This window comes from Photorhabdus stackebrandtii, from assembly GCF_011189495.1.
In the GTDB taxonomy this organism is placed as follows: domain Bacteria; phylum Pseudomonadota; class Gammaproteobacteria; order Enterobacterales; family Enterobacteriaceae; genus Photorhabdus; species Photorhabdus khanii.
Genome location: NZ_PUJV01000008.1, coordinates 1 through 57,671 on the forward strand (window position 1 = coordinate 1; position 57,671 = coordinate 57,671).

Here is a 57,671-nt window from a genome sequence, read left to right on the forward strand (position 1 = left end):
GTCAGGAAGTGCTGGTGGATTTTTTGCATGGTGACCCGGACCAGCCGATTATTATTGGGCGCACCTATCATGCCAGCAATATTGTGCCGAACCCGTTACCGATAGCAAAAACCCAGATGTCAATCCGCTCAAAAACCCATAAAGGAGAGGGTTTTAATGAACTGCGGTTTGAGGATGAAAAAGATCGGGAAGAAGTCTTTATTCACGCCCAGAAAAATCTGGCGATTCAGGTGCGTAATTCCCGGGATGAAAAAATTAATTACAACCGCACAACCGCGATTGGACATGATGACGAACTGGCCATTGCCAATAACCGTAAAGTGACTGTGGAGGGGCAACAGGACCATAAAACCACTGGTGATTACATTGCTCAGGTTGACGGTGATAAATCCTTGCAGGTTAAAGGCGATGTGATACAGAAAATACAGGGCGTATTCAGTATCGATACCAATGATGATATCACGGTAAAAAGCGACGGCAAAATCACCCTGAAAGTGGGTAATAGTTTTATCGTTATTCATGCGGGTGGTGTGGATATTAAAGGCCCGTCTATTAACCTGAATTCGGGGGGCAATCCCGGCGTCTTATTACAACCGGTTAATCCTGCTATTTTGCAAAGTGCCGCTCATGCCGGTTCGATGTTTGTTGCACATTGTCCGATGGAGAAAAATCACAATGGTTAAAGAAAAGCTGTATGCCGTCGTTGACGCTGCAACAGAATCGAGGTTGCTGCTTATATTGGGGCATTTTAAGCCCCCTTACACCTGTCTTTACGATGAATCTTTATCGCCTGAATTGCTTAAGGTTGCGCCTTATTTAGTCGAGGTAACAGAAAAGTTCAAACTCTATTTGGAGGAGTGGAAAACGCCCTGGGGAATTTACTTGAGTACTCAAGCGGATATGAAAACATTACGTCGGCATCTGCGTAAGCATTTACAAGTATTATTACCCGGTCAGAATAAACCGGTTTTTTTCCGGTTTTATGATCCGCGCAATATCTGGGAATTTCTCAGTGTTCTGAGTGACTGGGAAATTCACTGCTTTATGGGACCGATAGATAAAATTGCCACCAACTATCAGGGTAATATTCAAAATCATGATTTTCTCGCTGCCAGAGAACATTATCCGCAAGGTGCCAGCAATAAAAGAAAGCTATTGTCGATTACGTCAGAACAACTGGAAAAGATTGATGCTGCTTTTGCTGAACGTTATGTACAGACATTAGTGGCATCAGTAATCGAGTGGGAAATTATTGAGGGTTTTGATTACGTTGGCTATATCCGGGCACTGGTTACCGAGTTAAAAAATATCGGTATCACGGATGATCACAGTGTCCGGGGAATACTGAAATTATACTTCTCACAAAGATATCGATCTGTTGAAGAATCGCCCACACGCTACAAACGCATCTTGAATAATATCTATGAGCCGGGGCATCTGCGGGCTGAAAAACTGTTATTTCAGGAATTAAGTGATTCATCATCACCTTGGTTCCAATTTAAAGACTAATTATTTTAACCTCGTGAGAGATGAGGAGGGAATATGGGTAATGCGGTAAAAATCGGTGATATCGGTACGGCGCATGATGATTGTCAAGCAACGCCGATTATTTCGGGATCTGTCAGTGTGAAAGCCGATGGTATTCCTCTGGCTCGTCAGGGGGATATTTTGGCGCCTCATTCATCCCATTCACGAATAATTGCCGGTGGCTCCAGCACCGTTTTTATTGACGGTAAACCTGCTGCAAGAACCGGTGATGCGGTGAGTTGTGGCGGAATAGTGATTGGTGGTGGCAGTGTCAATATTGGCTAAGGAAAAAACATGCTCTCAGTTAATATGAAAAGTGCCGTTTGCGATTGTAAAATCCCGGACCCTTGTATTCATAAATTAACCTTAAAAGTCGGTAAACGGGTTTTTATTTATAACCAGATTGAACCGATAGGGGATATTTGGGTGGTTGATGAAGCCGACGGTATTCCCGTGACGATTTCCCTGGTGGGAAAACGGTGTGTATCTGATAATCCACACTGCCCGAAAGCGATTTTTTATAGCCCGGATAATCCGGTGTTTCAGTTTCATGAATTGGCTAAAAATCCGATAAAGGGGCCGGGTACCGAGGATGAAATCTGTTTTTCCCGCCACACCATACCGGTCGATCCGATAGAACATGATCCGCTGGGCTTTATTGCATCGTCCCTGTTTCAGCAGGGGGAGCTGAGTCATTTGCCCCATACCGATTATATTCTTGAGCTGACGCAATGCTACGGTCAGCCTTTTGTTACGCGTTCATTTTCATTGGCGGATGATAAGATGAAAGCGTTGTTATTGGGCCCGGTCGATGCGCTTTACACGACAATTCATGTTTTGCCGCAATATGAATGGACGCTGGATGTGACGATAGGGGCGGAGCAGGCAGTCCGGGAAAGAAGTGTGGCGGAAAGAAAAGCGGAGGCGCTTGCGGCGAGGAAGCAAGTCAATCCGCAGGCGAAAAGGCCGGGTGAAAACTGGCATAAACGCACCGCCGGTTATGCATTAACGGATACGTTAACTATCGAAGGGCGTTTTGCTTACACCCTGGGCCCCTATTCCCGCACCTTTACGCATGAGTTGGAAGAGGAGTTTAAAACAAAACGCAAGAAACTGGGGTTAGTGAATAAAGGGCTTCAGGCGGTTGATACGCTGCAAAAACTGTTTTCCAGTGAAGGCAGCCAGGAAATAAAACTGCTGGAAATGGAAATCCAGACGCCGGAAATAAAATTAAGCGGCGGCAGTAAACTGGTGAATGCCACGCATGGCAATGAGGCCTATTTTGAGCAGGCGATTTCGGTGGAATTAGCGCCGCTGATTGGGATGAAATTGCGGCTGGATTTAATTCAGGCATTTGCCACGGAATTCGGTGTTGAGAAGTTAATAGCCTTAATTCGTGAGCAGGGATTAAAAGGAAAGGCGGCGGTAGACGAAGGGCGGGACGGCGCTTATCTGGGGGCGCAATTAGATATGGTACTGGAAGGGGCGTTAAACCTGTCGTTTAAATATGCCAGCAATGAAGAGCGGGAGATGGAATTCCAGTTGGGGGATATGGTCAAAGGTACGTTGGCGATTAGTGCGGAAACGAATATTCAGGCGGGCTTTAAATATTATCTGGTGGAAGGGTATTTTAAAGCCGGTGCAGATATTGAAGCGGAAGGGTGTTTTGAATTGGATAAGCAGGATAATGGATTATATCTGGTGTTTTTCCATGAGGGGATTGTTGCCAGTTATTATGTGGAGTATGGGGCAGGAGTAGTACCATCTGAAAACAAAGCAGATAATTTTAACCAAAAGAATGGTAATAAAAAACAAAAAAAGTGGGAGATATATCCGAAGTTACCAAAAGAAAAATCGACATACAAACTGAGGATATCGCAATGAGAAAACTAATTTTGTTTTTTATGGCTTTATTTTTATTATCAGCTTATGGGAAAAATACGATGGATAAAGTTAAATATATTGCTTACTTAGAATCGAATAGAGTGCTTTGTAGATTCAAAGTAAATGAAATTACCACTTTAGATAATTTTAGTTCTATATCTGGTACCATATCGACCGGATATAACATTGCACTGCTATTGCAAAACGGTAAAAACATTCTTAGTCTTGATATGGGGCCATTAAGTGCCCGGGATGATAAATATGTTTATAAAGAAAGAGATGCAGAGTGTAAGGTCCGTTTGGTGAGGATAACTCCTTACCAATCCGATGAAGTCACGAATATTATTACCAGTGTGGTAGATAAAAACGGCATATTGGAGCCTAATAGTATTCAGTCGATTAATTTTAATACTGATACTGCGCAATCTAGTAAAATTACTGAGAAAGAATACCCTGGCGAGTTTTATTATCATACGGAGCGGACAATTATACTGAATGATCTACCTATTTGGGCCTGGACGACGGCTACTTCCTTGCCGGAGACAGCGGCAAGTACTGAATTGGTTAAAAAAGCCTATGAAGATATCTGGCAAATAATGAAAAATAAAGATTTGGCTGCTTTACAATCGGTAGCCAAATTAATGTTGTATGAACATGCCCAGGCTAATGATAGTACAGAACAGAGTTATTTTGATTCTCTGGATTTTAAGGATGATTTTAATAACGGTTATCAAGCAGTGCCGATAGACTGGAATAAATATAAACTAGCGCGTTATATGGAGGGGAGGTTATTTCGGTTTGAAGTTGAACATGGATCACCATCCCCATTATTAATTAGGGATAAGGATGGTAAGAATGGACGAACATTTAGTCCGTTTTTTTCTTTGATTAATGGAAAAGTAGTTATTTCAAGGTAACTATGGTTTCTTTCAGATAATTCAGTATTAACTGTTTCCGGCAATTAATACTGAGAGGTAAGGAAAAAACATGCTCTCAGTTAACATGAAAAGTGCTGTTTGCGATTGTAAAATCCCGGACCCCTGTATTCACAAATTAACCTTAAAAGTGGGTAAACGGGTTTTTATTTATAACCAGATTGAACCGATAGGGGATATTTGGGTGGTTGATAAAGCCGACGGTATTCCCGTGACGATTTCCCTGTTGGGAAAACGGTGTGTGTCTGACAATCCACACTGTCCGAAAGCAATTTTTTATAGCCCGGATAATCCGGCATTTCAATTTCATGAATTGGCTAAAAATCCGATAAAGGGGCCGGGTACCGAGGATGAAATCTGTTTTTCCCGCCACACCATACCGGTCGATCCGATAGAACAGGATCCGCTGGGCTTTATTGCATCGTCCCTGTTTCAGCCAGGGGATCTGAATCATTTGCCCCATACCGATTATATTCTTGAACTGACGCAATGTTACGGCCAGCCTTTTGTCACGCGCCAATTCCCATTGGCGGACAATAAGGTGAAGGCGTTGTTACTGGGCCCGGTCGATGCGCTTGACACGACAATCCATGTTTTGCCGCAATATGAATGGATGCTGGATATGACGATAGGGGCGGAGCAGGCAGTCCGGGAAAGAAGTGTGGCGGAAAGAAAAGCGGAGGCGCTTGCGGCGAGGACGCAAGTCAATCCGCAGGCGAAAAGGCCGGGTGAAAACTGGCATAAACGCACCGCCGGTTATGAATTAACGGATACGTTAACTATCGAAGGGCGTTTTGCTTACACCCTGGGCCCCTATTCCCGCACTTTTACGCATGAGTTGGAAGAGGCGTTTAAAACAAAACGCAAGAAACTGGGGTTAGTGAATAAAGGGCTTCAGGCGGTTGATACGCTGCAAAAACTGTTTTCCAGTGAAGGCAGTCAGGAAATTACACTACTGGAAATGGAAATCCAGACGCCGGAAATAAAATTAAGCGGCGGCAGTAAACTGGTGAATGCCACACAGGGCAATGAGGCGTATTTTGAACACGCGGTTTCGGTGGAATTAGCGCCGCTGATTGGGATGAAATTGCGGCTGGATTTAATTCAGGCATTTGCCACGGAATTCGGTGTTGAGAAGTTAATAGCCTTAATTCGTGAACAGGGATTAAAAGGAAAGGCGGCGGTAGACGAAGGGCGGAATGGGGCTTATCTGGGGGCGCAATTAGATATGGTGCTGGAAGGGGCGTTAAACCTGTCGTTTAAATATGCCAGCAATGAAGAACGGGAGATGGAATTTCAGTTAGGGGATATGGTCAAAGGTACGTTGGCGATTAGTGCGGAAACGAATATTCAGGCGGGCTTTAAATATTATCTGGTGGAGGGGTATTTTAAAGCCGGTGCGGATATTGAAGCAGAAGGGTGTTTTGAATTGGATAAGCAGGATAACGGGTTATATCTGGTGTTTTTCCATGAGGGGATTGTTGCCAGTTATTATGTGGAGTATGGGGTGGGCGTAGCACCATCTGAAAATAATGGTAAGTCTATCGGATCAGGAAGCAATGTGGATAATAAGAAACAAAAAAAATGGGAGATATATCCTAAACTGCCAAAAGAAAAATCGACATACAAACTGAGGCTATCGCAATGAATAAAGTTATTTTGTTTTTTATGGCCTTATTTTCATTATCAACCTATGGGAAGAATACGATGGATAAAGTTAAATATATTACTTATTTAGAAACAAATCAGGCATTTTGTGTACTGACAGTCAATGGGATCTACACTTTAAGTAATCTGGGCTCGATCAGCGGTACTATATCAACTGGCTACAATGTTGCAGTGATATTGCAAAACGGTAAGAACGTTATCAGTCTTGATATGGGGCCATTAAGTGCCCGGGATGATAAGTATATTTATAAAGAAAAAGATGCGAAATGCAAGGTCCGATTGGTGAGGGCGACTCCCTATGATTCTGATGAAATTACTAATATTGTCACCAAGGTAGTAGATAAAGATGGAATATTAAAACCTAATAGCATGCAGTCTGTTAATTTTAATATTGATACTGAGCAATCCAGTAGAATTACGACGAAAGAATATCCGGATAAATTTTATTATCATACGGAACGGACAGTGACATTAAATGATCTGCCTGTCTGGGCCTGGACGACGGCTACGCCTTTGCCGGAAACGGAAACAAGCACGGAATTGGTTAAAAAAGCCTATGAAGATATCTGGAAAATAATGAAAAATAAAGATTCGGGGGCTTTACAACATGCCGCCAAAATAATGTTGTATGAGCATGCGCAGGCTAATGACAGTACGGAACAAAGTTATTTTGATTCTTTAGACTTTGGGAGAAATTTTGATGACGGTTATCAGGCTATACCGATAGACTGGAGAAAATATAAGTTAGTGCGTTATCTGGGGGGGCGGTTATTCCGTTTTGAAATTGAAGATAGTAATAATTCGCCATTGTTAATTAGAGATAAAAATGGTGAAAACGGTCGTACATTTAGCCCCTATTTTTCTTTAATCAATGGAAAAGTGGTTATTTCAAGATAACTATGGCCTTTTTAAAATAACTCAGTATTAACTGTTTCCGGCAGTTAATACTGAGAGGTAAGGAAAAACTATGCTTTCAGTTAACATGAAAAGTGCCGTTTGCGATTGTAAAATCCCGGACCCCTGTATTCATAAATTAACCTTAAAAGTCGGTAAACGGGTTTTTATTTATAACCAGATTGAACCGATAGGGGATATTTGGGTGGTTGATGAAGCCGACGGTATTCCCGTGACGATTTCCCTGGTGGGAAAACGGTGTATGTCTGACAATCCACACTGCCCGAAAGCGATTTTTTATAGCCCGGATAATCCGGTGTTTCAGTTTCATGAATTGGCTAAAAATCCGATAAAGGGGCCGGGTACCGAGGATGAAATCTGTTTTTCCCGCCACACCATACCGGTCGATCCGATAGAACATGATCCGCTGGGCTTTATTGCATCGTCACTGTTTCAGCCAGGGGATCTGAATCATTTGCCCCATACCGATTATATTCTTGAGCTGACGCAATAATTGTCATCGGCTTTATTCTCTGATTTTGGTATTTTATTTTGCGATAATTATCAGGACATAAATAAAGCCTTTTTTCTATCTAAAATAACAGGTTGGCGCTAAATATCCTGTTTATGAACGAATGCTAATCATATCTACTTTTTATCTTTACTGTCGCTGTTTTACCAGCAGTTTTAATAAATCACCATCCTTTATTTTGTCTTCATAAATCAACAAGTAAATAGCTTGATGATGTAAAAATATCCCTTTCTATTTTTTTCAATAATCAATCCTTTTTTCAGAGCTTAAATCCTGCCAGATTAACCATTTTATCTCTTTTTTATTGCGTTATTTTTACGATTTTCTTCATAAAATAACCAGTGGGAAAGCACCTTAATCCCCATCTATTTGGGTAATATTGTTTTACATGCAGATTTATTTTCAACTCACTATTAATGGTTAATGATTTCCGATTAAATGCTATTAACTCTCCTTATGAAATATTTTACCAAGTTAAATCTGCCCTTGATATAAAAATTTAATACTTCTGTATTTGCACTTTTAAATGATTATGGCAGGTTAGGTAAATGTAAAATAAATGAAGTATAAAACCGCTGATAAATAAATTAATATGGCAGGAAAAAAGTTAAATCCTACCTTGGGTTTTATGACAGGTAGGTTTTAATCTGTTATTAAAAGTCATTCTTTTAATTTATGGTTTTAATCGGTATAACGTTTTTACCGTTGTTTTTACCATTTTTAATACCTGATTTTTGTGAAGTTTAATCATCATCGGTTATTGTATTTTAACTTTTAATCAACGCTAATCATATCCGATTTTTATCTTTATTGACGCTGTTTTACCCGCAATTTTAATAAATCACCCCCTTTATTTTGTCTTCATAAATCAGCCAGTAAATAGCCTGATGAGATAAAAATATCCCTTTCTGTTTTTTCCAATAATCAATCCTTTTTTCAGAGCTTAAATCCTGCCAGATTAACCATTTTATCCCTTTTTTTATTTCTTTTCAGATCCCTGCTAATGGTTAATGGATTTCGATTAAGTGATTCAACAATGAAGCGTGATGAACATGTTTAACCTGCCATAATCATTTAAAAATGAGAATACAGAGGTATTAAATTTTTATATCAAGGACAGATTTAATTCAATAAATGCAACTTTTTAAAAGGAGAGTTAATTGCATTTACTCTACGAATCCAAGATCTTCTAATTTAGAGAATTGCTCCATTAACGGCTGACCAATGATAAGGTTGCAATTCACGTATTGTTTTAAATAATAACGCGTTTTTATCATTAGTCACAGCCACTTTAACTGAACCGCCCCAATGAACCAAACGTTCTTGACATATTCCGCAGGGTGTCAAAATGATATATTCACAATCGGCATCCTCACGACAGAGACATAAGGAGTGTGTGACCGCTTCATTAAGTTTATGTGCCTCCAAATAGGCACCGACTTCCATACAAAGGGATAACGCGTCATTTTTGGTATCAGGCGCAATACTGGTTAAAATCTTACCCGATTCTGTCCGTACTGCGGCTGCGCCACCCCATCCCTTTGGATATCGTTTTTCAATTAAGCTAATCGCGGCGTTATATAACTCTTGTTCTATATTCATTAATTTACTGCTCCTGAACCATTAACCTATTTTATTTTTCTGTTTTAATAACACCGTTGGAAATAAAATTTTACAGTATTAAATAATAGGATTTATACAGTATATAATACTTATAGTTTTTTAAATAACCATGCCACTGATAATTATCGCCAGCCGATTAAACAATTCACTGAACAGACGCTCAGAAAATGGCGCCAGCATGGGGATTAAAAGTGTCAGTACCAGGATACCGGTAGTGAGCGTTAGCGGAAAACCAACCACAAAGATGGAGAGTTGTGGTGTCATACGGTTTAAGATCCCCAATGAGAAATTCAGCGTTAATAGCAGAGTGATTAATGGTAGAGCCAGCATCATGCCGTTGATAAATATCATGCTGGCGCTTTGTGCCAAGAGCCAAAATCCTTGAGCACTGAGTTGCAATGGCTGTACTGGTATAACCTGGAATGTATCCGCCAGAACGGATAATAGCCACAGATGGCCGTCAAAAGCCAGAAATAGCAGTAAAGTCAAAAGGTTAAAGATACGCGCCAGAATGGGCATATTAGGGCCGCCGGAAGGGTCAAAAAAGGTGGCGAATGAGAGGCCCATTTGTAAGCCAATGATTTCACCTGCATGACGCACTGCGGCAAAAGCTATTTGCATGGTCAGGCCGAGTGATGCGCCAATCAGGATTTGCTGGATAATCACCCAAAATCCGGCGACAGAGAAAATAGGCACTTGCGCAGGTTGCAGGTTTGGCATTAAGAGCAGCGTTACCATCACTGCTAACCCGATCCGAACTTTTTTAGGGGCCTGTTTTTCACTGAATAATGGCGCGGTACTGAACAGCGCAAGGACCCGGACCAGCGGCCAGAAAAATTCACTGATAAACTGGATCAGCATTTCACTGTCAAAAGAGATCATAATCAGCCGATTATCACGGGTATGCTGCTGTAGAGTCCACGCATGTAGTCCAAAAATAGATTCAGCATCCAGGGACCCGCGATAACTGTAGTGACAAATACCGCCAGAATTTTGGGGATAAATGACAGCGTCATTTCGTTAACCTGTGTCGCGGCTTGTAATAAGCTGACAATTAAACCGCATAATAAAGCAGATAAAAGCAGCGGTGCAGCCAGCGCCAGTGCGATTTTCATTGCTTCTGTACCCAGTGCCATTACCGATTCAGGAGTCATAATGTTTGTCTCTTTTCAGGTCAACCGTAGAAACTTTGTGCCAAAGAACCCAGCAATAATTGCCAACCATCAACCAATACAAACAACATAAGTTTAAAGGGCAATGAGATTGTCGCGGGTGGCACCATCATCATTCCCAGCGCCATCAAAACGCTGGCGACCACCAAGTCGATAATCAGAAAGGGGATGAACAGGGTAAAACCAATCTGGAACGCGGTTTTTAGCTCACTGGTAATAAATGCCGGCATCAATACCCGCATAGGAACTGACTCTGCTGTTTCAAAAGGGGGTTGGTCAGCAAGGCGGGCAAACAATGCTAAATCGTTTTCCCGTGTCTGACGTAACATAAATTGCCGTAACGGCTTGGCGCCATTTTCTAAAGCGGTTTCCAGGCTGATTTTATCTTCACTGAAAGGCAGATAAGCATCCTGATAAACTTTATCGAAAACCGGCGACATAATAAAAAAGGTCATAAATAGTGTCAGCCCCAGTAAAACCTGATTGGGCGGAGCCGATGGGGTGCCTAATGCATTACGCAGTAAACCCAACACAATAATAATGCGGGTAAAACTGGTCATCATGAGTAAAGCCGCAGGAATGAAACCCAGCGCGGTAATAAACACTAATGTTTGAACCGGCAGGGACCAGCTTTGTCCGCCATTAGCCAGCGGTTGGCTGATAATCCCCGGCAGCTGTGCCGCGACATCCATGGGTAAAATCAGCGCAGTGAGTGCCATTGCCAGGCGGCATGATAATGGGAATTTATTGCCTGTCATAAAGAAAGAACTACTTTTTTTCATCGGCCTTGCCTTGTCGCATCAGGGTATTTTTGAGAATCTGACCAAACAGTGCCGGTTTTATGGGGTGTCCTTCGGGGTTATCACCGTTGGATTCAGGTATTGGCATCTGATGTAACAAATTAATCTGCTGGGCAGTAACACCTAATACTAACCAGTCATTTTCGACCTCCACAATGACGACACGTTCACGTTGCCCAAGTGAACAACTGGCTTTGATACTGAGTTGTTGCTGTGTTTTTCCTTTGCCGGAAACCAGCCCCATACGGCGTATCAGCCAGGTGAGGGTGAAAATCAATAGCAGGACACCCGCCAATGCACTGCTGATCTGCATCAGTGTCTGACCGGCGGGAATTGGCGCAGAAGTGGCTACCTGAGCAACCGCTTGGGTTTGCGCGACAGGTTCTGCCGCGCCATGATGAAGAGAAGGCTGGAAAGCCATATTAGCGACTCAAGCGACGCATACGTTCGGAAGGGGTGATGATATCGGTGATACGGATGCCGTATTTATCCGATACAACCACAACTTCACCCTGCGCAATCAGGTAGCCATTGATTAAAATATCCAACGGTTCCCCGGCAAGGCCATCAAGAGAGACAACGGAGCCTTGAGACAATCTCAGCAGTTGTTTGATCGTCATTTTTGTCCGGCCCAGTTCGACGGATAATTTGACCGGAATATCCAGAATCAGGTCGATATCCGATAAATGAGCCAGTGCATCCTGAGGCTCCAGAGATTCAAATATTGCCGCGCTGCTGTCAGAGGTTTGTTGTTGCGCGGCCTGTTGTTCCAGCGCTTCTGCCCACATATCTTCGGCAGACCCGGTTGAAGCGGTATCTGTGGGTTGTTTAGCGTCACTCATTGGGCTGTTCCTCATCCAGAGCATTTAAAACAGGGTTAATAAGATGTTCGACACGCAGGGCGTATTGCCCGTTTAATGTTCCGTATTGACTGGTGAGCACCGGCACACCATCGACGTGAACGATCAAGCGTTCGGGTTTATCAATAGGTAATATATCGCCCGGCTGAAGTTGCAGAATTTTTGATAGCCTCAGCGGGATGTCAACAAAGTTGGCGACCAGCTCCAGTTCTGAATGCTGAACCTGTTTTACCAGGCTTTCCCGCCACAGACTGTCTTCTTGGCGGACATTTTCCAATGGTGGATTGGTCAGGCGTTCCCGCAGGGGTTCGATCATGGCAAACGGAATACAGATGTTAAACTCACCACTCAACGCGCCAATTTCCACCTGAAACGGTGTCGTAACTACAATATCGTTCGGTGATGTGGTGATATTGGTGAATTTCACCTGCATTTCAGAGCGGATATATTCCACTTCAATTTTGAAAATGGAATCCCAGGCATCACGGTAGGAATCCAGCGCCATACGTAACATCCGGTTAATCACCCGTTGTTCCGTATTGGTGAATTCACGGCCTTCTACTTTGGTCGGGAAACGTCCATCACCACCAAACAGGTTATCTACCGCGATGTAAACCAGGCTGGGGGCAAATGCAAACAGTGCGGTTCCTCTCAACGGTTTCAGGTGAACGAGGTTAAGGTTGGTCGGCACCGCCAGGTTACGGGCGAATTCGTGATAAGGCTGAATTTTTATTGCTCCGACGGTAATGTCAGGACTACGGCGGAGCATGTTGAACAACCCCATCCTAAAATGACGGGCAAAACGTTCGTTAATAATTTCCAGTGCTTGCAGACGTTCCCGAACAACACGGCGTTGGGTATTGGGATCGTAAGGGCGAACCTCGTTTTCCCCAGACGCGGTGTTTTCTGCGTCGTCAATGGCACTGTCGCCATTGAGCAGAGCATCAATCTCGGCTTGTGAAAGAATATTGTCACTCATGGTGATTATCGCAGAATAAACGTGGTAAACAGCACATCGGTGATGACCTGATCCGGCTCACCTGGTACCAATGTTGGGCGCAGCGTTTGCTTGATATCGTTCATCAGACGCAATTTGCCGCTGTCGTGAGCCAGATCCGCTGATTTCTGGCGTGATAGTAATAACAACATACGGCTACGAACTTCCGGCAGATACTCATGGAAGCGCTTGCGGGTTTTTTCATCGGTTAAACGTAAGGTCACGCCGATATAGAGCACACGGTCAAAGTGATCTTCATTGTCAATCAGATTGACGGTGAAAGGTTCCAGAGTCATAAATACAGGGACTTCTATGATTCGGGGTGCTTCAGAGTTACTCTCTTTTGCCTGCTTAAATGTCCACCAACTGTATCCTCCGATGGCGGCACCGATAACGGCAATCAGTACTAACAGTATCATCCAAAATGGATTTTTGCGTTTACGCTCGTAGCTATAGTCAGACATGGACAGACAAGTTCCTGTTTTCGTTGCGGACAAGTGTCCACTCATTCCGTGGCGGACCTGCTTATCCATCAATATCGATAATAATTATCCCGCGTATTTCCGCTGGCAATAGCCGGAACAAACGGAGAAAAAACCACTAACTCATTCGTTTGTTGTGAGTCTTGTTTACTACGGATAAATCCTTTTTATTATCAGGCGAAAATATCCACACCTCCACGGACTGACGCCAGTTGGTGAGGTGTTAAACGTATTGTGGATTCGTTAGCCGAATGGTTTTCTGGTGTGGCGTCCGTGCTATGACCGTCAGTTCCGCCTGAATTTTGTGAACCAGAACGCTGTTCTTGTTGCCACGGGTTGGCGTTGTCACTGCTGACATTGCTTTGGGTAAGTTGAATTCCACTTTCTGCTAATGCATGACGAAGCCCAGGTAATGCAGCTTCCAGGGCTGCCCGAACATGACTGTGAGCAGATGCTAAATGCAATTGCGCCTGATTGTCTTCAACAGACATACGAATTTGTAATGCACCCAGCTCTTGTGGATGCAGGCGCAGCTCTGCTTGTTGTAAGCCATTGCGGTTGAACAAGATAATCTGTTGGTTTAATTGTTGCTGCCACTCTTCACTACCCAACTGCGCATTCAGCAAAGGTGTGGAGGCGCTGGATAACTGAAATTGGGCCGTCTGGTTGTGCCCTGCGGAAAGCAGAGGAGATGCGGTTACTGAGGGAGCTTGTCCGGTTTGCTGATGCTCAGCTGCTACGGTAGCGGGCTGAATTTCAGTCTGAACGGTGGTCTGGATCAACGCAGATTCACGTGAATGACTTTGAGGTGCATTTTCATGTTGAATAGCGACGGTAGGGATCTTTGGTTTTATCTGAGAATTCTGTACTAATCCGTTTTCAGGTTTTATTTTAAAAAGACTTTCAAAACTTTCCGTTTTTTCTTCATGTCTTGGCTGTTCTGGCATGCTCTTTAGAAGATTTTCCTCCGTCGGTAATCCTGTCATTACCGATTCTTCAGCGATAACTGGACGGTTTTTATCACTATTTTTGTCACTATGTTTAATCAGTTCGGTTGGTTGTGGATTATCTTTCTGATTTTCTGACCTGATGGTTAATTTGGATAATTGTACGGGTAAATTTGCCGCCAACTCTTTTGCTGACATGAGCTTTTCATCAACAGGAGCTGGTTGTTTGTCTGCCTCTGCTTTTACATTCAGAGGAATCAGTGAGGAGGCGATAGACTCCGCTGGAATTTCATTTGAGACAGATGATACAGATAATAATGGCGATAACCCGTTGTCTGTTTCATCCGTGATCTCTTTTCCGTCTTTGGATGACACTTTTCCCGGTTTGGTCATACCTTTCTGTGCCGGCTCGGTTTCCAGATTAAGAAACTGAGCAAAGGCAGAAGGCTGATCAGCGTCAGTGAGTGGATCACTGCGCGTTTGCTGATTTTCTGCCGGTTTCAGGTCAGCAGGCAAAAGAGTGATATTCATAATCTATTTCTCCGTTGTGCACTACGTTGGGCATACTCATCCATCTGTTTTTGCTCCGTTCTGTTCTGTTGTAATCTTCGGTTGTTATCTGCCCGTTGTTGCAAAGTATCAAAAGCATTGAGACGTTGTTGCTTTTCCTGCCACTGTGATAAAGCGGTCTCAAGCCGCTGTTGCCATTGATTGAGCTGCAATTTGTGCTGTTCAATCGCTTTTTCCAGCGTCTTCATGAATTGCTGGTAGTTTTGCCAGGTTGTACACGGCATTCCGTTACTGAGCGTGTCGTTCAGGCGCATCCGGTACTCATCCTGATAGCCCATCAGCGTTGTAAGTTGTTGCTCCATTTGCTGAAGGTTCTGACGAACTTGTGCAAGGTGAGTGGCGGCTTTCTCCACCGCATGTTGTGCAAGTTCACGCAAGGTCATGAGAGGTGATTGTTGCTGCATCTTATTCCTCGCTTTTTAATGGCAACATACAGAAAGTCGTTACGTTATAGCGGTAACAACTGTTGTAGTTGAATACAGGCCGCTTCATATTCACTACGTTCTTCAATATCTTGTAGTAAAAATTGTGCCATATAGGGATAAAGTTCAATCGCTTTGTCCAATAGCGGATCATTGCCCGCAGAATAGGCACCGACATTAATCAGATCACGGTTACGCTGATAACTTGCGAGCAGTTGTTTAAACTGCTGTACCCGCCGATAGTGCTGTTTATCAATTAATGATGTCATGGCGCGGCTGATAGAGGCTTCAATATCAATTGCCGGGTAGTGCCCTGATTCCGCCAGAGATCGGGAGAGCACGATGTGACCATCCAGAATCGCCCTGGCAGCATCAGCTATTGGGTCTTGCTGATCATCACCTTCGGTCAGTACGGTGTAAAACGCGGTAATCGAACCGCCGCCGTTCACGCCATTCCCGGCCCGTTCCACCAGTGTTGGAAGTTTGGCGAAAACTGAAGGCGGATAACCTTTGGTCGCCGGTGGCTCGCCAATGGCCAAGGCAATTTCACGTTGAGCCATACTGTAGCGAGTTAATGAATCCATAATCAGTAATACATGTTTACCCCGGTCACGAAAATCTTCGGCGATCCGGGTCGCGTAGGATGCGCCTTGCATGCGCAATAAAGGTGAGATATCGGCAGGCGCTGCGACAACCACTGAGCGGGCTAAACCGGCTGTACCAAGGATGTTTTCAATAAAGTCTTTAACTTCGCGGCCACGTTCACCGATCAAGCCAACGACGATCACATCGGCCTGTGTATAGCGTGCCATCATACCAAGAAGAACGCTCTTACCCACCCCGGAACCGGCAAATAACCCCATTCGCTGGCCGCGTCCTACCGTGAGTAAGGCGTTAATCGCCCGTACTCCCACGTCCAGTACGTCACTGATCGGCGTACGTTGCAGAGGATTGATTGGCGGTGTGGTGAGTGAGGCGCGATAGCCGGTATCTGGTGACGGCAAGCCATCCAGTGGGCGGCCGGCACCATCTAAAACCCGTCCTAATAGTTCTGGGCCAAGAGGCAGCTGGCGTCCGCTACCGCAATCTTCACTGTACGGTCGGGCATAAACCCGTGCGCCGGGTACAATACCTTCCAGATCTTCAAGCGGCATCAGTAAAAGTTTTTCGCCATTAAAACCAACGACTTCACTTTCAACCTCTTCAATATTGCCGCCATTTTGCCGTTCAATCAGGCAGGTTGCTCCCAGAGGCAGATGTAAGCCCGTTGCCTCCATGACCAGACCTGTCGCTCTGGTCAGACGGCCATAACGACGAACCGGCGAAGTCTTCTCCAATTTTTGCTCAAAAGCATCCAGTGTTGCCAGCCAGCGCCCGAGTCTTGCCGTCATTACAATTCCCCCGGTGCTGCCAGCCGGCATAATTCATGCCAGCGCGTCGCCAGGCTAGCATCCAGATCACCTTCATCTGCACTGATTTTACAACCACCCGGATGCAGCTTGTTATCTGCCAGTAAACGCCAGCCGTGTAATGAGAGCGTATTGCCTAATTGTTGTTCAATCATTGGCATGTCGCGAGAATGAACCCGCAATTGAGGTTTACCACTTAACATCGGTTCCTGTTGAATAAATTCACGGATCTGATTGAGCAGGGCAGTACCATCACAAATCGCAGGCTGACCTAAGATCTGTTTTGCAGCGGTCAGTGACAATTGCATCAAGCGGGATGCAATGATCGTGTCAAGCCCTTCCAATGAATGCTGGAAATCGGCCAGCAGATTTTGCCACTGCTCTGTGATAGGTTGCTGCTGCTGACTTGCGTCCTTTAATCCCTGTTCCAGACCGGCTTCTAAGCCGGATTGGTATCCTTTTTCATAACCTTCTGTCTGGCCTTCGGCAAATCCTTGTTCATGGCCTGCCTGCCGGGCCTGTTCTTTCAGGTTATCCAGCATTGCTGCTTGTTGAAGGATTTCATCACGCCCGGAAGTTTCCGGTGAGTCATCAGTAGGCTCTGGTTTAGCATGCAGTTTTTCCCACTGCGTGAGTTCATTAGGTTTCCAGGGTTGCCAGCCAGCATTGTTCAACTTATCAGACATAGCTATCGTCACCACCGTTCAGGATAATCTCGCCGCTTTCTGCCAGACGACGAACAATAAGCAAAATGGCTTTCTGTTCGCTTTCCACTTGAGACATACGTACCGGACCTCGGTTTGCCAGGTCGTCACGCAAAATCTCTGCGGCACGCTGAGACATATTGTTGAGGAAGTGATCGCGTAGTTGCTGGTTGCAGCCTTTCAGTGCAATAAGCAGGGAGTCGGTGGTGATTTCCTGCAACAGACGCTGGATACTGCGATCGTCCACATCGACAAGGTTTTCGAACAGGAACATTTCATCAATGATTTTTTGTGCCAGTTCGTTATCGTAGGCGCGCATTGCTGCGATAACATTTTCTTCCTGCTGGCTTTTCATCAGGTTGATAATCTCAGCCGCAGTCCGAATACCGCCCATTTTGCTGCGCTTGAGGTTCTGACCATCTAACAGATTATTAAGGACTTCTGTCAGTTCAGCCAGCGCAGTCGGTTGTACACCACCGAAAGTGGCGATACGCAGCATGATGTCGTTACGCAGTTTGTCATCAAACAGCGCAAGAATATCGGCTGCCTGCCCACGATTCAGATGAACCAAAATGGTGGCGATAATCTGTGGGTGTTCTTCACGGATCATATCGGCTGCCATTTGTGGCTCCATAAAGTTGAGGGTCTCCATACCGGTAGTGGTTTCACGGGATTCGAGAATATCCTCAAGCAGACTGGAAGCGCGTTCTTCACCCAGCGCTTTAATCAACACCGAACGCAGATAGTCACTGGCATTGATACTCAGTGCCGCATACTGGCCGGCATCCTCTTCAAATTCAGCTAAGACATCGACCAGTTGCTGGTTGGAAACCTGGCGCATACCCGCCATGGTGATGCTGAGTTGCTGGACTTCCCTGGAGTTCAGGTGTTTAAACACCTCGGCCGCCTGATCTTCTCCCAGGGTCATTAACATGACGGCGCTTTTTTCTGTTCCGTTCAGGCTCATTGTTCGTTACTCATCCATTGACGGATCACCAGCGCCACTACGCGAGGATCTTTTTCTGCTAATTCGCGGATACGTTGGCTTTGAATTTCAGCACTGACCCGTTGACGTGTTAGTCTCTGGCGGGTTCTGTCATCCATTTCTGCGCTGGATTCAGTCACTTGTCTTTTCTGCACTTTCTGTGCTTCAAGTGCGGCTTTATCTGCGGCCCGTTTTTTGGCGAGTTGAGGAACCACCATTTTGCGCCACAGGAGCCAAGCCACCAGTATCAACAGAAGGTAACGACCAAAATCAAAGGCTTTTTCCAGCAGAGCAGGGTTCTGCCATACCGGAATCACTTCGATATTTTCTTTGCTTTCAGTAAATGGTGTATTGACCACATTTAAACTGTCGCCACGTTCTTTGGAAAAGCCCATGGCTTCTCTGGTCAGCGCTTCTATTTTCGCCAGTTGTTCCGGTGTCAGCGCCTGAGTTTCCGGGCCATTTTTGCCGTCGACCGTGACATAATTGACCACAACCGCCACAGATAAGCGTTCAACACCGCCGGCTTGCTGCTGTACATGGCGAATAGTCCGGTCCACTTCGTAGTTTGTGGTTTCGTCACGGCGGTTATTGCGATTATTGTTCACCACGCGCTCGTTATTGTTACCAGCGGATGATGTTTTCTTATCGCTCTTGTCGTTTTTATTACTCTCTTTGGTATTCGGCTTATCAATCGGCGCACTTGGCGGAGGGCTGGGTTGATTGGAAAGCGCGCCAGGAATGCCACCAACCAGAGAACCACCACTTTGCTCGCTTTCACTTAACTGTTTCGAGCGAACCGCTGCCTGATTAGGTGGCTGATTAGGTTTATATTCCTCTGCGGTCTCTTCACGGCGGGAAAAATCTACCTGGGCAGTCACTTGCGCGTGAACATTACCACGACCGACAACCGGGGTCAGAATGGCTTCAATACGATGCTGGAAGCGATTTTCCACTTCCTGAATGTATTTCAGCTGACTGGTGTTCAGATCGCGTCCAGTGGCATCTGCTTGTGTTAACAAGCGTCCGGTCTGATCAACAATGGTGACGTTGCCGGGAGGTAAACCAGCGACACTGCTGGAAACCATATGGACAATGGCGTTAATCTGGCCTTCATCCAGTGAACGGCCTTGCAGTAGTCCGACCGTAACCGATGCGGAAGGCGATTTTTGTTCACGGACAAACAGGGAAGGTTTGGGTAACGCCAGGTGAACACGGGCATTTTGCACCGGTCCCAGTGATTCAATGGTCCGTGACAACTCACCTTCCAATGCTCTTTGGTAGTTAACCTGTTCACTGAACTGGCTGATACCAAATTTCTCTTTATCAAGCAGCTCAAATCCAGCGGCACCACCTTTAGGCAACCCTTGTTGTGCCAGTCTTAGCCGTGTCTCATGGACCTGCTCGGCAGGGATCATGATAGCAGCGCCGTTTTCGGCAAAACGGAACGGAATATTTAATTGGGTTAGTTGCGTGACAATATCGCCACCATCTTTATCGCTCAGATTACTGTAGAGCACCCGATAATCGGGGCTGCGTAACCACAAGAAAAGGGCAATGACAATCGCGACGGCTGCGCTGCCTGCAACTAATAATGGTACTTTAGGATCAGCTTTTATCCGGTTAATGATAGCACTGAAACCGTTAGTTTGATTTTCAACGTCGGTTGTTGCGGCACTCATAGACGATCCTTGCCTTGCTGTTCAACATGAATACTAAAAGCGTGGCGTAACAAAACAGACTCCCCATACGCAAGCGAAAAAATTTTTCCTGTTTTCAGTCTTGTCATTATTCGCTGTTCACTCATCTTTTAATGGCGCAATAAGCCCTGACTTTTTACGTTAATTACCCGCTTTAGATTGAAGGGGCTATGTTAGGGTGGCAGCGTGAAAATATGCCGTATAAAACTTTGGTTAATATGGCATTGAATTGCGTAGGGTATAAGGTGGTTTAACACGAGGTTTTTATGTCAATTCAGGCAATTGAAGGAGTACTGCAACAGATGCAGGCTCAGGTATTACAGGCGGCAAGTATCGCAAAACCCATGCCATTGCAGGGGGGATTTGCCAGTCAACTGACGGCGGCGGTTGGTAAAATTAATCAGACACGTTTACATGCCACGAAACAGGCACAGGATTTTACCCTGGGTGTACCGGGTATTGAACTGAATGATGTGATGGTGGATCTGCAGAAATCCAGTATCTCCTTGCAAATGGGCGTTCAGGTGAGAAATAAGCTGGTGGCTTCTTATCAGGAAATTATGAGTATGCAGGTGTAGGAATATTAACTTATTGATAGATATTGTGATAAACCTTTTGTATTTCCTGTTTTGGGATAGCCACTTGGATTTGCAGGTGGCTTTTAATTTTATGGCTATGCAACTATCGGTTTTATTTCTGGTCTTTTGTGCTGAGAGGCAACCCACAGCTCATATTGGGACTGCATTCCGGTCCACATTTCAGCGCTGGTTCCCAATGCTGCCTCCAGACGTAATGCCATATCGGCGGATATACCGGCATTGCCGTTTAATATGCGGGATAATGCTTAATGATTTTGCCGCGTTGGTTACAGATATATCTCCGAGATATTCGTGTAAAACAAATCCGGGATGTGTCGGGTTATACATTCTGCTCATTTTGTTATTTCTCAGTGATAATCTTGATAGTTGACGAGAATGGCATCTTTATTTTCAAATTTAAATGTTAATTGTCAATTGCTATTGACCGATGCCCAGTGACCTTTTAAATCAGCTCTTTTTAGACAAAGAATACAGCATACCCAATGCTAACTTAGGTCTCCAAAATACTCTGTCCTATATGGTAGGAAACAATTACGACCTCTCTAACCTTGCAGATCTATTTAAGGAACATGTTGGTGAAACGTTAGAAATTGAATTTATTTTCGAGTATAAAGACCCTCATGGAATCTATTCTTAATAGTTAGCTGATAATTCAAGGCTACGCTCTGGTGTGGCCTTTCTTATTATCTGCTACGCAATCACCCGCATACCTGCATTGCGGTCGGCGTCCTATTAACGACAACTCACAGGGGCGACCATAGCTCATCCCACGGACGGCCATTGTTCTAATGGGGAATATGAAGAACAATCCTGATTTGTAGACCAGGATACTACATATTTTCGTCAGAGATGTAAAATACCTTTCATTGATGTATAAAATATTGAGAATGAACAGCAGAACACTATTTAATTACCAAGATTTTATTATCTATTTTCTCTAATTTGAATTGAGATCAATGCGTGCTGAACCAAACTCACAAGATGAGTAAATAATGGTGATGAAGATACATCACCTTTATTTCTCAATTACTTCTGTTCCGTAGAGCTCATAAGGGTATGATAGGGTTCAACAGGAAATTGGCCGTAGCTATCATTTAATAATTGCTGTCGGCCTGCTTGTTTGATGAGTTTGCTGAGTTCATCAAGTCTTCTCTGTAGCAGTTCTTTTATCTCATTTTCATTATCTAAAATTGTCTGCAAAATGTGGGTCATTTTCTGCTGTAACGAAAGAGAGGTGGCAGATGATATTGAAGACTGGCTGATCACTTCTACTGCTTTCAGGTAGGTGATTTCCATATCAACAAGCTCATCCCATTTTTCGTTTTTAGCTAAATTAAGCATCTGCTCACTTAAACTTAGGATCCGTTGGTAAGCTGACAAAAGATCCATTTCATTATCCATTAAACAATATCCTGACTGGCGTTGTAATGAGGGCCAATTTGCCGCCAAGCTTCTGAAATCTCGGTGAGTAACTTTATAACTTCGGTAATGGCTGGCTCATCATTGCGTAAATTAGCGTGGAGTAAACGTTGGGTCATATAGTCGTAAAGGGAGGCGAGATTGTGTGCCAGCTCTCCGCCTTTCTCGTTATCTAACCCCTGTTTGAGGCCATTATCAATGATATTGATCGCTTTGGAAATAGCTGCGCCTTTTTCCGCGATATTACCTTGCTCCATCAGAATAATTGCCCGACGCAGGGCGCTTAGCGCCCCGTTGAACAAAATCTGAATCAACTGATAGGGGGAAGCATTCATAATTTCGCTCTCCACATCTATCTGGGCATATAATTGACTTGCCGAACGTTGATACATAATTTCCTTTAATTATTTTTCATCTGTTGTAATAGGAAGTTGCCGGTCTGTTTCAAGGAAGTGACAATCTTATCCAGTTGTGAAAATTGGCGTTTATAACGTTCAATCGTTTCGTTAATGTTGATTTGTGTTCTGTCTACTTGCTTCTCAAGTGTTTTCAGACGCTTATTAATGCCGTTAGTCGCGGTGACTAATGTACCTTCGTGGCTATCCAGGGCGTTTTTTAAGAGTTTATGTGTCTGGGTGGCAAAACCTGTTTCTTTACCATCACCCATAAAGAACGCTTTCACATTAGCCGGTTTTTCTTTTAGATTTTTTTCCAGTTTTTCTTTGTCAATTTCCAGTTTGCCATCAATTTTTTGTTTAATGCCCAGTTTATTCAGGGTTTGAATATCATTAACGGCCTGAAAGCTGAAAACCTGGCTTCTCAGTTGGTTTTGTATTCCACGTAGGGTGCTATCACCTAATAAAGCGCCATTATCTTTCGATGGTTCTTCACCCTGTTTTACCGGTTTAAATTTGGTCAGAGAATCAAACGTCGTTTGCAGCTCATTATAAGCATCAACCCAGTTTTTAATCGCCTCTTTCGTCGGCTCAATATCACGGGATACCACCAGCAGTTCAGGCTTATGTTCCCCCGGTTTATCTTTATCGTGAGTCGTTTTTTTCAGATCCAGCTTAACGCCTTCTGGTGCGTCAGTAATATGGTTTGTTTGACGCTCAATTTCGATTTTGTTGATGGTTAAAAGTGCATTTTTAGCGTCAACTGTTTGAGTTAACCCACCTGTGCCTTTAGCGCCATCTGTGCCCGGAGTGTAGTTCAGAAACTGACCCAGTTTGTCGTCACCTTCAACCTTGATTGTCATGATTGATTCAGTGCCGGCTTTTTTAGCCGTCAGAATTAAATAGTTTTCGCCATCTTTTGCCTTAAAAAGACTGGCGTTGACATTACCTTCCTGTTTATTAATTGCGTCACGTAGTTCAATAATGGACGTTTGTTCGTCTGTCAGCTCGATTTTCATCGGCTTTTTTTCGCCAGGCTGGGTGATGGTGATTGTCCGGGTTTTACCTTTGCCCAGAGATTCACCCATTTGTGTTTTTAGGTCATCGACTTTTTTTGTCTGTAATGACTGCGCCTGTGCCAATTGTTTAACTTCAATACTGTAGTTACCTGGGCTGGCTTTAGAGTCAGTACTGGCCGTGAATGCCTCATGTTTTTCACTGGCGGTGGTTGTATTGAGTTTATCGAATTTTTTCAGTGACTCAGACGCCGTTTCCAGCTTTTCCAGGCTGCTTTTTAACGTACCAAAAGCTGTTAGCTTACCTTTATAACTGGTTTGTTGTTGTGTCAGTGGTTCTAAACGTTTTTGTTCTGCTGCCTGAAGTTTATCTATTATAGAGCCCAAATCCATCCCCGATCCGGCTCCTAATGAAGAAATGCTAGCCATTATTGACTCCTTTATTAGTAAAGCTTTGTTGAATCGGTTATCGGTAAGTTTCGAAAAAAGTTTACTAATAAAAATAATTTTTTGATGGTAGGAATAATCGCCAAGAACGGGCGCTGTTTGGCTTATAAGGGAAGTGTGATAAAAAAGAAAAAGTTTTTTCAAGAAAAATTAAAGGTTCTTTGAGGAACGCCGATAAAACTGTTGGCGGTGATGAACACCGTGGGCAAAGGCCCAAACTTATTTATCGACTTGATTTTAAAAGGAACTCTAACTATGGCACAAGTCATCAACACCAACAGCTTGTCCTTGCTGACTCAGAATAACCTGAATAAATCCCAGAGTGCTTTGGGTAACGCTATCGAGCGTTTGTCTTCTGGTCTGCGTATCAACAGCGCGAAGGATGACGCTGCTGGTCAAGCGATCGCTAACCGTTTCACTGCAAACGTTAAAGGTTTGTCTCAGGCAGCACGTAACGCTAACGACGGTATCTCTATCGCACAGACTACCGAAGGTGCTCTGAACGAAATCAATACCAACTTACAGCGTATTCGTGAACTGACCGTTCAGGCACAAAATGGTAGCAACTCTGAAAGCGATATTAACTCTATTAAGGAAGAAGTGAATGAGCGTTTAGACGAGATTAATCGTATCTCTGAACAAACTCAATTTAATGGCGTTAATGTCCTAAGTAAAGATAGTGAATTGACCATCCAGGTTGGTGCTAACGATAAGGAAACTATCACCATCAATCTGAAACAAATCGACAAAGAAACACTGGGGCTGGGCAAATTTAATGTTAACTCATTAGTTGGAGTGCGTGTAGGCGATCCAGCTAATGAGATTGACGTTCCGGGTAAAACCGAAAAGGTTAAAGTAAAACCAGTAACTGATCTTGATGATGTTAATGATCCCAAAGTCGTTAAATCCGTCGATAAAGATGGTAAGGAAATTGAGGGCGAATACGTTATAACCGGTAAAGATAAAGAAACCGATGAAGACGTATATTATAAAGCCACTATTGACAATGAGGGTAACGTTAAGGTAGGCGTTAAAACAAACCTGATTGACAAGAATGCTAAGCCGTTAGGCGATTTAGACAATGCTCTGTCACAAGTTGACAAACTGCGCAGCTCTCTGGGTGCTATCCAAAACCGTTTTGAATCTACCGTTAACAACCTGAACAACACCGTTAACAACCTGAGCGCTGCTCGTAGCCGTATCCAAGATGCTGATTACGCGACCGAAGTGTCTAACATGAGCCGTGGTCAAATCCTGCAACAGGCGGGTACTGCGGTTCTGGCTCAGGCTAACCAGGTTCCTCAAACTGTCCTGTCTCTGCTGCGTTAATTTTTCAGCTAAGACAATATGTGAACCTGATTCACATAAAAATTCAAATAAATCAAGGATCGGCTCGCCGGTCCTTCTTTTTTAGTCGTTTATCGTGAACAGCCTAAAATTTGTGTTACTATTAGGCGGGCAATAAATTTCGCATAGGTGAAAAAGAAGTGCTTTTACTACATTGTTCAAACGATTGCCCTTGTTAGGGGATTGGATAATGGTAGTTAGTCTCTTATTCCAAAGGTGTCTGTTGTTGTGAGCGATTTGTATACCGCCGAAGGCGTGATGGACAAAAACAGCCTCTGGAAGCGCTATGTACCATTAGTTCGCCATGAAGCGTTAAGGCTACAAGTTAGGTTACCCGCGTGTGTGGAGCTGGATGATCTGCTTCAGGCCGGGGGAATCGGCTTACTAAATGCGGTGGAACGTTTTGATTCCTTACAGGGAACCGCGTTTACCACTTATGCGGTACAGCGCATCAGAGGTGCAATGTTGGATGAGTTAAGGAGCCGCGATTGGGCTCCGCGTAGCGTGCGACGTAATGCGCGCGAAGTGACGCAAACCATCCGTAAACTTGAGCAAGACTTAGGCCGTCCAGCCAGTGAGCAGGAAGTTGCTAAAGAATTAAAGATTGATCTGGTAGAATATCGGCAGATACTGTTAGATACGAATAACAGTCAATTGTTTTCGTATGATGAATGGCATGAAATGCATGGTGAAAGCTGTGAGCCTGCTATTGAAGAAGGGCATGAAACCAATCCCTTACAACAATTGCTGGAAAGTGACGTTCGTCAGCGGGTAATTGATGCTATTGATTCGTTACCTGAGCGAGAAAAAATGGTTCTGACGCTGTATTATCAGGAAGAACTTAATCTGAAAGAGATTGGCGCAGTACTTGAAGTCGGGGAGTCCCGTATAAGTCAGTTACACAGCCAGGCGATTAAACGCTTGCGGGCACGCTTAAATCCGGAAAAGTAACTTTTTGCTTATTTGTTTTTTGTTTAAGACTACACACAGGGCTTTATCTCTTATGTCTGTTACAACACAAAAGAAACGGCCGCTCAGCCGTTACATTAAAGACTACAAACATAGTCAAACTCATTGCTTGCATTGTCACAAAGCTCTTGACCGCATCTCTTTGGTTTTTAATGGCCAGGTGATCAACAAAGAGTCTATCTCCGAAATGACGGAGTTGATTGATGACAAGACCTGGGATGAACTGCAAGATAAATTTGTCGCGTTATGCCGTTTTTGCAGTGAGATTTACTGCAATAGCGAGACAGATTATTTTGACATCATGTCTTTCAAACAGTACCTGTTTGAACAAACTGAAATGAGTCATAGTACTATTCGTGAGTATGTGGTTCGTTTAAGACGTTTGGATGAATTGCTCACTTCAAGCAATTACCCTGTAAAAGAGTTCACAACAGAGAAAATTCAGGAACAACTGAGTGATAAACTGTCACAGTCAGCATTCAGTAACTACAACATTGCTTTGCGGAAGTATGAGCAGTATTTGAGCTGGCAACAGGGCGGCCACTAAGCTGGAAATATAATATAGCAAAGAGATGTTCAATTTCAGGGGAACACATTTTCAGTGTGTTCCCCTTCGCTTTTCTGGAATTAACCGATAGTCATCAGACTGGCATTGCCCCCTGCCGCGGCAGTGTTAATGCTCAGTGAACGTTCATGCAGCAGACGTTCTAACAGCAGGTTAGTTTCTCCACGGGCAAAACCTTGTACGGAGATGATGGCGCCTTTACGTTGGGCGATGTGTTCACAAACCTGACGGAGTTGATCAGAATCGCCGTGGTAAATAACAGCTTCAAATTCCGTATTTTCACTCTGCCAGTCCCGCACCAGAGTGATTGTTTTACGGACACTATCCGGCAATTGGCGGAACAGTTGTTGATGTATTTCATCATCTTGCCACAGTAACTGACAGCCAACAGATAATGTCGCTACCAGTTGGATCCATGTATCCTGTTGATTATCCGCCAAACACAGTACCTGACCACGAGGTAACAGGGTATAGGTATTGCGTTCACCTGTCGGCCCAGGCAACAGGCGGGTTGTTCCCCCTTGTGCCAGCAATTTGTACTGTTGAACTAACTGATTTAGTTCTTCATTGTGCTGAGTGGTAATCCATTCTGCCAGTGCATCAAATGGTGCCATCAGCACTGAACGAGCATTGGCATCCAGCGGATACTCAACATCCTGACGTTCCAGCGTCTGATTAATGGCATTCTGAGGGCGGCAAGAGAGCAGGCGATACAGATAGAGCGGACCACCCGCTTTTGGACCTGTACCGGATAAGCCTTCACCACCGAACGGTTGCACACCAACAACAGCACCTACCATATTGCGGTTAACATACAGGTTACCCACTTTCGCTTTAGAGGTGACTTGTACAATAGTTTCATCAATACGGGTATGTACGCCCAGTGTCAGGCCGTAGTTGGAATTGTTTATCTGATCAAGTAACTTATCCAGCTCATTACGTTTAAAACGGACAACATGCAGAACCGGGCCGAAGATCTCTTGTTTCAATTCATCAAAACTTTCCAGTTCAATCAGTGTCGGTTTAACGAACGTACCTTGCTCCCACTCTTTACTGTCAGCCACATTGTCTTGCGCTGCTTGATAAATCACACGTCCTTTGGTGCGCATTGCCTGAATATGACGATCAATACCGGCTTTGGCTTCAGCATCAATGACCGGGCCGATATCGGTAGAAAGACGTTCAGGATTGCCCATTCGGCATTCAGACATTGCGCCTTTCAACATGGTGATGGTGCGTTCTGCCACATCATCTTGGATACAGAGGATGCGCAAGGCAGAACAGCGTTGACCTGCACTGTCAAAAGCAGAGGCGACTACATCAGTAACAACTTGTTCTGTGAGAGCGGAAGAGTCGACAATCATGGCGTTCAGGCCACCGGTTTCTGCAATGAGCGGGGTTGGGCGCCCTTGTGTGTCAAGCCGTCCGGCAATATTACGTTGTAACAGGCCAGCCACTTCAGTGGAGCCAGTAAACATCACACCACGTACTCTTTCATCACCAACCAGAAGTGAACCAATGGTTTCACCCCGGCCAGGTAATAATTGCAGTACATCATGGGGAATTCCTGCCTGATGCAATATTTTGACCGCCGTCGCGGCGATTAATGGGGTTTGCTCCGCCGGTTTTGCCAATACACTGTTACCGGCAGCCAACGCAGCCGCTATCTGTCCGGTAAAAATGGCTAATGGGAAGTTCCACGGGCTGATACACACAACCGGCCCCAATGGGCGGTGGGTGTCATTAGCGAAATCATGGCGGACCTGCCCTGCATAATAATGGAGGAAATCTACCGCTTCGCGTACCTCAGCAATCGCATTATTAAAGGTTTTGCCAGCTTCCCGGACCAGAATACCCAACAGCGGCTGCATTTGGCTTTCCATCAATTCAGCAGCGCGAACCAGAATTGCTGCGCGCTCTGATGGCGGAGTCGCAAACCAGATTGCTCCGGCTTCTGTTGCGGCATTCAGAGCATAAGCGACTTCTTGTTCAGTTGTTTCACGAACATGGCCGACGATATCCAGTGGTGCAGCAGGGTTAATGACAGGCTTGGCAGCAGGTAGTTCACCTTGATGGCAATAATTGCCACCCAATAGTGGTTCACTGTACCGTTCTTCAGTAGAAGAACTTAATAGCGCACTGGAAAGAGAAGCCAGCCGATGTTCGTTGGAAAGATCCAGACCGGCTGAGTTTGCGCGATCTTTGCCATACAGGTCATGAGGAAGCGGGATTTTCGGATGTGGAAGACCGATTTGCCCTTCGGTTTCGGCCATCTTTTGAACTTTTTTCACTGGGTCAGCAACAAGTTCATCCAGTGGCAACGTGGTATCGGCGATACGGTTGACGAAGGATGTATTAGCACCATTCTCCAGCAGACGACGGACCAGATAAGCTAATAGTGTTTCGTGAGTGCCTACCGGTGCGTAAATACGGCATGGGCGGTTTAATTTCCCATCAGCAATTTTCCCGACCACTTGTTCATACAGTGGTTCTCCCATGCCATGCAGGCATTGGAACTCATATTGACCAGGGTAGTAGTTTTGACCGGCCATATGATAAACCGCAGATAAAGTATGAGCGTTATGGGTAGCGAACTGAGGGTAGATCAGGTTTGGTACTGACAGTAGTTTGCGGGCACAAGCCAGATAGGAAACGTCGGTATAGACTTTGCGGGTGTAAACCGGATAGCCTTCCAGCCCATCTATTTGCGCACGTTTAATTTCACTATCCCAATACGCGCCTTTTACCAGTCGCACCATTAGGCGACGACGGCTGCGTTGTGCTAAATCAACTATCGTGTCGATAACAAATGGACAGCGTTTTTGATAAGCCTGAATGACGAAACCGATGCCATTCCAACCGGCCAATTGTGGTTCAAAACAGAGTTTTTCCAGCAAGTCGAGAGAGATTTCCAGACGATCGGCTTCTTCTGCATCAATATTGATGCCAATATCATATTGACGGGCTTGTAATGTCAGGGAAAGCAGGCGCGGATACAGCTCGCTTATGACTCGTTCATATTGAGCACGGCTATAACGCGGGTGCAGGGCAGAAAGCTTGATGGAAATCCCAGGTCCTTCATAAATACCGCGGCCGTTGGATGCCTTACCGATAGCATGAATCGCTTGTTGGTAGGAAACCATATAATCCTGAGCGTCTTCCTCAGTTAAAGCGGCTTCACCCAGCATGTCATAGGAGTAGCGGAAGCCTTTTTCTTCCAGTTTACGTGCGCTTGCCAATGCCTGAGCGATAGTTTCACCTGTCACAAACTGTTCACCCATCAGGCGCATCGCCATATCTACGCCTTTACGAACTAATGGTTCGCCGCTTTTACTGATAATGCGATTCAGTGAATGGGAAAGTTTGGCTTCGTTGTGGGTAGAAACCAGTTTACCGGTAAACAGCAGGCCCCATGTTGCTGCGTTGACAAACATGGATGAACTTTGGCCCAGATGGGAGTGCCAGTTGCCATTGCTGATTTTATCGCGGATCAGCGCGTCACGGGTGGCTTTATCTGGAATACGGAGCAGGGCTTCTGCGAGACACATCAGGGCAACGCCTTCCTGAGATGACAGTGAAAACTCCTGCAACAACCCTTGAACCAAGCCAGAACGTCCAACGCTGTTTTTCTGGTTACGCAATTTTTCTGCAATGCTGTAAGCCAGTTTATGCGTCGCTTGTGCCTGATCTTCTGGTAATTGCGCCTGTTGCAGCAGCATTGGCACTGCTTGTGTTTCCGGCAGGCGATAACCTGCGGTGATTGCAGAACGTTTTACTGATTGAGGCAGGATATGTTCTGCGAAGTCGAGGAAAGGTTGATGAGAAGAGTCTATGACAGTTTCTTCTGCGGTTATCTTCTCTTCTTTAAGATCCTGACTGGTAGATAGCTCAGTGATCTGCTCATCATTTTCAAGACGTTCAAGGTAATTGAAAATAGCTTGTTTAATCAGCCAATGCGGAGTGCGGTCAATCCGCAGTGCAGCGGCTTTAATGCGATCACGAGTTGCCTCATCAAGCTTCACGCCCATTGTTGTACTACCCATCCTCGCTCCTTAATAGGTAAGGTTTATCTAAGTTGCATGATAATATCTGACATGTTGCAACTTTGTGCAACCTTCTGCGTATGGATTGTTTGATTTTTGTGAAATTAATCCAGTTATTATAATTAAGAGGGGATATTTATTTTTGTGACTTTATCTAATTGATATATATTGGTTTGGCATTTTATGGCTAATGCTAGGGAGGTAACCATGAAACGGTTAAAAAGTATACCCTTTAAATCAAATAAATGTGATTCAGCAAACGTTTCTTATAAAAAATGGCGTTAATTAGTTGTTAAATTACCTGCTGCTAATCTAGGATTCATTGTGACTTGCTAATTTGTTACAAAAATAATTATTTCAATTTAAAATTATAAACCATCTTTAGGTGCAATCAGGTGCAACGTTCCTGAACCTGACAGGGAAAACTCTGTGTCCCCAGGAGAACTGCGGCTTTGCAAAACACAGATAACACTATGGAGAACCTGCATGACAGTAAATACACCAATGCTAATCACCTTTATTGTCTACATTACTGGAATGTTGTTGATAGGTTTTTTGGCTTATCGCTCAACCAAAAATTTTGATGACTATATCTTGGGAGGAAGGCGATTAGGTAGCATGGTAACGGCTTTGTCTGCCGGTGCTTCGGATATGAGCGGCTGGCTATTAATGGGTTTGCCTGGCGTAGTTTATTTCGCTGGGGTTTCAGAAAGCTGGATAGCGATTGGCCTTTCTTTAGGCGCTTACCTGAACTGGAAATTAGTTGCGGGCAGGTTAAGGATCCAGACGGAAGTCAATAATAATGCGCTGACACTACCCGATTATTTCACCAGTCGTTTTGAAGATAGCAGTAAGATCCTGCGTATTATTTCCGCACTGGTTATCCTGATCTTCTTTACTATTTATTGTGCTTCTGGCGCTGTTGCCGGAGGATTGTTATTTGAAAGCACTTTCGGTATCAGTTATCAGAAAGCCATGTGGCTTGGTGCTGCGGCAACGATTGCCTATACATTCCTCGGTGGCTTCCTGGCTGTCAGCTGGACGGATACTGTCCAGGCTTCGTTAATGATCTTCGCTCTTATCCTGACCCCGATTATCGTTATTTTCTCTATCGGCGGCATTGATACTTCTATTGCTTTGATAGCAGCGAAAAACCCCGCTTATCTGGATATGTTTAAGGGGTTGAATTTTGTCGCTATTATCTCGCTATTGGGTTGGGGATTAGGTTATTTTGGTCAGCCACATATTTTGGCGCGTTTTATGGCGGCAGATTCCCATCACACTGTTCGTAAAGCTCGTCGCATCAGTATGACCTGGATGGTGTTATGCCTGGCAGGAACGATTTCTGTCGGTTTCTTTGGTATTGCTTATTTTGAAATGCATCCTGATCTGGCTGGTCCGGTCACTGCCAATCGTGAGCGTATCTTTATGGAACTGGCAGTTGTTCTGTTTAATCCGTGGATAGCGGGCATTTTATTGTCGGCGATTCTGGCTGCGGTGATGAGTACGCTTAGCTGCCAGTTGTTAGTCTGTGCAAGTGCATTGACTGAGGATCTTTATAAGCCCTTTATTCGCAAATCTGCCAGCCAGAAAGAGCTGGTATGGGTGGGGCGTTTCATGGTGCTATTAGTGGCAGCCGTCGCTATGGTAATAGCAACTAATCCTGACAATAAAGTGCTGGCACTGGTAAGTAATGCCTGGGCCGGGTTCGGCGCGGCGTTCGGTCCGGTGGTACTGATCTCTGTTGTCTGGAAACGTATGACACGCAATGGTGCACTGGCGGGTATGTTGGTGGGTGCAATAACCGTATTAGTGTGGATGAAGTACCAGTGGTTTGCGTTGTATGAAATTATCCCTGGTTTTATCTTTGCCTCTATTGCGATAGTTGTTGTCAGCTTGTTGGGTAAAGCGCCAAGCAGAGAAGCGCAACAGCGTTTTATTGATGCTGAAGCGCAATACAACACTAAGTGATTTAAAGTAAAACCGGAAATTGTGAAGGCAAAATGCCTTCACATTAATCTTTAAATAAGTTAGCTGTATAAGCGAGTTCTACGTTTTTTTACAATTTGAAAACCAATAATTAATACTAGAAACCAAACCGGTGTGATGGTTAATGCTTGGCGGGTATCATCTCGTAATGTGAGCAATATCAGAACAAATGCAAAAAATGCCAGACAGACCCACGACATAATAATCCCCAGCGGCATTTTATATATTGAAGCCTTATGTAATGCAGGGCGACGTTTCCGGTAAACCAGATATGAACACAGGATCATACTCCAGACAAACATAAACAGAATGGCTGAAATGGTTGTCACCAATGTAAATACATGCATCACATCAGGAATTAAATAAATCAGCACCACACCGCAGGATAAACATAAACAGGTAAAAATTAATCCTGACGCGGGCACGGAGCGGCGTGAAAGGCGGCTGAATTGCTGTGGTGCATCACCTTCTTTTGCCAGTCCAAACAGCATACGGCTGGTGGAAAAGACACCACTGTTTGCTGAAGATGCGGCAGATGTTAATACTACGAAGTTCACGATACTGGCGGCAGCGGGTAAACCAATCAGAACGAACAGCTCAACAAAAGGGCTTTTGTCTGCAATGATTGAACGCCACGGTGTGACTGACATGATAATTATCAGTGCCAGTACGTAGAAGGTGATAATACGAACCGGGATAGCATTAATTGCTCTGGGAAGTGATTTCATTGGATCTTTAGTTTCTGCGGCAGCGGTACCCACTAATTCAATTCCTACAAAGGCGAATATGGCTATCTGGAACCCGGCAAAAAATCCACTTAACCCTGTTGGAAATAATCCACCATCATTCCATATATTTGTCAGTGAGGCGGTATGACCCGCAGGGGATTGAAAATGCATACCAATCAAAACAGCGCCAATCACAATTAACGCGACAATGGCAACTATTTTTATCATGGCGAACCAGAATTCCATTTCACCGAATAATTTCACTGTTGCCAGGTTAAGGGCCAGCAATAGTGAAACGCAGAGCAGGGAAGTGATCCATTGGGGAAAATCGGGTTGCCAGTAGCTGATATATGAGGTGATGGCGACTACATCGGCGATACCGGTAATGACCCAACAGAACCAGTAAGTCCAGCCGACAAAAAAACCAGCCCAGGGCCCCAGTAAATCTGCGGAGAAATCACTGAATGATTTATATTTCAGGTTCGAGAGCAGTAGCTCGCCCATTGCGCGCATAACGAAGAACAGCATGAAGCCGATAATCATATAAACGAATATAATCGATGGTCCGGCAAGAGAGATGGTTTTCCCTGATCCCATAAACAGACCTGTGCCAATGGCACCACCGATAGCAATAAGTTGTATATGTCGGTTGCTCAGATTGCGTTGTAGTTGCGTTTCCCCGGCTTTAGCGGAAAGTGTTGTTTGTATTTTTTCTGCCATAGAATAGTGTCCAATATTTTCTTAGGTAAATTGTTACGGCTCTTTAAGTGGCCTTATATGTGGTGATGTTTGCGAAAAATATTGTGACACAGATTACTATAATAATAACAGCCTGATCTCACGTTAAAAACAAATTGGTTACAATTTGACTTATTAGTACCATTCAAACTGAATATGAATGATTCATTTGGAAAAAAATAGTCATAATATATTGACGATAGCCTTTTATAGGATAATAATTGTTTACGTTGGGTTGTTAGCTCAGTCGGCAGAGCAGTTGACTCTTAATCAATTGGCCCGGGGTTCGAGCCCCCGACAACCCACCAATTAACTCAATGAATTATGAATGTCTTACTTATAATGGTGGCGTTGGTCAGTCAATTTCCGGTATTTTCGAAGTATCAACCCGATTAAGCATGACCCGGTATTTTTTCCAAGCCGGTAAAACCATGCTTTCCTCTTCTATAGCTCTAAATCAATAGCGTTTTGTAATGGTGCTATCCGTTTATTAGCTTTTTCTATCAAGTTGCTATCCCGCCAACAAAGTTTAGTCAAAATGTGGTGCAGGTGTACCGAACTTGTCGTCATGGAAAACCAGAATTAGATGCTTCATTAGTCTATGTGCAATCTGAATTTGATGAATCAAAATATTCAATGTTAGTTAATTTCTTAAGTGACGAATTTATTTCGCTGATATGCAAAATTTAGTTGAAATTCTTGAATAAATCACCAAGGTTATAAATCATATAACAACCTTGGTGATAATATAATCTTTTTATTGATTGAATTAGAAACGATATCCGACGCTTATATTAAAGCCATTGGTAGAAATTTTATATTTATCTACACCGTCTTTGATATCAAATCGGCTGCCTTCATAACCGACTGTAACTGATGTGTTCGTTGTTGGGTTTACAATAAAGCCAGCTCCCCAACCTAAGGCATTTTCTTTTATTTCTCCATCATTACCGTTAGAAAATTTTAGATTTAATTTGGATAGACCCACCTGGCTGTATAAACTAATATAATCGTTAATTCTATAAGCTGGGCCAGTCATCAAAGAATAATACTTAGTATCAATTTCTTGGCGATCTATTGTTTCCTTTTCATTTCCTTTAGCAAAGGTAAATGATGATAACACTCCCCATTGATCATCCAATTCATATCGGTAACTCAGTGTCGCGCCATTTAGTGCTTTAATGTCTTTTGGTTTCACATAGGCATATCCGATAGAAGCTGTATGCTGTTCTGCATAAGCAGGTAAAGTTATTGCAGATACAGAAAGAAGAACACCACAGCTTAGTAAAATTTTTTGCATTTAATTACACTCTATATAATTTCGAAGTAAATTACTTTATGACTATTTGAATGGAGCACTTACTAACGGCCATAATAAATATCATAACTTAAGCCATTAGTATATATTTTTTGATGAAATTTAGATTTTATACACGATTAACTAACTATTATTATTACTTTCTTCTGATGAATAGCAGCAGAGAAGAATGATAAATAATTGCTTTATTGTTGTCATATTCGTCAATTATTATCTGTGAAATTCTTTCCTCTTTTTTTGCCAATAACTTATCTATACTAAAGACTCCTTATTTCTATATTCATTCAGAAAAACGTCAATTTATGTACTTTATTCCAATAATAACCAATGAAATTAAATGTGAGTCGTTTGTTACTATTAGCAGAAAAATAATCTTATCTATTTATATATATACCCTATAGATTTCAAGATGCATCGAGACGGCAAGGGAGCGAATCCCCGGGAGCATAGCGAACTATGTGACCGGGGTGAGCGAGTGCAGCCAACAAAGAGGCAACTTGAAAGATAACGGGTATAATTCGATAAGCGTGGTTGTCAGACGTAAGCAAGATAAAAATGAATAAGTTTTACTGAGTTAGCTAACTAAATAGTCTAATAATATAGGAATGTCTATTTTTATAGCCGAAAATTGTGATAAAGACTTATAATTACCTTATATGGAATTATTATATGAAACTAATTTCACTGAAGTATTTATGTATAAATATATTTGTTTCATTTGATCTATGACCATAACATAGGGTGAAGTTATTTAATCGAATGGCATACCCATTATGCTTTTCTTACAATGAATCAACAAATTTCCATTTTCCAGGTTTATCAGGGAAATTATCGACAATTTTGACTTTTAGATCGGGCGTGTTCTCAACAACCTTTACTTTATAGTCTGGAAATGATTCAACGATTTTAATCTTTCCAAAGATCTTTGAAACATCGACTTTATTTTTAGCATCAGTACTGAATGAAAGAACTGCTATTAACAGAATAATTAATTTTTTCATATAAACCTCTTCTTTGAAAAATTTATCACATCAGCAAGATGTGAATTATCATTATATTAGTTTTCCTATGAAAAATATAATCTAATTATTTTTTTTAGCATGTAGGATTGTCAAGGGTCATCTATTTGATATGGTTAAAAACAAACAGTATTAAAATAATCATGTATTATAAGACAAAACTGTATCCAGACTCGTGGTTGATCATATTTTACTGGAATCAATAAATGATGGGTTTAAAGGCACGGTAGAATGCCTTGTTAAATTCAGTGACGATGAGAAATCGCCACTGAAAGCAGAATGAGTTTGATGTATCTATTAACGGCTGGCTATATTTTTATCCGTCAATGGTTGATTTCAACCATTTAATAAATGCATTAACTTTCTCATTCTGTTGTTGGGGTAGGGTACAGGTATAGTAATACTGTTTACATAGCACTTCGGTGTTGGGAAAGGGGGCGACTAATTCGTTGTTTTCAATTTTTTCCCAAATCATATTTTTTCTTCCGATTGCAACTCCCGCGTGGTGCATTGCAGCGACGGCAGCTAAATCAGAGCGATCGAAGACTATACACTTTTGTGATGGGTCCAGTGTAATGTCAAAGTGTTCTGTCCAGGTGTCCCACTCTTTGGTATCAGAATCGTAGCTCCATGCTTGTTTATCATGCAGTAGTGTACAATATTGCAGATTATCGATATTTCCCATCAGGTTATGCTTTTCTGCATATTGTGGACTACAGACTGGGGTAATGTATTCACTCATCAGATATTGATGTGATAGCTCATTAGATATAATATCATCAAAGTAAATCGCAAGATCGATACCATAACCGCGGAAATTCACATTTTCGTTACCGACCAGAATGTTCAAATTAATGGACGGGTATAGCTGATTAAAATCAGCCAGTTTGGGAACTAACCAGCATTGAGTAAAAGTAGGGCGGGAGTAAATAGTCAGATTACCCGATAACTCCTGATTTTTTATTTCCAGAATTTCCTGATTCAAATGCTCCAGAGTCGATTTAATTGTCCAAAATAAACGCTTTCCTTCGCAAGTTAATTCAATCTTTCTGTGAAAACGTTGGAAAAGTTTGAACCCCAGTTCTTGTTCCAGTGAACTAATTCGATGGCTGACTGCACTGGCACTGATAGCTAGCTCATCAGCAGCCAGAACAAAAGAGCAGTGACGGGCCGCTACCTCAAATGTATGCAGTTTTGATAACTGGTTTCCATTGAGTAGCTTATTGACAACCATGAAATTATCATCTGTGTACATATTTATAATGTTTCTGTTTCATCGACGACGGGATAATGCAACCGTATCATTAAGGCTGCATGTTTCAGATAGTTTTAGTGATTTAAATCTCAAATAAAGTAAAAAATTTGATCTGCATCACTGTATTGGCTCAATCTGGTTCATGCATGACTATGTATTAATCATTTGTCAAAAATTGGATATTCATATTCAATAGTGAAAATGTATGTAACGGACAGAGGCTGGCTGTGGGGAATGATTAAGTGGATTCACAACCTTGGGTGATAGGTACATTACTCACAAGTATTGTGTTAATTGTATTTACGATAATTAAATTAAAAACTCACCCTTTTTTGGTGCTCTTGTTGGTAAGCTTTTATGTCGGTGCATTAATGGGATTGAACCCTGTTGGGATGGTGAGCGCCATTGATGGGGTGGCTGGTGGTATGCTGTTTGTTGAAGTGGGGGTAGTGGTACTCATCCCACTGGTTTTTTTTATTGTCGTGAAAACCAATACGTCACTGTTGAAATTAGCGATCCCATTGTGTACAGCATTATTAATGGCGATTCACTGTATTATTCTTCTACGTCCGGCTGTATTTCAGAAATTCCTCGGTAGTATCTTATTGATTATCGGCGCAGGCGGAGCATTTAATGGCATTCTGAAAGCAAGCGGGCTTAGTGATACGCTGGTCGTTATTTTGTCGGGCCTGGATATGTATCCGATTATTTTATCTTGGTTGGTTGCTATTATTTCTCATGCGGCGGTTAGTTTAGTAACCGTTGCAATGATGGACGCAACAGCGATTGTTTCACCAATATTACCGTTATATTCAGATATCGGCCCTGAAATCATTACGTTAGCTATTAGTTCTGGTGCTATCGGCTATACTATCGTAACTGATACGCGCTGTTTTGGCTGGTTAAGCATTATTGTGGCGCAATGCTCAGTGAAATTTTTAAACACTATACAACCGCAACATTTATTGCATCTATTGCTGCGCTGGCTGAGGCATTTCTCCTTTCTACCATCGTGTAATTGGAGGGATTAATAGCTCAGTCTTGAAAATAAAAATAAGAAGTGCGAATGTGTCAGTACCAGGGAAGCCTATAAAATAGGCAGCTTTATAGCTAAGATAATAAAAAATAAATAATAACAACGTAGTAATCAAAATAAGGGGAAGATAAAAAATTAATAAATTGTGATGCACTGATGTTCTCTAGAAAATCATAGTAAACATAACATATTGAATATAATAATAATTTTAAGAATCAAAAGAGTAAGAGTTGTTTTCTATATACCAGGGAAACACCAATCTTGGGACACATAAATGAAAAGTACTGAGATTCAACAATTACTAAATGAATATCCGTTAGTAAAAAATTTAATCGAATTGGAGGAAATATTTTGGTTTAACCCTTGTAGCACCACTTTGAAAGAGGGATTACCTTTCGTGGGCTTGGATGCTAATGATGTCGGGGATGCTGAAGCACGCCTGAATCGTTTTGCACCTTATTTATGTAAAGTTTTCCCGGAAACAGAAGCCACACATGGCTTTATTGAATCAGAGATAGTCGCTATTCCAGTGATGCAGAAAACATTGGAGCAACATTATGGTGTCGATATCACAGGAAAAGTTTTACTCAAAAAAGACAGCCACTTACCCATTTCTGGTTCGATTAAAGCCCGCGGTGGAATTTATGAAGTATTAGCTCATGCGGAAAAATTGGCGTTACAAGCTGGTTTACTTTCTGAAGACGATGATTACAGCAAACTGTTTTCAGAAGAGTTCAGGCAGTTTTTCAATCAATACAGCATTGCTGTAGGCTCTACCGGGAATTTGGGCTTATCCATTGGAATTATCAGTGTGAAACTGGGTTTTAACGTCAGTGTGCACATGTCTGCCAATGCCCGTGAATGGAAGAAGCAAAAGCTACGTTCACATGGGGTTAATGTCGTGGAATATGAACAAGATTATGGGGTGGCTGTGGCCCAGGGTCGTAAAGAAGCGGAATCCAACCCCAACTGCTTCTTTATTGACGATGAAAATTCCCAAACGTTGTTTCTGGGGTATTCTGTCGCAGGTGAACGGGTAAAAGTGCAGCTTGAGCAAATGAATAGGGTCGTTGATGAAGATCATCCATTATTTGTTTACTTGCCATGTGGCGTTGGTGGTGGTCCTGGTGGTGTCGCGTTCGGATTGAAGCTGGCTTTTGGTGATCATGTGCACTGCATTTTTGCTGAACCTACTCATTCTCCATGTATGTTGTTGGGTGTATATACCGGTTTGCACGACAATATTTGTGTACAGGATATTGGTATCGACAATATTACTGCTGCCGATGGTCTTGCGGTAGGAAGGGCTTCCGGTTTTGTTGGACGCGCGATGGAACGCTTGCTGGATGGTTTTTATACCGTTCATGATCAGGATATGTATAACTTGTTAGGCTTACTGGATCGTGATGAGGGCATTCGGTTAGAGCCTTCGGCGTTAGTCGGGATGGTTGGTCCTGCTCGTGTTAGCGGAAACCTTGATTACCTGAATAGTAAGAACCTTTCGATGGACAAGATGAAACAGGCTACACATCTAGTCTGGGCAACCGGTGGTGGTATGGTGCCTGATGATGAAATGACAAAATATCTGGCCGCCGCCAAGATCTAATCGTAAATAATTTAAAAGTACCTGGTTTGTATTATGAGTGTGATTCATTGGTGAAAAACGCTTTGATTTGGCCTTCTACTCTGAAAAGCCATGTCTTTAATGCTTTTCAAGTTATATTCCCGCCTGCATTTGGCGGGAATATATCAATACACTTGTTACTTACATCAAGTATTTTTGTGATTAAATGAATGTATTCCTGAGTATTTCCACAACGGTTCCCAGTAGGATTCTATGAAAGCTTTCACCGCATCTTCTCCCTCAATAAGATAGTTGAACTCCGAAAGATACCCCGGATAGAGATTATCAGAACCAACCACGTAGAGTTCATCATCAATTATTGTTACTTTTGCATGATTTCCAGGAGCAGGGGGAACTTTGGGATATACCGGACCACTTGCTTTAATTAAGGATCGGAATGGGCGTCCTATAGCACCTACCTGTGGAGCTCTTTCAGAAAGAGACGGTTCTTTTAGCGTGGCAGTATAAGAATTTTCATCCGGGGTTGGCCATTTGTATGTAGTACCTTCAATCAAAAGATCTTCAGGTACTTTGTCTGTAAAGAAAAAAGGGGCAACTGCTATTCTTTTCAGTGCGGCTTGCCTGATTCCATCCGGATCTTCCAGTTTCTCATCGGTATGCTCATCATGTGTTAAATAGTATTTAAATATTTCAAACGTTCTTTTGGCTCCAGAACCAAAAGAATATTGATCACCAGCAGCACCTGCTGCTGCATCAAGTGGCGATACAACAATTTGAACTTCCAGCTCGGGGTTGGAAAGTAATGCTTCGATCAACCATCGGCACACATGATGGTCTCGCCATTGTTTTTTCCATGCACTGACAAGATCTTGTTGGGACATGCGAATTTTTTTCTTTGCATTCTTTATTATAAACTCTTTCATTATTTCAGAGCCTTTTTTATAATCCGTTCGCATATCAGGCCCAGACCAATATTTACCTACGGATAATATCCTACTGGCTTTCTTATATTCTGGGTCCTTAGGTGGGTTTTTTAGGCATTCTTCTTTTTTTCTGTCTATATATTCAGTAATGTACTCTTTTTTTAATGGATCTTCCGGCTTTCCCACAATACCATTTGCATTAATCCACCTATTTTTATCTATATCAAAGAATTCTTTAGTTAAGAGGTCTGTATTAGCCTCCCACATGTTATTTAAAAATAATTGTGAGCTTAATGATGCCGTTCCTATAACTTTAACTGAGACATCATGAACTGGAGGGTAATTTCTAAAAAGATCCATATTTAAATTATGGCCCCCGACAAATGACTCAATTCCATCAACGGCGATAATTTTTGTATGATTCCATGTCATTCTGGTATCAGCTTCTGGGATCATTTCCTCTGGCAGCAGCTTCTTATCTAATGATATTTTAAGCCCGTCTACTATCCTGTAAAACCTACCAATCCATATTTCAGGTATACACTCCCAATTATCTCTCCTTTCCTGAATTAATTTGATAATATCATTCTTCAATGCCAGATATTCAGGGGTACCTTCAAAATATGAATTCACACCGTTTAATAAAGATGTCGGTGTTTGAGCGAATAAGAACCTTATCTGAGTTCTGTCCTTCCTGTTGATTTTTTTTGTAAATGCGCTATCAATAGCTGATAGGATAACTTTTCTCCACTCTGCATCTGGAGCATTTAAGGAGGAAATATCACAGCGATAACGCATGTTTTCCAGAATGCTGACAATAGCATCTTCAAATTCCTCTGCTCTTTTAACAGCCTGTGGCATTATCTCCTTTCCAAAAGGAAGCCCCCATATTTTGGGAGTATCAAATATTTTTACATAGTTAATTCCACTTGTTTTATTAAAGTAACCATCTAGTTTTTTTTGTAAATTATCTAATAAATTCATATATGTATCCTCCTCGCAACAATTTTCTGACATATCAATTAACAGCCGGTCAGCATCAGGTAAGCCATTTGTAATCATAACCAATTTTTGAGGGGAGAGGGCTAAAAAAGATAAAACTGAGCTTCATTGCGCCCTTTCTAATGGCGTTAACGAAGAGCTTGCATGGATCGTTTAGAAAGAATGATGCTGGTGAACAGCATATGTCCTGACATCGAATGTCAGATCCCTCTTGTTTAATGTGACTGTGTAAGTTACATTAATTCATATCAGGCGGATCCCCCCGTTGCTAAGGGTTTGAGAATGAATACATTCCCTGACCGATGTTGTTTGCTGGTGGTATTACCTGGTTATGTACCTATTGATGATTTGCAACGAAGTGCATTTATTTAGTCCATAGTCCATATGAGAGAAAAAAATATGCCTACACTTTTTGACCCAATTCGCATTGGTGATCTCGACTTGCCGAACCGTATCATTATGGCTCCTCTGACGCGTAGCCGTGCAGTGGGAGAAGGACGTATCCCCAATGCTCTGATGGCGGAATACTATGTTCAGCGCGTATCTGCTGGTTTGATTATTAGTGAAGCGACTTCAGTAACGCCACAGGGCGTGGGTTACGCTGATACTCCTGGCATTTGGTCAGACGAACAAGTTGCCGGGTGGCGGTTGGTTACGGATGCGGTACATGCTGCCGGTGGGCGTATTTTCATGCAGCTTTGGCATGTGGGAAGGGTATCGGATCCCGTTTTCCTTAATGGGGAGCGACCCGTGGCTCCAAGCGCGATTGCAGTTGATGGTCATGTCAGCTTATTACGCCCAAAACGTCCTTTTGTGGTTCCACGGGCTCTGGAATCGGATGAGATTCCCGGCATTGTCGAGATGTTCAGACGTGGAGCGGAAAATGCGAAAGTGGCAGGATTTGATGGCGTGGAAGTACATGGCGCCAATGGCTATTTGTTCGATCAATTCTTGCAAGATAATGCTAATTTTCGTACGGATCAGTATGGTGGTTCAGTAGAAAACCGGGCACGGTTGTTGCTGGAAGTGACAGATGCTTGCATTTCAGTCTGGGGAGCATCTCGTGTTGGTGTACATTTGTCACCACGTGGTGGTCATTACTCCATGGCGGATTCTAATCCTATGATGACTTTCGAATACGTTGCGCGTGAACTGGGTAAACGTGGAATTGCTTTCATTTTCTCGCGTGATCCTGTTGTTGACGGTGATTTGGGTAAGATGATAAAAGAAACTTTTGGGTCAACTTATATTGCCAATGAGGAACTGACAAAAGAGAGTGCCGCGCAAGCGCTTGCTGACGGCAGGGCTGATGCAGTGGCTTTCGGTCATTTGTTCATCTCTAACCCAGACTTACCTCACCGGCTTTTAATTGAAGCGCCATTTAACGACCAACAACCGGAAACCTTTATGGCTCCTGGGCCTGTAGGCTATATCGATTATCCTGTGCTTACCTAGGTAAGGGGATATCTTACCCACAATGGATAGCCTAAGATGAAAGATATTCGAGTTATTTTCCGGGGATGTGAATTCAACGTTCCATAGAATTTCTTTACTGAACATTCCAGGATATCAGGTCGGCTCGTTTTACCAGAGTCGACCCTATTTCATCGCGGGATAATTTGAAGGAGAAGTATCAATGTCAGATTCATTAAATATATCTATTGTTCGTCGTTTTTACGATTCTATGGGGGATGTCGGTATTCTTCGCCAGATCATGGGGAGTGATATTGTTTGGGATATTACCGAAGGCTCTCGATATAGTGGGGTTTATGAAGGAATTGAAGATATATTGAATAATTTTTTTGTGCCACTTTTTAACGATACTGATGAATTCGTTGCAGATGGCTCTGAATATTTCGAGTCAGGTGATCATGTCATTGTATTGGGTAATTATTTGGGACGAGTAAAGAAAGGCAAACGATTTATTTCTCGTTTCGTTCATATATGGACAGTGCGGGATGGGCGGTTAATTAAATTACAGCAGGTTGCCGATACTCTTCAGATTGAACGTGCCCATGCAAATCGTATCTAACCTGATATATCAAGCTCGTCACACTCGCTAAACCAGATAGTGATGTGGGTAACAGATCGGGAGGAGCAGGAATGTTAATCAGACAGATTGACATCCTGAATTTCACTATTTACTATGCGGCGAAATTAGTTATATATCATATAACTTTTTTCTTATTTTCTGCTATTCTCAATGACATCTTTAAGATATACAGGGTTTTCTAGTGCCGACATCTACTCGTTTTGCCGTGGCTATTCATATTCTCACTGATATTGCGCTTCATCATGGTCAAGCTGTACGCTCCGAAGATATCGCAAAAAGTGTGAATACTAACCCAACGGTCGTTCGCCGGCTTCTGGGGGCTCTTGCCGAGGCCGGGTTGACCTATTCGCAAATGGGTCAGGGCGGGGGAGCGTTACTGGCCCGGCCTCCGGAGCAGGTCTCATTGCTGGATGTTTATCGTACAGTTGAAGATCCATTATATTTCACATTGCACCGTTCCAAACCCAATCCCAAATGTTATATCGGACACAATATCACTCCGGTGTTAGAAGATGAATTCTCGCGTATTACCTGTGTGTTGGAAACTACCCTAGCTGAAACGACAATTGCTGATATAGTAAATCGGGTTGAAGACTGTGCAGGTTTTCCTTTTAAGCCACATGATCTAAGTCATAAGGCCAAATAATTAGCGCTTTTATAGGCTCTTGTGGCACTTTACTGGGATTTTCAACTCCATCAAGCACTTTGTCTTGGTTCAAATTTATACGAAAACAAGTGATATTGATTATTTTGATATCCAGGTTCATCTTCATCCTGTTTATTAAGCAGTTTTACCAGCCATTTTCCTGTGTCCTTTCCTATTTTGGGGTAGTCAATACGGATTGATGTCAGTGTTGGTTGTGTGTGATCGCAGTTATCAGAGCCTTCCAAACAGGCAATAGCCAGATCAGCCGGTATTTTAAGCAGACGACGCTGACATTCAAACATGACTCCCAGGGCAATCACTTCATGGCTGCAAATCACGCCTTCCAATTCCGGTTGACGTAATAACATTTCAGCGATTGCCTGACAACCAAATTGCATACTGGCAGCATCCGGTGTAGTGATATTTTGGTCTGCGTTCTGATAGTGATGCAGCATGGCTTTATTCCAGCCATTAATTTGTTGATTTTGCAAACGATTATCCATTTGTGCGCCAATATAACCAATATGCTTTCGGCCTTTCCTCAGCATATGTGTAGTCAGGGTATAAGCGGCTGCGGAAAAATCCGTATCTACATTGATTGTTGTTTGTTGTTGATGAGATCCCGCGACATTGATAATCGGGATATTGATATGGGAAATGTTGTTATAGGTTTTATCTGCCAGTTGAGAACCGAAGATAACCAATGCGGCTGCGTTGCTTTGCAGCAATGTCATGATAATTTCGGCTTCTTTATTACGGTTATATTCATGACATCCGAGTAAAACCTGGAAGGAATGTTTATTCAGCACCTGTTGCAGGGATTGTATAAATGTAGCGCTGGCTCTGTCTGTCAGAGATGGGACAAGAACTGCGATAATATTGCTTTGGCCTGAGGCAAGTACGCCAGCAGCGCCATTGGGGATATAGCCTAATTCCTGTATGGCCCGTTCAATTTTTTCCCGTAATTTATCCGACACCATGTCTGGTGTTCTCAATGCACGCGAAACCGTCATTGAACCGACACCGGCATACTTAGCAACATCTTGTAATGTTACTCGCCCTGTATTACGGCGTTTTCGTGTCTTTTCCATCAATATTTTTCTTTTTTTAACTAACGGCTATGAATTTGACGGTGGGATTCTACCTTATCTCAGGCAAGTCGTGGGAAAAAAACCATGACGTGTTTTTCGCATTCAGGCAAATCGAACAGATAACAAATGATAGCGCTATCACAATAATGAATTGCAATGATAGATAGCGCTACCATTTGTGACTAATATCACTGGGTAGAGAACAGGGGATAGAAAGCGTAATGTAATTTCAACCAGGAGAAGCTGATGCTAAAAACTTTACTGACCAGTGATGTGATCCAAATGATCTCTGACGCTAAAGACTGGCGCGAAGCTATTGCTATTGCTTGCCAGCCTCTGGTGGAAAATAATTCAATCTCACTTCGTTATATTGATGCTATTTATTGCTCTCATGAGGCCATTGGGCCCTATTACGTTGTCGGACCAGGAATTGCTATGCCACATGCCAGACCTGAGGAGGGGGTCAATAAGCTGTCTTTGGCATTAACCGTTATTAGTAAAGGTGTTGAGTTTGGTTCTAAAGAAAATGATCCGGTCAAGCTGTTAATTGTCTTAGCAGCGATTGACAGCAACAGCCATATTGAAGTGATTTCTCAACTTGCTACGCTGTTTGATAATCAACAAGATACCGCGTTGCTGATGGAGGCTAAAAGTAAAGAAGAGATTCTTGCTGTTATTAACAAATATTAATTCGTTATTTTTTTGCTATGGGAAAACAGTATGAAAATTACAGTCGTTTGTGGAAATGGGTTAGGTACCAGCCTGATGATGGAAATGAGTATTAAAAATATCCTGAAAGAGATGGGGATAGATGCCAGCGTTGATCATATTGATCTGGGGTCAGCAAAAGCAACTCAAAGTGATATTTTTGTTGGTACTAAAGATATTGCGGAGCAACTGGTTGCTCAGGCAGTCGATGGCAAAATTGTTGCGCTGGATAATATGGTGGATAAAGCCGCGATGAAAGCGCGTCTGTCTGTGGCGTTGGCCGAACTTGGTGCTGTGTAACCGGAGGCTGTCATGGAATTCTTCCATTTTCTGATGAGTGATGTACTGTCAGAGCCTGCGATTTTAGTGGGATTTATCGCGCTTATTGGTTTGGTTGTGCAAAAAAAACCGGTGACTGAATGTATCAAAGGCACCATAAAAACTATTATGGGTTTTGTGATCCTGGGGGCAGGGGCCGGATTAATCGTCTCTTCATTGGGGGACTTTGCTGCAATTTTCCAATATGCTTTTGGTATTCAGGGGGTCGTACCAAACAACGAAGCGATTGTTTCCATTGCGCAGAAAAGCTTTGGCAAAGAAATGGCAATGATTATGTTCTTTGCTATGGTGATCAATATTTTGATTGCCCGTTTTACCCCGTGGAAATTCATCTTCCTGACAGGGCATCACACACTGTTTATGTCCATGATGGTCGCGGTCATTCTGGCAACCGCAGGGATCAACGGAACTATGCTGGTAGTTATTGGTTCTGTGGTTGTTGGGGTTGCTATGGTTTTCTTTCCGGCGATCGCCCATCAGTATATGAAGAAAGTGACAGGTTCTGACGACGTTGCCATTGGGCATTTTTCCACGCTCTCCTATGTTTTGTCCGGTTTTATTGGCAGTAAATTGGGTAACAAAGAGAACTCAACGGAAGAGATGAATGTACCGAAAAGCTTGCTGTTTCTGCGTGATACACCGGTTGCCATCTCTTTCACGATGGCAATTATTTTCATGATCACTTGCTTGTTTGCCGGTGGTGATTTTGTGAAAGAAGTCAGTGGTGGAAGAAATGGGGTTATGTTCTCGCTAATGCAATCCATTACCTTTGCCGCAGGTGTATATATCATACTGCAAGGGGTGAGAATGGTGATTGCAGAAATCGTTCCCGCGTTTAAAGGAATTTCTGACAAACTGGTTCCTAACGCTAAACCTGCTTTGGATTGTCCGGTTGTATTCCCCTACGCGCCTAATGCGGTATTAGTTGGTTTCCTGAGCAGTTTTATTGCTGGTATCATCGGTATGTTTATATTGTATGCATTGGGTATGACGGTAATTATTCCCGGTGTTGTGCCACATTTCTTTGTTGGAGCAGCGGCTGGGGTTTTCGGGAATGCGACAGGTGGCCGCAGAGGTGCTATTTTCGGTGCTTTTGCTCAGGGCTTGTTGATAACTTTTCTACCTGTATTCCTGTTACCCGTTTTGGGGGATATCGGTATTGCTAATACGACATTCAGTGACGCTGACTTTGGTGCATTGGGAATTCTGTTGGGAATTATTGTTCGTTGATTGGAATATCTGGAGTTTGGGGCTGAAACAGGGTTATAGATGCCCTGTCTCGATTTCTCTTACCAAAATATTAATCAAACCATTCGACCATAATAAGCTTCAATCAGTGCTCATACTGGTCTCGTGGTTTCTTAATTTTCTAAAAGTCTTTAACAAAAGAAACGAATGGATAAATATTCAGAAAAATAATAAATTAGCCTCGTATTAAGCCCTTTATTTTTATTTATCAAATTGTTTTCCATATATCATCTTAGGAGGAAATTTAAGCGAAACGCAGATTAATTAAACAGGTCAGGAAAAATACATAATAATGAAATCGTGATTATTTATAGCAAAATATGGCCTATAGATTGAAGGTATTTAGGAGGGATATAAAGATCATAGCCATTCTCTTTGCAAAATGTTCTTAACTCAATAGCTGAGTTAACTGATAGTTTCTCATAGATACTTTCGAAGTATTTTTCCACAGTGCGATATGAAATTTCCATTTTGTCAGCAATATATTTATTGCTGACACCACGGCAAAATAAAAAAATTATTACCCATTCTTTCTCTTTCAGGACATCGTTTGGTGGCTGAAATCTAAACGATATAGGAATATCATTCTCCATATAATGAGACACGGTAAAATTATGTATTTCTCTGGTGTGAGCAATGACGCCAACACACTGCTTATTTTCATCCATTAATGGGTATTTATTACAAAAATAGGATATAAATGGTTCGTCTCTGCTTTGAGTATAAGTGGTAAGAGATGATATTCGCTGCATATACTTTAAGACCTTACGATCATGTTCCTCAAAAAGGTGAGAAAATTTATTAACTGGTGTTAATAATTCTTTATCGGTATATCCGATAACATTAAAGTTCTCAGGTAACTTATTGACTTTAATAAATATTGCATTTGCATAAATAAAACGGAACTCCTTATCTTTTACAAACCACGGTTCTGAGCTTTTATCCCACATATTAGTTAGCTGAGGAGTAATAAAAGGGATTTTTTTACATCCTGATTGACTCATATTTGACCTTTATAACATTATTACCTTATAAAAATTTGAATAAATAAACGACATTTATAAGTAAGACAATAAAAACCTTTTTGGTGCATAGAGATCAAAACTATTTAGCCGACAATATTCCTCCAGTTGTGAATCTGAACTAACTTTCAATTTATTATAAATCTTTCTTATGTATCCATCTATGATTTTATCAGCAATATTAAGTAATTGGCTGATTTGTTTCCTGCTATATTTTTGCAGAAAAAGGAAGACCACTTCCCATTCTTGTTCAGTAAGGAGATGAGTCGGCGATTGAAACATAATAGAAGCGGGTAGTTTACTATGGAATAGCCGAATGAGTGAGTTATCCAGAACTTTCCAGGCATGGAAAAGGAGGCCGATACATTTGTTTCCATCATCATAGAGTGGAAATTTTTCTTGTAAATAAGACGATAAAACTGTATCTCGTCCAAATACATGTGTTTCTAGTGATAAAACACTCTCTTCATTTTCCATTACTTGCAAATCATGTTTAATAAAATATTCAGAAAATTCATTGCCTTTCCAGGGGATATCACTATCATATTTACCTTCATAATCATAATTGCTGTTTATATTTTGAAGTTTAATTAATGCATCATTACCATAGAGAAAACAGGAAGATTTATCTTTTATTCCCCACGGCTCGTTGCTGGTTTCCAAGGTGTTTATTATTTGTAGCGAAATGGTTGAATTTTTTCTAGTCATGTTTGTTTTTATATAATATTCTGATTTAGGAAAACATTATGCTCTCTTGTTGCAAAAATCTTTCTGGTACATAAAGATGAAAATTATTAAGGCGACAATATTCTTCCAGTTGTTGGTCGGAATTAACACCAATTTTGTGATATATCCTTGATATATGAGTTTCAAGAATACGATAGGACATATTCAGTATTCGCTCGATTTGTTTTTTCGGATATTTTTGTAGAAACAGGAAAATAATATCCCACTCATGTTGAGTAAAAATTTCGGATGGTGCTTGGAACATAATGGATTCTGGTAATTTTCCATAAAACAGATGCATTAGAGAAAAATCTTTTGCTTTACCTGCATGAAATAGAGTTCCAATACAACTTCCTGAGTCATTATAGAAAGGGTATAATTCAAATAAATATGAACAAAGAATCTGTCCTTTACCAAAAGGATGGGTTTCCAGTGAATATATTTTTTTCTCTAGTTCTTCTGCTTTGCGATCATGTGATTGAAAATCCGCTTCAAATTCTGCTGTTGGAGCAGGAAGCTCTCTATCATATTTACCTTCAATATTATAATTATGAGGTAAATTAAGCAGCTCACAATAAGCTTTATTTGCATATATAAAGCACGACTTCTTATCTCTGATACCCCACGGATCGTTACTTTGCTCCATCGTATTTATTATTTGTGGGGAAATAGCTATTTTATTGTTATTTTCCATCATCGAATCCTATTTATATACAGTTAATAATAAATTTATAATTCTCTGCTGCCGAGAGTTATAAATCTTTCAGGAACATAAAGATTAAATTTATTTTTCTTGCAGAAATCTTCTAGTTCTACTTGTTGTGATAGATTAAATTTCTGGTAAATTGATTGAATGCAATTAACGATATATGTTGTACTCAGCATTAATTTTTTACTGATGCTTTCTTCATCCAATGAGCGAAGGGCTAGAAAGAGCACTTCCCACTCAGTTTGCGTCAATATATCATTAGGTGGTGTGAATTTCAGTGTTGCCGGAGAGGTTTTTTCATAATAGTAAGAAACAGAAAAATTTTGAGTTTTGTACATATGGAAAGTGATACCGATACAACGACCATGCTCATCGCAAAGTGGATATTTGTCACAAATATAGGTTTGCTTAGTCTTATTTTCTCCAAATGGATGAGTTTCCATTGAAGTGACTTTTTGCATAGTTTGAATAACTTTTTGATCTTGACGGCAATATTCTTCTTCATATTCTGCAATAGGAGAGGGTAATTCATCTGTTGAAAGCCCGGTAATATCAAAATTTTCAGGCAAGTTGAGTAATTGGTAAAAGGCAGGATTGGCATAGATAAATTTTGACTGGCAATCTTTAGCCCCCCAAGGTTCATTACTCCTTTCCCACATATAAATTAATTGCGGAGTGATATTATTTGGCTTGTTTCTTATATTTGACATGGCAACTCCTTAAATATCATTGAAGTAGTTATATGAAGAGTTTTTAATGATTCCACTTAAAATAACCTGATTATATAACATATTGCAACAGTTAGTTCGTCAAAAAATAAGATTTTTTATTTTTACCTATATGTGTTAATTAAATGATCTATTATTTGATGTAAAAATACCTCTATATACAGAATATAACCATTGGTACTGTTTAGTATTAAAATTATTTAAATATTTTTATATAGATTGAATCTAAAACTTAGCATCCTTTGTCTGTATTCCTATTTTTCTTGTTTATCGAGATTATATTGTGTGGTTTTAAGGAAAAAACTAATGTCAGGTTGCTCTATACTGAGATGGCGGATCGGAAGATCAATTACTCGGTTTGCTGAAATCAACACTGGGCCGTATGAAGATTTACCGGGGTCCTGCAACACATTAATGATTCTTTTCATTAACCTATTCCTTATCATGGATATTATTTGAGACAGATTAAGAATAGCAGCATGGGAAGATGAATTGATATCTATCTTATTGTTTTAAATAATAAATAATTGAAAGAGTAACATGTAATCTTTAAACGTGTGAGTACATTCACAGATCATATTTTTGCGCAAATGATTAGCTGAAAAGGGCAATAATGAGTCATAATGTCTGAGTGTTTAAAACTACCACTTAGCAGTGAAGGATATTATTATGGTGACATGGGTAAAATTGGATGACGATTTGAAAAATCGAACTTCGTATCTGGCTGGAGTACGGCATCGTTTTGCACAGAGGAACATCTGTTAGTGTGACCAGCCAGTCATTTTATTGCCCGCTGGGTTTCTCCGGCAGAAAAACAGAGAGATGGAACGTTTATCGACAGCCGACAAGTATTACCACATAAATATCCTTTCTTGTGATTTGAACTAAAAATCAATCTGGTTGACAGATCCTTTTGTTAAAATGGTTGTTGAACCTATCGCAGTGATTTTTGTTGATATTTTAAACCAAAATGACTCATTTGATAAGGGACGGTTAATTGAATCACTATTTTTCTTTTTATTGTGTGATGGTAAGAATAGGGGGAGGGTTACGGAGAGCAGACATTGAAAACCTATCTATTACACAGCTTGAACATGGATCAGGCACAGCAAAAGCAATTTCGTTCAGTCATCTGTCGCCATCCTGGTGCAGATTTAGTTACTATGGGGGATTTAGGGTTGGTTCCGGGTCTTAATCAGTTACAGATAACGCAGTGTGTTCAATGCGTTAAAGCAAAGAATATTTGGGATAGACCATAATGGGTCAACGAAAACATCTGACGCAACACGAAGTGGAAAGTATGCTGGAAGTGGCAAAAGAGAGCTCTAATCGGGAGCGCGACTATTGTCTGGTATATATGAGTTTTGTTCATGGATTACGTGTTAGTGAAGCTAGGTATCTACGGTTATCCGATTTGGATCTGGAAGATGGAAGTTTGTACATCCGGCGTTTGAAAGGTGGATTTTGTACAAATCATCCTCTCTTAGGCTATGAAATTCGGGCGATCAAAGCGTGGCTTAAAGTACGTAAAACCTTTCAGGGTGCAGATAGCGATTGGTTATTTTTGTCACGTTACGGGAACCCGTTGACTCGCCAGCGTATTTATCAAATCATTAGCCAGTTAGGGCGACGGGCTAATATTTCGATAGGTTCGCACCCGCACATGTTGCGGCATGCCTGCGGTTTTGCTCTTGCAGATAGGGGGGTGGATACTCGGTTGATACAAGATTATCTTGGGCACAGCAATATTCGCCATACAGTGCGGTATACCGCCAGTAATGCAGAGCGCTTTCACGGCGTTTGGAGTGTAAAAAGAAATCGGCATCGGGAATTACACTTCGATTATGTCCCAAGGGCTTCTGCTTGTTCAGTTGAATAAGCAATTCTGATGTATGCGCCTGTTAAGGCGCATACATAAAAGCGATATTAATAAATATTGCCGACAATACGGGTGAGTTTGTTTTCATGTTTATCACGAGTCAGTTTTCCTGATGAGATATACTTTATATATCGGTAATCAACTCCCACCCAAATGCTGAATGCGCAATTCAATAAAGGCGTGCTGGTCTGGTATATCAACTTTATAAATTAGTGGTCGGATATTGCTCATTGAGCGCCTGCAAATAATCCTCACTGGTCAGGTTACTCATATCATCGCCGTTTTCTAAATGCGCTTTCAGCCAATGAATAATCTGTTCCACTAATCGCCTCTCTGGCTCATCCAGTTTTTCAGCTAACTCTCCGTGGTTTTCCCATACATCACTACTGATCATAAATGCCTTCCCTTTCAGGGCGTAATCGGAATGACGCCAGGCATACGATAAATGACTATCCAGGACGAGGTGCGTCGATCATTAACTCACTCACCGGTGTCAGGAACCCCGACCAATCACTGATTATCATTGCCGGCAATAACTGACTGAGAATTCGGGGATCCATACTGCGCAGAATCACTTGCCTCTCCTGCAATATTACCTGCTGGCGTGAACGCCAGTGATTAAGCTGTTGCGCCCATAAATCCTCACTGCGATAAGCCCAGCCTCTTTTTGATGATGTAGCTGCAAGACCCAGGCCCGGAACGGGCACACTTCCAGTACATAACGTCGATTTAACGGGTGGACCTGATAGCCTTTTGGCTCCGGATCCGGAAAATGATAGGGAGGTGGAATTTTTTTTAGGGTCATTCCAATCATCAATCTTTGGCACCCCATCACTGATTTGCCCAATGGTCACATAGCGATATTGATGGCCTTCGGCTTCCGCCTATTTTCTCAGAAAAATAACCCAATAGATAAAACAGCTTCTCATTCACTTAAATGTCATCCAATTATCATTTTAATAGAATAATATATTGATTTTTAATTAAAAAAATATACTTACCTCAACCTGCTGTGATAACTAATAACGCCATCCGTTTAATTGTTTCACTAATATCTTATTCTTCATTAAATACCGGGGATAAGGATATGACCCTTTAATGATGGCAATAAAAACAGTAGTGAAAGTTATCCACTATCTTGACAGATAATAGCCGACGGACGCCAACAGTCATGAAAGTCATCTTATTGGTAATAAGAACTCCGGGTTTATCTCATTCATTCCCGTGGAGAGAAATACAGATAACCTGAGATTGGTTGTTGTGCAGAACGAAATTGACGTTGAAAGCCATGCCAGCATCGTTTTCATGCTGATTGTTAAAATAATTTATTATATCGCAATTATCAGATTTGTATATTTTGTCATTTCATTAATCATTGAATCTCATCCCTGGCAGGCAAAAGAATAGATAGACAGAGCACGATTTGCCATATTCCGAGATTAACATAGCTTCCATTATTTATTGTCATCACAGCTTTTTGCAAGTGGGTGGATATTCTTGGTAGTTATCTGTTTGCTAATTCCTTCAACTGGAGATATTTAAAGAACGATATTGGAAAAAGTGTGCGTAATCTCAAAAAATCGCAATATTATACAGTGCAAATATTGAATAATAATTAATCATACTCCACACTGGTTGAAACGTTTCAGTTTTATCTCATTTTCCTTATATGGTGGGTTAATTAACGCTTTTTTTCTCAGCATAACTGAAACGGTTCTATCTTCAGTGAGAGAGGAAAATTATGTTCCAATTGACTCTACAGAATATCCACACTGGTGCAACTGCGACCAGTAAAGAGGATGCTATTCGCCAGGTGGCGGCCATGCTAGCCGCTAATGGTAATGTCAGTGATGCCTATGTTGACGGTATGCTGCAACGTGAAAAGCAAATTTCCACCTACCTTGGCAACGGTATCGCCATTCCGCATGGCACGATCAATACCCGCGATTTGGTGCTGAAAACTGATGTACAGGTATTTCACTTCCCCCAGGGCGTGGAATGGGATAAAGGCGCTATGTGTTATGTGGTCATTGGTATCGCTGCATGTTCCGATGAGCATTTGTCACTATTGCGTCAGTTAGCACACCTGTTGAGCGACGATCGCATTGCCGGGCAGCTAAAAACTGTCGATTCAGCTCAGGCACTGCGTAGCTTGCTAATGGGAGAAGGTCAGCAAGCCGCATTTAAATTCGATACCAGCCTGATTTCGCTGGATGTTAATGCCGGTGATCTGTTGACACTACAGGCGCTGAATGCCGGACGGTTACAACAAGCGGGTGCGGTGGATACGACTTTTGTCAGCAAAGTGATTAATAGTAAACCTCTGGATCTCGGACAGGGGATTTGGCTGAACGACAGCTCCGACGGTAATCTGACTAGTGCAGTAGCTGTCAGCCGGTTATGCACGCGGGACAACGAACCAGTAGTGGTGATGTTGTTGACTGTTGCGGTTACCGACGATCAGCCGCTGAATGTGTTGAATCACCTGAGCAATTTGCTATTAGCACGGAAAGCAGAATGCTTGCTGAAGGCTGATGCGCCGACGGTACTGGCATTGCTGACCAATGGCGCACCGGAGCGGAGCGAAATATTTAGCGCAGAGTTCATCGTGCGTAACGACCACGGCTTGCATGCTCGTCCCGGTGCCGTGTTGGTTAACGTTATCCGGCAATTCTCCAGTGAAATTACCATCATCAATCTTGATAGTACCGGTCAACCGGCAAATGGCCGCAGTCTGATGAAAATTGTGGCGCTGGGCGTTAAAAAAGGTCATCGGCTTCACGTCACTGCTAACGGTGACGATGCGCAGCAGGCGATAGCTGCTATTGGTGAAGCGATTGCTTCCGGTTTAGGTGAGGGGGAGATGTAATGAAAACGTTGCTTATCGTTGATCCTTTATTAGGACTGGCCGGAAGCTATCTGGTGAAAACCGTCCTCAGTGCTGCTGCTGCGGAAAGTGGGCTGATACTGACAGAAAATCCGGCTGAAGCTGATTTGGTGGTAGTGACCGGCGATACCATTCCCGCCGATAGCACCCTAAACGGCAAGTTTATTTATCTTGGTAACACGGAACAGGCATTGCATGCACCGGAAAAGTTCTTTCAGCAGGCAAAAGCCGACGCGAAGCACTATCTGATACCGGCAACTGACCTGAGTTATGACACAAAACGTATTGTTGCGGTTACTGCCTGTCCTACGGGAGTGGCGCATACCTTTATGGCCGCCGAAGCTATCGAAACCGAAGCCAAAAAACGTGGCTGGTGGGTGAAGGTGGAAACCCGCGGTTCAGTGGGGGCGGGTAATGTTATTACGCCGGAAGAGGTGGCAGAAGCGGATTTGGTTCTGATAGTCGCAGATATTGACGTGGATCTGGCGAAGTTTGCCGGAAAGCCGATGTACCGTACCTCAACCAGCCTGGCGTTGAAGAAGGCGGATCAGGAGTTTGACAAAGCGCTGGTCGAAGCCAAACCTTTTGAGCCAAAAAAGCAAGATGCTAAAACCGGGCAAGGAGAGAGCACCGGCATCTATCGCCATCTGTTAACCGGTGTCTCTTATATGCTGCCGATGGTGGTGGCGGGGGGGCTGTGTATCGCGTTGTCATTTGCTTTTGGTATCACCGCATTCAAAGAACCGGGTACATTGGCGGCGGCGCTGATGCAGATCGGTGGTGGTTCGGCTTTCGCCTTGATGGTGCCCGTGCTGGCAGGCTATATCGCTTTCTCGATCGCTGATCGCCCCGGTCTGACGCCTGGCTTGATTGGTGGTATGTTGGCAGCCAGCACGAATGCGGGCTTTATCGGCGGCATTATTGCCGGTTTCCTTGCCGGTTACACGGTGAAGTTGATCAGCACCAAAGTGAAGTTGCCGCAGGGTATGTCCGCGCTAAAACCGATCTTGATCATTCCGCTGTTCGCCAGCCTGATTACTGGTCTGATTATGATCTACGTTGTCGGTAAACCGGTCGCCGGTATTATGGCGGGTCTAACACATTGGCTTTCAAATATGGGCACGACCAACG

At 42.6% G+C, this 57,671-nt stretch carries 55 protein-coding genes, 1 tRNA gene and 4 pseudogenes (1 of these 60 running past the window's edge); 26 read left to right on the plus strand and 34 right to left on the minus strand.

The window, feature by feature from the left end:
* The 8 genes from C5470_RS08680 to C5470_RS08715 all read left to right on the plus strand — a co-directional run.
* Nucleotides 1–683: bacteriophage T4 gp5 trimerisation domain-containing protein (locus C5470_RS08680; RefSeq protein ID WP_422631060.1), on the plus strand; the 683-nt coding region annotated here is incomplete at its 5' end.
* Complete coding sequence (locus tag C5470_RS08685) at nucleotides 676–1,509, plus strand: DUF4123 domain-containing protein (RefSeq protein ID WP_166287846.1); 834 nt, start codon at nucleotides 676–678, stop codon at nucleotides 1,507–1,509. The genes C5470_RS08680 and C5470_RS08685, both read left to right, overlap by 8 nt.
* A gap of 33 nt (nucleotides 1,510–1,542) precedes the next feature.
* Complete coding sequence (locus C5470_RS08690; RefSeq protein WP_152964176.1) at nucleotides 1,543–1,812, plus strand: type VI secretion system PAAR protein; 270 nt, start codon at nucleotides 1,543–1,545, stop codon at nucleotides 1,810–1,812.
* A gap of 9 nt (nucleotides 1,813–1,821) precedes the next feature.
* Nucleotides 1,822–3,411, plus strand: coding sequence for a hypothetical protein (locus C5470_RS08695; protein WP_166287849.1), 1,590 nt, complete (start codon nucleotides 1,822–1,824; stop codon nucleotides 3,409–3,411).
* Complete coding sequence (locus C5470_RS08700) at nucleotides 3,408–4,328, plus strand: hypothetical protein (RefSeq protein ID WP_166287852.1); 921 nt, start codon at nucleotides 3,408–3,410, stop codon at nucleotides 4,326–4,328. The genes C5470_RS08695 and C5470_RS08700 overlap by 4 nt, the downstream gene beginning before the upstream one ends.
* Before the next feature lie 70 nt (nucleotides 4,329–4,398).
* Nucleotides 4,399–5,994 (plus strand): hypothetical protein, encoded by a 1,596-nt coding sequence (locus tag C5470_RS08705; RefSeq protein ID WP_166287855.1) that lies wholly within the window; start codon nucleotides 4,399–4,401, stop codon nucleotides 5,992–5,994.
* Complete coding sequence (locus tag C5470_RS08710; RefSeq protein ID WP_051477439.1) at nucleotides 5,991–6,911, plus strand: hypothetical protein; 921 nt, start codon at nucleotides 5,991–5,993, stop codon at nucleotides 6,909–6,911. The genes C5470_RS08705 and C5470_RS08710 overlap by 4 nt, the downstream gene beginning before the upstream one ends.
* Before the next feature lie 70 nt (nucleotides 6,912–6,981).
* A complete protein-coding gene (locus tag C5470_RS08715; protein ID WP_036849044.1) occupies nucleotides 6,982–7,422 on the plus strand; it encodes a hypothetical protein in 441 nt (146 codons plus the stop codon).
* A 1,212-nt stretch (nucleotides 7,423–8,634) separates the two neighbouring features.
* On the opposite strand, the gene C5470_RS08720 is transcribed toward C5470_RS08715, so the two are convergent.
* From C5470_RS08720 to fliF, 14 genes are all read right to left on the minus strand, one after another.
* The gene (locus C5470_RS08720; protein WP_036849046.1) at nucleotides 8,635–9,042 is read right to left on the minus strand and encodes a cytidine deaminase; all 408 of its coding nucleotides are present in this window, start codon (nucleotides 9,040–9,042) and stop codon (nucleotides 8,635–8,637) included.
* Nucleotides 9,043–9,162: 120 nt separating this feature from the next.
* On the minus strand, nucleotides 9,163–9,945 hold the full coding sequence (gene fliR / locus C5470_RS08725) for a flagellar biosynthetic protein FliR (protein WP_036849048.1): 783 nt from the start codon (nucleotides 9,943–9,945) through the stop codon (nucleotides 9,163–9,165).
* 2 nt (nucleotides 9,946–9,947) lie between these two features.
* Nucleotides 9,948–10,217, minus strand: coding sequence for a flagellar biosynthesis protein FliQ (fliQ, locus tag C5470_RS08730; RefSeq protein ID WP_036849050.1), 270 nt, complete (start codon nucleotides 10,215–10,217; stop codon nucleotides 9,948–9,950).
* A gap of 20 nt (nucleotides 10,218–10,237) precedes the next feature.
* The gene (gene fliP, locus C5470_RS08735) at nucleotides 10,238–10,954 is read right to left on the minus strand and encodes a flagellar type III secretion system pore protein FliP (RefSeq protein WP_110742948.1); all 717 of its coding nucleotides are present in this window, start codon (nucleotides 10,952–10,954) and stop codon (nucleotides 10,238–10,240) included.
* A 49-nt stretch (nucleotides 10,955–11,003) separates the two neighbouring features.
* The gene (fliO, locus tag C5470_RS08740) at nucleotides 11,004–11,456 is read right to left on the minus strand and encodes a flagellar biosynthetic protein FliO (protein ID WP_036849052.1); all 453 of its coding nucleotides are present in this window, start codon (nucleotides 11,454–11,456) and stop codon (nucleotides 11,004–11,006) included.
* A 1-nt stretch (nucleotide 11,457) separates the two neighbouring features.
* Complete coding sequence (gene fliN, locus C5470_RS08745) at nucleotides 11,458–11,877, minus strand: flagellar motor switch protein FliN (protein WP_021324075.1); 420 nt, start codon at nucleotides 11,875–11,877, stop codon at nucleotides 11,458–11,460.
* Complete coding sequence (gene fliM, locus C5470_RS08750) at nucleotides 11,870–12,874, minus strand: flagellar motor switch protein FliM (protein ID WP_021324074.1); 1,005 nt, start codon at nucleotides 12,872–12,874, stop codon at nucleotides 11,870–11,872. The genes fliN and fliM overlap by 8 nt, the downstream gene beginning before the upstream one ends.
* A gap of 5 nt (nucleotides 12,875–12,879) precedes the next feature.
* The gene (gene fliL / locus C5470_RS08755) at nucleotides 12,880–13,356 is read right to left on the minus strand and encodes a flagellar basal body-associated protein FliL (protein WP_046976465.1); all 477 of its coding nucleotides are present in this window, start codon (nucleotides 13,354–13,356) and stop codon (nucleotides 12,880–12,882) included.
* A gap of 191 nt (nucleotides 13,357–13,547) precedes the next feature.
* Nucleotides 13,548–14,852, minus strand: a complete 1,305-nt coding sequence (locus C5470_RS08760) for a flagellar hook-length control protein FliK (protein WP_166287858.1) — start codon at nucleotides 14,850–14,852, stop codon at nucleotides 13,548–13,550.
* Nucleotides 14,849–15,295 carry a flagellar export protein FliJ gene (gene fliJ / locus C5470_RS08765; protein ID WP_166287861.1) on the minus strand — a complete coding sequence of 149 codons (447 nt, stop codon included), beginning with the start codon at nucleotides 15,293–15,295 and terminating at the stop codon, nucleotides 14,849–14,851. The genes C5470_RS08760 and fliJ overlap by 4 nt, the downstream gene beginning before the upstream one ends.
* A 44-nt stretch (nucleotides 15,296–15,339) precedes the next feature.
* Nucleotides 15,340–16,704, minus strand: a complete 1,365-nt coding sequence (gene fliI / locus C5470_RS08770; RefSeq protein ID WP_166287864.1) for a flagellar protein export ATPase FliI — start codon at nucleotides 16,702–16,704, stop codon at nucleotides 15,340–15,342.
* Nucleotides 16,704–17,408: a flagellar assembly protein FliH gene (fliH, locus tag C5470_RS08775; protein ID WP_166287867.1), complete on the minus strand. Its 705-nt coding sequence runs from the start codon at nucleotides 17,406–17,408 to the stop codon at nucleotides 16,704–16,706. The genes fliI and fliH overlap by 1 nt, the downstream gene beginning before the upstream one ends.
* A complete protein-coding gene (gene fliG / locus C5470_RS08780) occupies nucleotides 17,401–18,393 on the minus strand; it encodes a flagellar motor switch protein FliG (protein ID WP_166287870.1) in 993 nt (330 codons plus the stop codon). The genes fliH and fliG overlap by 8 nt, the downstream gene beginning before the upstream one ends.
* A complete protein-coding gene (fliF, locus tag C5470_RS08785) occupies nucleotides 18,390–20,093 on the minus strand; it encodes a flagellar basal-body MS-ring/collar protein FliF (protein ID WP_166287873.1) in 1,704 nt (567 codons plus the stop codon). Before fliF ends, fliG begins: the two co-directional genes overlap by 4 nt.
* Nucleotides 20,094–20,377: 284 nt before the next feature.
* On the opposite strand from fliF, the gene fliE reads away from it, so the two are divergent.
* Nucleotides 20,378–20,689, plus strand: a complete 312-nt coding sequence (gene fliE, locus C5470_RS08790) for a flagellar hook-basal body complex protein FliE (protein WP_166287876.1) — start codon at nucleotides 20,378–20,380, stop codon at nucleotides 20,687–20,689.
* 95 nt (nucleotides 20,690–20,784) lie between these two features.
* Here fliE and C5470_RS08795 read toward each other — a convergent pair.
* The 4 genes and pseudogenes from C5470_RS08795 to fliD all read right to left on the minus strand — a co-directional run bounded on the left by C5470_RS08795 (nucleotide 20,785) and on the right by fliD (nucleotide 23,969).
* Nucleotides 20,785–21,046 (minus strand): annotated as a pseudogene (locus tag C5470_RS08795) (HigA family addiction module antitoxin).
* 690 nt (nucleotides 21,047–21,736) lie between these two features.
* The gene (fliT, locus tag C5470_RS08805) at nucleotides 21,737–22,111 is read right to left on the minus strand and encodes a flagella biosynthesis regulatory protein FliT (RefSeq protein WP_132355550.1); all 375 of its coding nucleotides are present in this window, start codon (nucleotides 22,109–22,111) and stop codon (nucleotides 21,737–21,739) included.
* On the minus strand, nucleotides 22,111–22,521 hold the full coding sequence (fliS, locus tag C5470_RS08810) for a flagellar export chaperone FliS (protein WP_021324066.1): 411 nt from the start codon (nucleotides 22,519–22,521) through the stop codon (nucleotides 22,111–22,113). Before fliS ends, fliT begins: the two co-directional genes overlap by 1 nt.
* Before the next feature lie 8 nt (nucleotides 22,522–22,529).
* Nucleotides 22,530–23,969 (minus strand): flagellar filament capping protein FliD, encoded by a 1,440-nt coding sequence (gene fliD / locus C5470_RS08815; RefSeq protein WP_166287879.1) that lies wholly within the window; start codon nucleotides 23,967–23,969, stop codon nucleotides 22,530–22,532.
* Between the two features lie 273 nt (nucleotides 23,970–24,242).
* Here fliD and C5470_RS08820 point away from each other — a divergent pair, with 273 nt between their 5' ends.
* From C5470_RS08820 to fliZ, 3 genes are all read left to right on the plus strand, one after another.
* Nucleotides 24,243–25,316, plus strand: a complete 1,074-nt coding sequence (locus C5470_RS08820) for a FliC/FljB family flagellin (protein ID WP_166287882.1) — start codon at nucleotides 24,243–24,245, stop codon at nucleotides 25,314–25,316.
* Between the two features lie 246 nt (nucleotides 25,317–25,562).
* Nucleotides 25,563–26,285 carry an RNA polymerase sigma factor FliA gene (locus C5470_RS08825; protein WP_036849082.1) on the plus strand — a complete coding sequence of 241 codons (723 nt, stop codon included), beginning with the start codon at nucleotides 25,563–25,565 and terminating at the stop codon, nucleotides 26,283–26,285.
* A 52-nt stretch (nucleotides 26,286–26,337) separates the two neighbouring features.
* A complete protein-coding gene (fliZ, locus tag C5470_RS08830) occupies nucleotides 26,338–26,850 on the plus strand; it encodes a flagella biosynthesis regulatory protein FliZ (protein WP_036849087.1) in 513 nt (170 codons plus the stop codon).
* 80 nt (nucleotides 26,851–26,930) lie between these two features.
* Here fliZ and putA read toward each other — a convergent pair whose 3' ends face one another.
* On the minus strand, nucleotides 26,931–30,911 hold the full coding sequence (gene putA / locus C5470_RS08835) for a trifunctional transcriptional regulator/proline dehydrogenase/L-glutamate gamma-semialdehyde dehydrogenase (protein WP_166287885.1): 3,981 nt from the start codon (nucleotides 30,909–30,911) through the stop codon (nucleotides 26,931–26,933).
* Nucleotides 30,912–31,397: 486 nt separating this feature from the next.
* Here putA and putP point away from each other — a divergent pair, with 486 nt between their 5' ends.
* The gene (putP, locus tag C5470_RS08840; protein ID WP_166287888.1) at nucleotides 31,398–32,882 is read left to right on the plus strand and encodes a sodium/proline symporter PutP; all 1,485 of its coding nucleotides are present in this window, start codon (nucleotides 31,398–31,400) and stop codon (nucleotides 32,880–32,882) included.
* A 59-nt stretch (nucleotides 32,883–32,941) separates the two neighbouring features.
* Here the strand turns inward: putP and cycA are convergent, their stop codons facing one another.
* Entirely contained in the window at nucleotides 32,942–34,348 is a 1,407-nt protein-coding gene (gene cycA / locus C5470_RS08845; RefSeq protein ID WP_166287891.1) for a D-serine/D-alanine/glycine transporter, read from the minus strand.
* Nucleotides 34,349–34,598: 250 nt separating this feature from the next.
* On the opposite strand from cycA, the gene C5470_RS08850 reads away from it, so the two are divergent.
* A tRNA-Lys gene (locus C5470_RS08850) sits at nucleotides 34,599–34,674 on the plus strand.
* Between the two features lie 47 nt (nucleotides 34,675–34,721).
* Here C5470_RS08850 and C5470_RS23395 read toward each other — a convergent pair.
* From C5470_RS23395 to dsdC, 4 genes and pseudogenes are all read right to left on the minus strand, one after another.
* Nucleotides 34,722–34,879: pseudogene (locus tag C5470_RS23395) on the minus strand (tail fiber assembly protein); the annotation flags it as partial.
* Between the two features lie 256 nt (nucleotides 34,880–35,135).
* A complete protein-coding gene (locus C5470_RS08860) occupies nucleotides 35,136–35,666 on the minus strand; it encodes an Ail/Lom family outer membrane beta-barrel protein (RefSeq protein WP_166287894.1) in 531 nt (176 codons plus the stop codon).
* Nucleotides 35,667–36,466: 800 nt separating this feature from the next.
* Nucleotides 36,467–36,685 (minus strand): 7(1) septoil knot domain-containing protein, encoded by a 219-nt coding sequence (locus C5470_RS08865; protein ID WP_166287839.1) that lies wholly within the window; start codon nucleotides 36,683–36,685, stop codon nucleotides 36,467–36,469.
* A gap of 334 nt (nucleotides 36,686–37,019) precedes the next feature.
* Nucleotides 37,020–37,958 carry a DNA-binding transcriptional regulator DsdC gene (gene dsdC / locus C5470_RS08870; protein ID WP_166287897.1) on the minus strand — a complete coding sequence of 313 codons (939 nt, stop codon included), beginning with the start codon at nucleotides 37,956–37,958 and terminating at the stop codon, nucleotides 37,020–37,022.
* 242 nt (nucleotides 37,959–38,200) lie between these two features.
* Here dsdC and C5470_RS08875 point away from each other — a divergent pair.
* Nucleotides 38,201–38,976 (plus strand): annotated as a pseudogene (locus C5470_RS08875) (GntT/GntP/DsdX family permease).
* Between the two features lie 292 nt (nucleotides 38,977–39,268).
* Complete coding sequence (locus C5470_RS08880; protein WP_166287900.1) at nucleotides 39,269–40,600, plus strand: D-serine ammonia-lyase; 1,332 nt, start codon at nucleotides 39,269–39,271, stop codon at nucleotides 40,598–40,600.
* Between the two features lie 164 nt (nucleotides 40,601–40,764).
* Here C5470_RS08880 and C5470_RS08885 read toward each other — a convergent pair whose 3' ends face one another.
* Nucleotides 40,765–42,486, minus strand: coding sequence for a phospholipase D-like domain-containing protein (locus tag C5470_RS08885; protein WP_166287903.1), 1,722 nt, complete (start codon nucleotides 42,484–42,486; stop codon nucleotides 40,765–40,767).
* A gap of 417 nt (nucleotides 42,487–42,903) precedes the next feature.
* Here C5470_RS08885 and C5470_RS08890 point away from each other — a divergent pair, with 417 nt between their 5' ends.
* From C5470_RS08890 to C5470_RS08900, 3 genes are all read left to right on the plus strand, one after another.
* Complete coding sequence (locus C5470_RS08890) at nucleotides 42,904–43,959, plus strand: alkene reductase (protein ID WP_166287906.1); 1,056 nt, start codon at nucleotides 42,904–42,906, stop codon at nucleotides 43,957–43,959.
* A gap of 181 nt (nucleotides 43,960–44,140) precedes the next feature.
* Nucleotides 44,141–44,536: a nuclear transport factor 2 family protein gene (locus tag C5470_RS08895; RefSeq protein WP_036849108.1), complete on the plus strand. Its 396-nt coding sequence runs from the start codon at nucleotides 44,141–44,143 to the stop codon at nucleotides 44,534–44,536.
* A 202-nt stretch (nucleotides 44,537–44,738) separates the two neighbouring features.
* Complete coding sequence (locus C5470_RS08900) at nucleotides 44,739–45,203, plus strand: Rrf2 family transcriptional regulator (RefSeq protein WP_166287909.1); 465 nt, start codon at nucleotides 44,739–44,741, stop codon at nucleotides 45,201–45,203.
* A 50-nt stretch (nucleotides 45,204–45,253) separates the two neighbouring features.
* Here C5470_RS08900 and C5470_RS08905 read toward each other — a convergent pair whose 3' ends face one another.
* Nucleotides 45,254–46,294, minus strand: coding sequence for a LacI family DNA-binding transcriptional regulator (locus tag C5470_RS08905; protein ID WP_166287912.1), 1,041 nt, complete (start codon nucleotides 46,292–46,294; stop codon nucleotides 45,254–45,256).
* Between the two features lie 246 nt (nucleotides 46,295–46,540).
* On the opposite strand from C5470_RS08905, the gene C5470_RS08910 reads away from it, so the two are divergent.
* The 3 genes from C5470_RS08910 to C5470_RS08920 are packed head-to-tail and all read left to right on the plus strand — an operon-like array spanning nucleotide 46,541 to nucleotide 48,571.
* Entirely contained in the window at nucleotides 46,541–46,984 is a 444-nt protein-coding gene (locus C5470_RS08910) for a PTS sugar transporter subunit IIA (protein WP_166287915.1), read from the plus strand.
* Nucleotides 46,985–47,014: 30 nt separating this feature from the next.
* On the plus strand, nucleotides 47,015–47,302 hold the full coding sequence (locus C5470_RS08915) for a PTS sugar transporter subunit IIB (protein WP_166287918.1): 288 nt from the start codon (nucleotides 47,015–47,017) through the stop codon (nucleotides 47,300–47,302).
* A gap of 12 nt (nucleotides 47,303–47,314) precedes the next feature.
* Complete coding sequence (locus C5470_RS08920; RefSeq protein ID WP_166287921.1) at nucleotides 47,315–48,571, plus strand: PTS ascorbate transporter subunit IIC; 1,257 nt, start codon at nucleotides 47,315–47,317, stop codon at nucleotides 48,569–48,571.
* 326 nt (nucleotides 48,572–48,897) lie between these two features.
* On the opposite strand, the gene C5470_RS08925 is transcribed toward C5470_RS08920, so the two are convergent.
* The 5 genes from C5470_RS08925 to C5470_RS08945 all read right to left on the minus strand — a co-directional run bounded on the left by C5470_RS08925 (nucleotide 48,898) and on the right by C5470_RS08945 (nucleotide 52,202).
* Nucleotides 48,898–49,593, minus strand: a complete 696-nt coding sequence (locus tag C5470_RS08925) for a helix-turn-helix transcriptional regulator (protein ID WP_166287924.1) — start codon at nucleotides 49,591–49,593, stop codon at nucleotides 48,898–48,900.
* A gap of 54 nt (nucleotides 49,594–49,647) precedes the next feature.
* The gene (locus tag C5470_RS08930) at nucleotides 49,648–50,319 is read right to left on the minus strand and encodes a helix-turn-helix transcriptional regulator (protein ID WP_166287926.1); all 672 of its coding nucleotides are present in this window, start codon (nucleotides 50,317–50,319) and stop codon (nucleotides 49,648–49,650) included.
* Nucleotides 50,320–50,344: 25 nt separating this feature from the next.
* Nucleotides 50,345–51,034, minus strand: a complete 690-nt coding sequence (locus tag C5470_RS08935) for a helix-turn-helix transcriptional regulator (protein WP_339916274.1) — start codon at nucleotides 51,032–51,034, stop codon at nucleotides 50,345–50,347.
* Nucleotides 51,035–51,066: 32 nt separating this feature from the next.
* Nucleotides 51,067–51,756, minus strand: a complete 690-nt coding sequence (locus tag C5470_RS08940; protein ID WP_166287929.1) for a PAS domain-containing protein — start codon at nucleotides 51,754–51,756, stop codon at nucleotides 51,067–51,069.
* 272 nt (nucleotides 51,757–52,028) lie between these two features.
* Complete coding sequence (locus C5470_RS08945) at nucleotides 52,029–52,202, minus strand: hypothetical protein (protein WP_166287931.1); 174 nt, start codon at nucleotides 52,200–52,202, stop codon at nucleotides 52,029–52,031.
* A gap of 636 nt (nucleotides 52,203–52,838) precedes the next feature.
* Between C5470_RS08945 and C5470_RS08950 the strand changes: the two genes are divergently transcribed.
* Nucleotides 52,839–53,033: a hypothetical protein gene (locus C5470_RS08950; protein WP_023046484.1), complete on the plus strand. Its 195-nt coding sequence runs from the start codon at nucleotides 52,839–52,841 to the stop codon at nucleotides 53,031–53,033.
* On the plus strand, nucleotides 53,033–53,653 hold the full coding sequence (locus C5470_RS08955; protein ID WP_166287934.1) for a tyrosine-type DNA invertase: 621 nt from the start codon (nucleotides 53,033–53,035) through the stop codon (nucleotides 53,651–53,653). Before C5470_RS08950 ends, C5470_RS08955 begins: the two co-directional genes overlap by 1 nt.
* Before the next feature lie 202 nt (nucleotides 53,654–53,855).
* Here C5470_RS08955 and C5470_RS22735 read toward each other — a convergent pair whose 3' ends face one another.
* The 3 genes and pseudogenes from C5470_RS22735 to C5470_RS08965 form a co-directional block, all read right to left on the minus strand.
* Complete coding sequence (locus C5470_RS22735) at nucleotides 53,856–54,047, minus strand: hypothetical protein (RefSeq protein WP_242687850.1); 192 nt, start codon at nucleotides 54,045–54,047, stop codon at nucleotides 53,856–53,858.
* Nucleotides 54,048–54,102: 55 nt separating this feature from the next.
* Complete coding sequence (locus tag C5470_RS22740; protein ID WP_339916278.1) at nucleotides 54,103–54,360, minus strand: DUF4123 domain-containing protein; 258 nt, start codon at nucleotides 54,358–54,360, stop codon at nucleotides 54,103–54,105.
* Nucleotides 54,303–54,537, minus strand: a pseudogene (locus tag C5470_RS08965) (lipase family protein); the annotation flags it as partial. The pseudogene C5470_RS08965 and the gene C5470_RS22740, both read right to left, overlap by 58 nt.
* A gap of 857 nt (nucleotides 54,538–55,394) precedes the next feature.
* On the opposite strand from C5470_RS08965, the gene fruB reads away from it, so the two are divergent.
* Together fruB and fruA are read left to right on the plus strand one after the other, a co-directional pair.
* Nucleotides 55,395–56,522, plus strand: a complete 1,128-nt coding sequence (fruB, locus tag C5470_RS08970; protein ID WP_166287937.1) for a fused PTS fructose transporter subunit IIA/HPr protein — start codon at nucleotides 55,395–55,397, stop codon at nucleotides 56,520–56,522.
* Nucleotides 56,522–57,671: the 5' portion of a PTS fructose transporter subunit IIBC gene (gene fruA / locus C5470_RS08975; protein WP_166287940.1), read on the plus strand. The gene runs 515 nt beyond the window's last position; the window shows 1,150 of its 1,665 coding nt (coding positions 1–1,150); the start codon lies at nucleotides 56,522–56,524; its stop codon lies off the right edge, out of view. The genes fruB and fruA overlap by 1 nt, the downstream gene beginning before the upstream one ends.

Coding starts and splice junctions, on each gene's coding strand:
- C5470_RS08685 (WP_166287846.1), top strand. CDS start 676: ATGGTTAAAGAAAAGCTGTATGCCGTCGTTGACGCTGCAACAGAATCG.
- C5470_RS08690 (WP_152964176.1), top strand. CDS start 1,543: ATGGGTAATGCGGTAAAAATCGGTGATATCGGTACGGCGCATGATGAT.
- C5470_RS08695 (WP_166287849.1), top strand. CDS start 1,822: ATGCTCTCAGTTAATATGAAAAGTGCCGTTTGCGATTGTAAAATCCCG.
- C5470_RS08700 (WP_166287852.1), top strand. CDS start 3,408: ATGAGAAAACTAATTTTGTTTTTTATGGCTTTATTTTTATTATCAGCT.
- C5470_RS08705 (WP_166287855.1), top strand. CDS start 4,399: ATGCTCTCAGTTAACATGAAAAGTGCTGTTTGCGATTGTAAAATCCCG.
- C5470_RS08710 (WP_051477439.1), top strand. CDS start 5,991: ATGAATAAAGTTATTTTGTTTTTTATGGCCTTATTTTCATTATCAACC.
- C5470_RS08715 (WP_036849044.1), top strand. CDS start 6,982: ATGCTTTCAGTTAACATGAAAAGTGCCGTTTGCGATTGTAAAATCCCG.
- C5470_RS08720 (WP_036849046.1), bottom strand. CDS start 9,042: ATGAATATAGAACAAGAGTTATATAACGCCGCGATTAGCTTAATTGAA.
- fliR (WP_036849048.1), bottom strand. CDS start 9,945: ATGATCTCTTTTGACAGTGAAATGCTGATCCAGTTTATCAGTGAATTT.
- fliQ (WP_036849050.1), bottom strand. CDS start 10,217: ATGACTCCTGAATCGGTAATGGCACTGGGTACAGAAGCAATGAAAATC.
- fliP (WP_110742948.1), bottom strand. CDS start 10,954: ATGGCACTCACTGCGCTGATTTTACCCATGGATGTCGCGGCACAGCTG.
- fliO (WP_036849052.1), bottom strand. CDS start 11,456: ATGGCTTTCCAGCCTTCTCTTCATCATGGCGCGGCAGAACCTGTCGCG.
- fliN (WP_021324075.1), bottom strand. CDS start 11,877: ATGAGTGACGCTAAACAACCCACAGATACCGCTTCAACCGGGTCTGCC.
- fliM (WP_021324074.1), bottom strand. CDS start 12,874: ATGAGTGACAATATTCTTTCACAAGCCGAGATTGATGCTCTGCTCAAT.
- fliL (WP_046976465.1), bottom strand. CDS start 13,356: ATGTCTGACTATAGCTACGAGCGTAAACGCAAAAATCCATTTTGGATG.
- C5470_RS08760 (WP_166287858.1), bottom strand. CDS start 14,852: ATGAATATCACTCTTTTGCCTGCTGACCTGAAACCGGCAGAAAATCAG.
- fliJ (WP_166287861.1), bottom strand. CDS start 15,295: ATGCAGCAACAATCACCTCTCATGACCTTGCGTGAACTTGCACAACAT.
- fliI (WP_166287864.1), bottom strand. CDS start 16,704: ATGACGGCAAGACTCGGGCGCTGGCTGGCAACACTGGATGCTTTTGAG.
- fliH (WP_166287867.1), bottom strand. CDS start 17,408: ATGTCTGATAAGTTGAACAATGCTGGCTGGCAACCCTGGAAACCTAAT.
- fliG (WP_166287870.1), bottom strand. CDS start 18,393: ATGAGCCTGAACGGAACAGAAAAAAGCGCCGTCATGTTAATGACCCTG.
- fliF (WP_166287873.1), bottom strand. CDS start 20,093: ATGAGTGCCGCAACAACCGACGTTGAAAATCAAACTAACGGTTTCAGT.
- fliE (WP_166287876.1), top strand. CDS start 20,378: ATGTCAATTCAGGCAATTGAAGGAGTACTGCAACAGATGCAGGCTCAG.
- fliT (WP_132355550.1), bottom strand. CDS start 22,111: ATGGATAATGAAATGGATCTTTTGTCAGCTTACCAACGGATCCTAAGT.
- fliS (WP_021324066.1), bottom strand. CDS start 22,521: ATGTATCAACGTTCGGCAAGTCAATTATATGCCCAGATAGATGTGGAG.
- fliD (WP_166287879.1), bottom strand. CDS start 23,969: ATGGCTAGCATTTCTTCATTAGGAGCCGGATCGGGGATGGATTTGGGC.
- C5470_RS08820 (WP_166287882.1), top strand. CDS start 24,243: ATGGCACAAGTCATCAACACCAACAGCTTGTCCTTGCTGACTCAGAAT.
- fliZ (WP_036849087.1), top strand. CDS start 26,338: ATGTCTGTTACAACACAAAAGAAACGGCCGCTCAGCCGTTACATTAAA.
- putA (WP_166287885.1), bottom strand. CDS start 30,911: ATGGGTAGTACAACAATGGGCGTGAAGCTTGATGAGGCAACTCGTGAT.
- putP (WP_166287888.1), top strand. CDS start 31,398: ATGACAGTAAATACACCAATGCTAATCACCTTTATTGTCTACATTACT.
- cycA (WP_166287891.1), bottom strand. CDS start 34,348: ATGGCAGAAAAAATACAAACAACACTTTCCGCTAAAGCCGGGGAAACG.
- C5470_RS08860 (WP_166287894.1), bottom strand. CDS start 35,666: ATGCAAAAAATTTTACTAAGCTGTGGTGTTCTTCTTTCTGTATCTGCA.
- C5470_RS08865 (WP_166287839.1), bottom strand. CDS start 36,685: ATGAAAAAATTAATTATTCTGTTAATAGCAGTTCTTTCATTCAGTACT.
- dsdC (WP_166287897.1), bottom strand. CDS start 37,958: ATGTACACAGATGATAATTTCATGGTTGTCAATAAGCTACTCAATGGA.
- C5470_RS08880 (WP_166287900.1), top strand. CDS start 39,269: ATGAAAAGTACTGAGATTCAACAATTACTAAATGAATATCCGTTAGTA.
- C5470_RS08885 (WP_166287903.1), bottom strand. CDS start 42,486: ATGAATTTATTAGATAATTTACAAAAAAAACTAGATGGTTACTTTAAT.
- C5470_RS08890 (WP_166287906.1), top strand. CDS start 42,904: ATGCCTACACTTTTTGACCCAATTCGCATTGGTGATCTCGACTTGCCG.
- C5470_RS08895 (WP_036849108.1), top strand. CDS start 44,141: ATGTCAGATTCATTAAATATATCTATTGTTCGTCGTTTTTACGATTCT.
- C5470_RS08905 (WP_166287912.1), bottom strand. CDS start 46,294: ATGGAAAAGACACGAAAACGCCGTAATACAGGGCGAGTAACATTACAA.
- C5470_RS08910 (WP_166287915.1), top strand. CDS start 46,541: ATGCTAAAAACTTTACTGACCAGTGATGTGATCCAAATGATCTCTGAC.
- C5470_RS08915 (WP_166287918.1), top strand. CDS start 47,015: ATGAAAATTACAGTCGTTTGTGGAAATGGGTTAGGTACCAGCCTGATG.
- C5470_RS08920 (WP_166287921.1), top strand. CDS start 47,315: ATGGAATTCTTCCATTTTCTGATGAGTGATGTACTGTCAGAGCCTGCG.
- C5470_RS08925 (WP_166287924.1), bottom strand. CDS start 49,593: ATGAGTCAATCAGGATGTAAAAAAATCCCTTTTATTACTCCTCAGCTA.
- C5470_RS08930 (WP_166287926.1), bottom strand. CDS start 50,319: ATGACTAGAAAAAATTCAACCATTTCGCTACAAATAATAAACACCTTG.
- C5470_RS08935 (WP_339916274.1), bottom strand. CDS start 51,034: ATGATGGAAAATAACAATAAAATAGCTATTTCCCCACAAATAATAAAT.
- C5470_RS08940 (WP_166287929.1), bottom strand. CDS start 51,756: ATGTCAAATATAAGAAACAAGCCAAATAATATCACTCCGCAATTAATT.
- C5470_RS08945 (WP_166287931.1), bottom strand. CDS start 52,202: ATGAAAAGAATCATTAATGTGTTGCAGGACCCCGGTAAATCTTCATAC.
- C5470_RS08955 (WP_166287934.1), top strand. CDS start 53,033: ATGGGTCAACGAAAACATCTGACGCAACACGAAGTGGAAAGTATGCTG.
- C5470_RS22735 (WP_242687850.1), bottom strand. CDS start 54,047: ATGATCAGTAGTGATGTATGGGAAAACCACGGAGAGTTAGCTGAAAAA.
- fruB (WP_166287937.1), top strand. CDS start 55,395: ATGTTCCAATTGACTCTACAGAATATCCACACTGGTGCAACTGCGACC.